The 57,671-nt window shown below is 43.5% G+C and carries 53 protein-coding genes (1 of these 53 running past the window's edge); 41 read left to right on the top strand and 12 right to left on the bottom strand.

The window, feature by feature from the left end:
* From K8O68_RS09000 to K8O68_RS08970, 7 genes are all read left to right on the top strand, one after another.
* A protein-coding gene (locus K8O68_RS09000) for a CamS family sex pheromone protein (protein WP_230896566.1) crosses the window boundary here: on the top strand, positions 1-1,121 show its 3' portion. Its footprint begins 58 nt before the window's first position; the window shows 1,121 of its 1,179 coding nt (coding positions 59-1,179); its start codon lies beyond the left edge, outside the window; it ends in the stop codon at positions 1,119-1,121.
* Positions 1,122-1,606: 485 nt separating this feature from the next.
* Positions 1,607-3,073, top strand: a complete 1,467-nt coding sequence (gene putP / locus K8O68_RS08995; protein ID WP_370640508.1) for a sodium/proline symporter PutP — start codon at positions 1,607-1,609, stop codon at positions 3,071-3,073.
* A 222-nt stretch (positions 3,074-3,295) separates the two neighbouring features.
* Positions 3,296-3,586 carry an Asp-tRNA(Asn)/Glu-tRNA(Gln) amidotransferase subunit GatC gene (gene gatC, locus K8O68_RS08990; RefSeq protein WP_230896565.1) on the top strand — a complete coding sequence of 97 codons (291 nt, stop codon included), beginning with the start codon at positions 3,296-3,298 and terminating at the stop codon, positions 3,584-3,586.
* Positions 3,587-3,601: 15 nt separating this feature from the next.
* The gene (gatA, locus tag K8O68_RS08985; RefSeq protein ID WP_230896564.1) at positions 3,602-5,062 is read left to right on the top strand and encodes an Asp-tRNA(Asn)/Glu-tRNA(Gln) amidotransferase subunit GatA; all 1,461 of its coding nucleotides are present in this window, start codon (positions 3,602-3,604) and stop codon (positions 5,060-5,062) included.
* A 15-nt stretch (positions 5,063-5,077) separates the two neighbouring features.
* Positions 5,078-6,511, top strand: coding sequence for an Asp-tRNA(Asn)/Glu-tRNA(Gln) amidotransferase subunit GatB (gene gatB, locus K8O68_RS08980; RefSeq protein WP_230896563.1), 1,434 nt, complete (start codon positions 5,078-5,080; stop codon positions 6,509-6,511).
* A gap of 301 nt (positions 6,512-6,812) precedes the next feature.
* Positions 6,813-7,376, top strand: a complete 564-nt coding sequence (locus K8O68_RS08975) for a TetR/AcrR family transcriptional regulator (RefSeq protein ID WP_230896562.1) — start codon at positions 6,813-6,815, stop codon at positions 7,374-7,376.
* Positions 7,377-7,687: 311 nt separating this feature from the next.
* Positions 7,688-8,128, top strand: coding sequence for a hypothetical protein (locus K8O68_RS08970; RefSeq protein WP_230896561.1), 441 nt, complete (start codon positions 7,688-7,690; stop codon positions 8,126-8,128).
* A 32-nt stretch (positions 8,129-8,160) separates the two neighbouring features.
* On the opposite strand, the gene K8O68_RS08965 is transcribed toward K8O68_RS08970, so the two are convergent.
* From K8O68_RS08965 to K8O68_RS08950, 4 genes are all read right to left on the bottom strand, one after another.
* On the bottom strand, positions 8,161-8,463 hold the full coding sequence (locus K8O68_RS08965) for a hypothetical protein (RefSeq protein WP_230896560.1): 303 nt from the start codon (positions 8,461-8,463) through the stop codon (positions 8,161-8,163).
* Between the two features lie 222 nt (positions 8,464-8,685).
* Positions 8,686-9,207 (bottom strand): GNAT family N-acetyltransferase, encoded by a 522-nt coding sequence (locus K8O68_RS08960; protein WP_230896559.1) that lies wholly within the window; start codon positions 9,205-9,207, stop codon positions 8,686-8,688.
* 12 nt (positions 9,208-9,219) lie between these two features.
* Positions 9,220-9,402 carry a hypothetical protein gene (locus K8O68_RS08955; protein ID WP_230896558.1) on the bottom strand — a complete coding sequence of 61 codons (183 nt, stop codon included), beginning with the start codon at positions 9,400-9,402 and terminating at the stop codon, positions 9,220-9,222.
* 966 nt (positions 9,403-10,368) lie between these two features.
* The gene (locus K8O68_RS08950) at positions 10,369-10,836 is read right to left on the bottom strand and encodes a hypothetical protein (RefSeq protein WP_230896557.1); all 468 of its coding nucleotides are present in this window, start codon (positions 10,834-10,836) and stop codon (positions 10,369-10,371) included.
* 586 nt (positions 10,837-11,422) lie between these two features.
* Between K8O68_RS08950 and K8O68_RS08945 the strand changes: the two genes are divergently transcribed.
* Positions 11,423-12,337: a diacylglycerol kinase gene (locus tag K8O68_RS08945; protein ID WP_230896556.1), complete on the top strand. Its 915-nt coding sequence runs from the start codon at positions 11,423-11,425 to the stop codon at positions 12,335-12,337.
* Between the two features lie 136 nt (positions 12,338-12,473).
* Here K8O68_RS08945 and K8O68_RS08940 read toward each other — a convergent pair whose 3' ends face one another.
* Both K8O68_RS08940 and K8O68_RS08935 read right to left on the bottom strand, forming a co-directional pair.
* On the bottom strand, positions 12,474-13,268 hold the full coding sequence (locus K8O68_RS08940; RefSeq protein ID WP_230896555.1) for an Ltp family lipoprotein: 795 nt from the start codon (positions 13,266-13,268) through the stop codon (positions 12,474-12,476).
* A gap of 343 nt (positions 13,269-13,611) precedes the next feature.
* Complete coding sequence (locus K8O68_RS08935; protein WP_230896554.1) at positions 13,612-15,168, bottom strand: ABC-F family ATP-binding cassette domain-containing protein; 1,557 nt, start codon at positions 15,166-15,168, stop codon at positions 13,612-13,614.
* Between the two features lie 115 nt (positions 15,169-15,283).
* Here K8O68_RS08935 and K8O68_RS08930 point away from each other — a divergent pair, with 115 nt between their 5' ends.
* Positions 15,284-16,411 (top strand): DEAD/DEAH box helicase, encoded by a 1,128-nt coding sequence (locus K8O68_RS08930; RefSeq protein WP_230896553.1) that lies wholly within the window; start codon positions 15,284-15,286, stop codon positions 16,409-16,411.
* Positions 16,412-16,622: 211 nt separating this feature from the next.
* On the opposite strand, the gene K8O68_RS08925 is transcribed toward K8O68_RS08930, so the two are convergent.
* Positions 16,623-17,555 carry a hypothetical protein gene (locus K8O68_RS08925; protein WP_230896552.1) on the bottom strand — a complete coding sequence of 311 codons (933 nt, stop codon included), beginning with the start codon at positions 17,553-17,555 and terminating at the stop codon, positions 16,623-16,625.
* A gap of 214 nt (positions 17,556-17,769) precedes the next feature.
* On the opposite strand from K8O68_RS08925, the gene K8O68_RS08920 reads away from it, so the two are divergent.
* The 3 genes from K8O68_RS08920 to K8O68_RS08910 all read left to right on the top strand — a co-directional run bounded on the left by K8O68_RS08920 (position 17,770) and on the right by K8O68_RS08910 (position 21,055).
* On the top strand, positions 17,770-18,726 hold the full coding sequence (locus K8O68_RS08920; RefSeq protein ID WP_230896551.1) for an ABC transporter ATP-binding protein: 957 nt from the start codon (positions 17,770-17,772) through the stop codon (positions 18,724-18,726).
* Positions 18,727-19,683 carry an ABC transporter permease gene (locus K8O68_RS08915; protein WP_230896550.1) on the top strand — a complete coding sequence of 319 codons (957 nt, stop codon included), beginning with the start codon at positions 18,727-18,729 and terminating at the stop codon, positions 19,681-19,683. It abuts the gene before it with no gap.
* Between the two features lie 610 nt (positions 19,684-20,293).
* The gene (locus K8O68_RS08910; protein ID WP_230896549.1) at positions 20,294-21,055 is read left to right on the top strand and encodes a CsxC family protein; all 762 of its coding nucleotides are present in this window, start codon (positions 20,294-20,296) and stop codon (positions 21,053-21,055) included.
* A 137-nt stretch (positions 21,056-21,192) separates the two neighbouring features.
* Here K8O68_RS08910 and K8O68_RS08905 read toward each other — a convergent pair whose 3' ends face one another.
* Both K8O68_RS08905 and K8O68_RS08900 read right to left on the bottom strand, forming a co-directional pair.
* Complete coding sequence (locus K8O68_RS08905; protein WP_230896548.1) at positions 21,193-21,621, bottom strand: DUF948 domain-containing protein; 429 nt, start codon at positions 21,619-21,621, stop codon at positions 21,193-21,195.
* A 52-nt stretch (positions 21,622-21,673) separates the two neighbouring features.
* Positions 21,674-22,018 (bottom strand): DUF5665 domain-containing protein, encoded by a 345-nt coding sequence (locus K8O68_RS08900; protein WP_230896547.1) that lies wholly within the window; start codon positions 22,016-22,018, stop codon positions 21,674-21,676.
* 347 nt (positions 22,019-22,365) lie between these two features.
* On the opposite strand from K8O68_RS08900, the gene K8O68_RS08895 reads away from it, so the two are divergent.
* The 9 genes from K8O68_RS08895 (at position 22,366) to K8O68_RS08855 (ending at position 34,192) form a co-directional block, all read left to right on the top strand.
* Entirely contained in the window at positions 22,366-23,313 is a 948-nt protein-coding gene (locus K8O68_RS08895) for a DNA-binding transcriptional repressor DeoR (protein WP_230896546.1), read from the top strand.
* Between the two features lie 168 nt (positions 23,314-23,481).
* The gene (locus K8O68_RS08890) at positions 23,482-24,753 is read left to right on the top strand and encodes a NupC/NupG family nucleoside CNT transporter (RefSeq protein ID WP_230896545.1); all 1,272 of its coding nucleotides are present in this window, start codon (positions 23,482-23,484) and stop codon (positions 24,751-24,753) included.
* A gap of 389 nt (positions 24,754-25,142) precedes the next feature.
* Positions 25,143-25,814 carry a deoxyribose-phosphate aldolase gene (gene deoC / locus K8O68_RS08885; RefSeq protein ID WP_230896544.1) on the top strand — a complete coding sequence of 224 codons (672 nt, stop codon included), beginning with the start codon at positions 25,143-25,145 and terminating at the stop codon, positions 25,812-25,814.
* A gap of 274 nt (positions 25,815-26,088) precedes the next feature.
* Positions 26,089-27,939, top strand: coding sequence for a sigma-54-dependent Fis family transcriptional regulator (locus tag K8O68_RS08880; protein ID WP_230896543.1), 1,851 nt, complete (start codon positions 26,089-26,091; stop codon positions 27,937-27,939).
* 230 nt (positions 27,940-28,169) lie between these two features.
* Entirely contained in the window at positions 28,170-29,186 is a 1,017-nt protein-coding gene (locus K8O68_RS08875) for a thiamine pyrophosphate-dependent dehydrogenase E1 component subunit alpha (protein ID WP_230896542.1), read from the top strand.
* Positions 29,186-30,220, top strand: a complete 1,035-nt coding sequence (locus K8O68_RS08870) for an alpha-ketoacid dehydrogenase subunit beta (protein WP_230896541.1) — start codon at positions 29,186-29,188, stop codon at positions 30,218-30,220. The genes K8O68_RS08875 and K8O68_RS08870 overlap by 1 nt, the downstream gene beginning before the upstream one ends.
* A 189-nt stretch (positions 30,221-30,409) precedes the next feature.
* Positions 30,410-31,684: a dihydrolipoamide acetyltransferase family protein gene (locus tag K8O68_RS08865; RefSeq protein ID WP_230896540.1), complete on the top strand. Its 1,275-nt coding sequence runs from the start codon at positions 30,410-30,412 to the stop codon at positions 31,682-31,684.
* A gap of 29 nt (positions 31,685-31,713) precedes the next feature.
* Positions 31,714-33,111, top strand: coding sequence for a dihydrolipoyl dehydrogenase (gene lpdA / locus K8O68_RS08860; RefSeq protein ID WP_230896539.1), 1,398 nt, complete (start codon positions 31,714-31,716; stop codon positions 33,109-33,111).
* 31 nt (positions 33,112-33,142) lie between these two features.
* Positions 33,143-34,192, top strand: a complete 1,050-nt coding sequence (locus K8O68_RS08855; protein ID WP_230896538.1) for a 2,3-butanediol dehydrogenase — start codon at positions 33,143-33,145, stop codon at positions 34,190-34,192.
* Between the two features lie 44 nt (positions 34,193-34,236).
* On the opposite strand, the gene K8O68_RS08850 is transcribed toward K8O68_RS08855, so the two are convergent.
* The 3 genes from K8O68_RS08850 to K8O68_RS08840 form a co-directional block, all read right to left on the bottom strand.
* Positions 34,237-34,461 (bottom strand): hypothetical protein, encoded by a 225-nt coding sequence (locus K8O68_RS08850; protein WP_230896537.1) that lies wholly within the window; start codon positions 34,459-34,461, stop codon positions 34,237-34,239.
* Positions 34,462-34,878: 417 nt separating this feature from the next.
* Positions 34,879-35,535, bottom strand: coding sequence for a lysoplasmalogenase (locus K8O68_RS08845; protein ID WP_230896536.1), 657 nt, complete (start codon positions 35,533-35,535; stop codon positions 34,879-34,881).
* Between the two features lie 218 nt (positions 35,536-35,753).
* Positions 35,754-36,779 carry an SEC-C domain-containing protein gene (locus K8O68_RS08840; RefSeq protein WP_230896535.1) on the bottom strand — a complete coding sequence of 342 codons (1,026 nt, stop codon included), beginning with the start codon at positions 36,777-36,779 and terminating at the stop codon, positions 35,754-35,756.
* Between the two features lie 472 nt (positions 36,780-37,251).
* Here K8O68_RS08840 and K8O68_RS08835 point away from each other — a divergent pair, with 472 nt between their 5' ends.
* The 20 genes from K8O68_RS08835 to K8O68_RS08740 all read left to right on the top strand — a co-directional run.
* Positions 37,252-37,953: a YveK family protein gene (locus tag K8O68_RS08835; protein ID WP_230896534.1), complete on the top strand. Its 702-nt coding sequence runs from the start codon at positions 37,252-37,254 to the stop codon at positions 37,951-37,953.
* Positions 37,946-38,620, top strand: coding sequence for a CpsD/CapB family tyrosine-protein kinase (locus K8O68_RS08830; RefSeq protein ID WP_230896533.1), 675 nt, complete (start codon positions 37,946-37,948; stop codon positions 38,618-38,620). The genes K8O68_RS08835 and K8O68_RS08830 overlap by 8 nt, the downstream gene beginning before the upstream one ends.
* Positions 38,621-38,901: 281 nt before the next feature.
* Positions 38,902-40,731, top strand: a complete 1,830-nt coding sequence (locus K8O68_RS08825) for a polysaccharide biosynthesis protein (RefSeq protein WP_230896532.1) — start codon at positions 38,902-38,904, stop codon at positions 40,729-40,731.
* A 21-nt stretch (positions 40,732-40,752) separates the two neighbouring features.
* A complete protein-coding gene (gene galU, locus K8O68_RS08820) occupies positions 40,753-41,628 on the top strand; it encodes a UTP--glucose-1-phosphate uridylyltransferase GalU (RefSeq protein ID WP_230896531.1) in 876 nt (291 codons plus the stop codon).
* Positions 41,629-41,646: 18 nt separating this feature from the next.
* A complete protein-coding gene (locus K8O68_RS08815; protein WP_230896530.1) occupies positions 41,647-42,801 on the top strand; it encodes a glycosyltransferase family 4 protein in 1,155 nt (384 codons plus the stop codon).
* Positions 42,786-43,886, top strand: a complete 1,101-nt coding sequence (locus tag K8O68_RS08810) for a glycosyltransferase family 1 protein (RefSeq protein ID WP_230896529.1) — start codon at positions 42,786-42,788, stop codon at positions 43,884-43,886. The genes K8O68_RS08815 and K8O68_RS08810 overlap by 16 nt, the downstream gene beginning before the upstream one ends.
* 10 nt (positions 43,887-43,896) lie before the next feature.
* Complete coding sequence (locus K8O68_RS08805) at positions 43,897-44,775, top strand: glycosyltransferase family 2 protein (protein ID WP_230896528.1); 879 nt, start codon at positions 43,897-43,899, stop codon at positions 44,773-44,775.
* A 19-nt stretch (positions 44,776-44,794) separates the two neighbouring features.
* Positions 44,795-45,949: an NAD(P)-dependent oxidoreductase gene (locus K8O68_RS08800; RefSeq protein WP_230896527.1), complete on the top strand. Its 1,155-nt coding sequence runs from the start codon at positions 44,795-44,797 to the stop codon at positions 45,947-45,949.
* Positions 45,950-45,995: 46 nt separating this feature from the next.
* A complete protein-coding gene (locus K8O68_RS08795) occupies positions 45,996-47,108 on the top strand; it encodes an EpsG family protein (RefSeq protein ID WP_230896526.1) in 1,113 nt (370 codons plus the stop codon).
* Positions 47,109-47,122: 14 nt separating this feature from the next.
* Positions 47,123-47,737: a sugar transferase gene (locus K8O68_RS08790; RefSeq protein ID WP_235788457.1), complete on the top strand. Its 615-nt coding sequence runs from the start codon at positions 47,123-47,125 to the stop codon at positions 47,735-47,737.
* Complete coding sequence (locus K8O68_RS08785) at positions 47,730-48,365, top strand: acetyltransferase (RefSeq protein ID WP_230896525.1); 636 nt, start codon at positions 47,730-47,732, stop codon at positions 48,363-48,365. Before K8O68_RS08790 ends, K8O68_RS08785 begins: the two co-directional genes overlap by 8 nt.
* A 180-nt stretch (positions 48,366-48,545) precedes the next feature.
* Positions 48,546-49,766 (top strand): glycosyltransferase family 4 protein, encoded by a 1,221-nt coding sequence (locus K8O68_RS08780; RefSeq protein WP_230896524.1) that lies wholly within the window; start codon positions 48,546-48,548, stop codon positions 49,764-49,766.
* The gene (locus tag K8O68_RS08775; protein WP_230896523.1) at positions 49,720-50,532 is read left to right on the top strand and encodes a glycosyltransferase family 2 protein; all 813 of its coding nucleotides are present in this window, start codon (positions 49,720-49,722) and stop codon (positions 50,530-50,532) included. Before K8O68_RS08780 ends, K8O68_RS08775 begins: the two co-directional genes overlap by 47 nt.
* A 46-nt stretch (positions 50,533-50,578) precedes the next feature.
* Entirely contained in the window at positions 50,579-51,733 is a 1,155-nt protein-coding gene (locus K8O68_RS08770; RefSeq protein WP_230896602.1) for a DegT/DnrJ/EryC1/StrS family aminotransferase, read from the top strand.
* A 39-nt stretch (positions 51,734-51,772) separates the two neighbouring features.
* Positions 51,773-52,888 (top strand): glycosyltransferase family 1 protein, encoded by a 1,116-nt coding sequence (locus K8O68_RS08765; RefSeq protein ID WP_230896522.1) that lies wholly within the window; start codon positions 51,773-51,775, stop codon positions 52,886-52,888.
* A 15-nt stretch (positions 52,889-52,903) separates the two neighbouring features.
* Entirely contained in the window at positions 52,904-54,082 is a 1,179-nt protein-coding gene (locus tag K8O68_RS08760; RefSeq protein ID WP_230896521.1) for a glycosyltransferase, read from the top strand.
* 12 nt (positions 54,083-54,094) lie between these two features.
* Positions 54,095-55,123, top strand: coding sequence for a glycosyltransferase family 2 protein (locus tag K8O68_RS08755; RefSeq protein WP_230896520.1), 1,029 nt, complete (start codon positions 54,095-54,097; stop codon positions 55,121-55,123).
* Between the two features lie 18 nt (positions 55,124-55,141).
* On the top strand, positions 55,142-56,320 hold the full coding sequence (locus tag K8O68_RS08750; protein WP_230896519.1) for a CDP-glycerol glycerophosphotransferase family protein: 1,179 nt from the start codon (positions 55,142-55,144) through the stop codon (positions 56,318-56,320).
* A complete protein-coding gene (locus tag K8O68_RS08745; protein ID WP_230896518.1) occupies positions 56,307-56,723 on the top strand; it encodes an FAD synthase family protein in 417 nt (138 codons plus the stop codon). The genes K8O68_RS08750 and K8O68_RS08745 overlap by 14 nt, the downstream gene beginning before the upstream one ends.
* 19 nt (positions 56,724-56,742) lie before the next feature.
* Positions 56,743-57,671: glycosyltransferase family 2 protein (locus K8O68_RS08740; protein ID WP_230896517.1), on the top strand; the 929-nt coding region annotated here is incomplete at its 3' end.

The following is a 57,671-nucleotide window of genomic DNA, read 5'->3' as shown; positions in this document are numbered from 1 at the left end:
TTCCAGGTCTGGAAAGAAGCGAAGAAGATGTGATCGTGGTGGAAGAGACTGAGGAAGAGGAAGAGATGGAATACCTCATTACCCCAACCATTGAGTCCCCCGACCATTTTTACAGGAATGTGCTCGTAGACGGGACGTACCAGCGGAGTGAATCACGGGGAAGCGTAGCTCATTCGATGAATAGCCGGGTTGATATAAATCAGTTTGAACTGGGTCTCATGGAGATTGCAAGCGGAGTGTATGACCAGGAAGAGTATTTTTTTCAGGAAGGAACTTTTCTTTCCGGAGGGCGGATAAACAGCTGGCTTCGCAGATACGACCCTGAAGAAGAACGTTATATGTACGGCTTGAATCCTCCTTTAGCAGATGAAGAATCAACTGAAGATCAGATGGGCGATAATCCGTTAGTGTTGTCTCATATTATGGAACATAATTATTACACGGGAAGTGAAGAGGATGGTGTGTCATTAGGCGGTGTTGTTATGGGCATATCATTGAATGATGTTTATTACTTCCAGACAGAAGATGAAGATGGCGGCTACCACTTTCATGAAAGAGACATAGACGATGAGGAAGCTCTCGAATACGGCCAGCGGGCTGCCCAGACGATGCTTGAGAGAATGAGGGAAATAGAAGGCCTTGAAGAAGTACCTGTGACGTTTGCCCTCTATCAGGAAGAAGGCCGCGGATCGGTGGTGCCGGGAAGGTTCGTGTCATTAAGCCAGGCTGGCAGCGGAGAGATGGAGCTCGGCAGCTGGGAAGCGATTAATGAGGATTATTTCGTTTTTCCTTCCAACAGGGCAAGAGATGTGCAGCCGAATCTATCGAGCAGTTTCTCGCAGTTCAGGGAAGATATTGAAAACTTCTTTGACCATCAGGTAGGAGTCGTTGGTAAAGGGCGTTATAAAAATGAAAATCTGGATGAATTAAAAATAGAACTGAATCTGCAGTCCCACGGAAAAGCAGAGATCATTGCATTGACTCAGTTTATCAGCGGAAGGCTGGATTCCGCCTTTTCGGTGCCGGCCCCAATTTATGTGTATATTGAGTCGGTTAACGGGCCGGAGGGACTTGTTGTTCAATATCCGGAGCAGGAACCTTATATTCATGTTTACAGATAACCGAATCTCCCCCGGACATATTTAATATGTCCGGGATTTTTTTTACTTAAATTGTAAATCTGCTATAAAAAATTATGTTAATTATGTGAAAACCTCAATTTATTTTCATTATTTTTTATGAATATATATGTTTATATAAAAATGATAACGGATTATTAGCGGCTTTTAATGTATAAAAATACATAACCGTTTGAAAATAAAAAAGTTCAGAATGTTCTTTACTCTTAATTGTGGTATAGTTCTGCTTGTGACTTTTATTTCAGGAGTTACAGTTTATTTGAAATATTTGGATAAATGTATACCGATGTATACGGAGATACTACTATTAAGCCTTTTAAGAGGCCGCTCCTGAAATGAATAACCGGAGGAGGTGACTTCATGGAGCACGCATTGACAACAGCAACTTGGTTCTGGCTTTTTGTTCCAATGCCGCTTTTAGTGATCTTATCAATAATAACGTTTTTTACTGAGAGGAGAGAGTAGATGTGGATACTTCCACGTTAATTACCTTTATTATTTATCTGGTAGGTATGCTGGCAATTGGGCTCGTAGCCTACAAAATGACCAGTAATTTATCTGACTACGTTTTAGGCGGACGCCGTCTTGGCGGGGGCGTCGCTGCATTAAGTGCCGGTGCTTCAGATATGAGCAGCTGGCTGCTGCTGGGTCTTCCAGGAGCGATGTACGCCTACGGGATGACGGAAATATGGATTGGTATCGGTCTGGCGATGGGTGCCTATCTGAATTGGCAGTTTATCGCCACACGGCTTCGAATGTATACGGAAATCGCGGGTGATTCTATCACGCTTCCTGATTTCTTTGAAAACAGATTTAATGATCAGACTAAAATCTTACGAATTGTATCAGCACTTGTTATTTTAGTATTCTTTGCGTTCTATACATCTTCCGGTCTTGTCGGCGGCGCTATTTTATTTGAAAATTCATTCGGGTTCACCTATACCCAGGCGCTATGGATCGGAGCCATTGTTATTATTTCATATACTTTTCTTGGAGGCTTCCTCGCTGTATCCTGGACAGACTTTGCTCAGGGGATCCTCATGTTTTTAGCTTTAATTATTGTGCCTATAGTGGCTATTCAAAACATGGGGGGATGGAATCAAACTGTTCAGCGGGTTGGAGAGATAGACCCTGTTTATTTAGACGTCTTTACCGGAACGACCACACTGGGTATTATTTCACTTCTGGCATGGGGACTCGGTTATTTTGGACAGCCTCATATTATCGCCCGTTTTATGGCAGTTAAATCGAAAGCAGAGATTCCGAAAGCCCGGCTTGTAGGGATGAGCTGGATGGTCTTCGCCCTGTTCGGTGCTATTTTCACCGGGTTTGTGGGAATCGCCTATTTTGCCGAATCTCCACTTGATAACCCTGAAACAGTGTTTATTGAGTTCACTCAGGTGCTCTTCCATCCATGGGTGTCCGGCTTCCTGCTTGCCGCTATTTTAGCTGCGATTATGAGTACGATTGATTCACAGCTGCTTGTATCGTCAAGTGCATTGACTGAGGACTTTTACAAAGCGCTCTTCCGTAAAAACGCTTCTCAGCGTGAACTCGTTTTAGTCGGAAGACTTGGTGTCGTGGCCATTGCCCTGTTTGCGATCTTTCTCGCCTATAATCCTGAATCTACAGTACTCGACCTTGTCGGTTACGCCTGGGCAGGATTTGGGGCAGCTTTCGGCCCGGTTGTGATTCTGGCGCTTTTCTGGAAGCGGATGACGAAATGGGGAGCACTCGCCGGAATGATCGTCGGCGGTGCGACTGTGATTATTTGGGATATTCTAACTGCTAATGGAGTTATCCCGTTTGCTCTATATGAAATTATTCCAGGTTTTATTCTGGCGTGGATTGCCGTTTATGCGGTTTCTCTCGCAACAAAAGAGCCTGAGAAAGAAGTTCTGGAACAATTCGATAAATTTAAAGCAAGCTTGTAAATGAATCTTCTGCACCGCAGGCAGCGGCACTCCGCTGGCCTGCGGTGTTTTTTGCTGTTCCAGAAACTGGGGGGTCTGTCCCCCCAGTTTCTGGAGGGACAGACCCCCCAGTTTTTCCCTGTTTCAGGCTCTGATTGCTTGTACGGTGCTTATTTGATATGATCATACTATTGTAAAGTCAGATTTTGAGCAAAGATTCAGTTATTTTGGAGGTGCGGGAAGATGGAAAGAATCACGAAGAATCAGGTGAAACACGTCGCCCACTTGGCGAGGCTTGAATTTACCGAAGAAGAAATCGAGAAATTTGCTTTTGAACTTGATGAAATTATTAATTTTGCTGAACAGTTAAATGAACTTCACACAGATAACGTAGAGCCGACATCCCACGTCCTGGATGTTCAGAATGTTCTTAGGGAAGATGAAGTAAAGCCTTCATTGCCAAGGGAAGAAACGTTGAGAAATGCACCAGACCAAAAAGACGGGCAATTTAAAGTGCCGTCAGTGCTTGAGTAGGGAGGGAAATAATTAATGGAACTGTTTGATCACACGTTAAGTGATTTACATGAATTGCTACATAAACAGGAAGTAACAGTGACTGATCTCGTTAAGGAATCATTTAAACGAATAAAAGAAGTGGACGATAAAGTAGGGGCTTTCCTTCTTTTAAACGAAGAAAGTGCCATGGCACAGGCTAAAAAGCTTGATGAACAGTTAGCTGAAGGAAAAGCAGACCCTTCAGAAATATTGTTTGGCCTGCCGGTCGGAATAAAAGATAATATGATGACCATCGGGATGAAGACGACTGCTGCCAGCCAGATCCTGGATAATTTTGAACCAGTGTACAATGCCACAGCGGTAGAGAAATTAATCGACGCTAACACGATCACTGTCGGCAAGCTTAATATGGATGAATTTGCAATGGGGTCATCTAATGAAAATTCCAGCTACAAGCTGTGCCGAAACCCATGGGATTTATCACGTGTTCCGGGAGGCTCAAGCGGGGGTTCTGCCGCTGCAGTTGCATCCGGACAAGTTCCTTTTACGCTGGGTTCAGATACGGGCGGTTCTATCCGTGAACCTGCCGCTTTTTGCGGGGTTGTCGGTTTAAAGCCTACATATGGACGTGTCTCCCGTTACGGTCTGATTGCCTTTGCGTCATCACTTGACCAGATCGGGCCAATCACCCGGACAGTGGAAGACAATGCTTATGTCATGCAGAAAATTGCCGGACATGACCACCGGGATTCCACAAGTGTGGATAAGCCTGTCCCTGACTATTTGAAAGCTTTAACAGGGGATATTAAAGGAATGAAGATCGGCGTTCCAAAAGAATTTTTAGCAGCAGGGGTAGAAGACGGGGTGAAGGCCCGCATAAAAGAGGCACTTGCCAAGCTTGAAGAGCTAGGCGCAACGTGCAAGGAAGTCTCTCTGCCTCATTCGAAATACGCCCTTCCGGCCTATTATATTCTGTCTTCTTCAGAAGCGTCAGCCAACCTGGCACGATTTGACGGAATCCGCTACGGCGTCAGAAAAGAAGAAAACGAGCTTCTTCAGACTTATAAAAAGACCCGAAGTGAAGGATTCGGCGATGAAGTAAAACGCCGGATTATGCTCGGCACCTTTGCTTTAAGTTCCGGATATTACGACGCTTATTATACGAAAGCCCAGAAAGTCAGAACGCTCGTTAAAGAAGACTTCGAAGATTTATTCCTTCAATACGATGTGTTAATCGGCCCAACCACGCCTACTGTGCCGTTTGGAATCGGAGAAAATGTTGAAGATCCGTTAACGATGTATGTGAATGATATTTTAACGAACTTGATGAACCTCGCAGGAGTGCCTGCTATAAGCGTTCCATGCGGGCTGTCTGATGGACTGCCTGTCGGTCTGCAAATTATCGGGAAACACTTCGATGAAGAAACAGTATATAAAGTGGCCCATGCCTTTGAACAGGCCACCGACCATCATAAATTAAAGCCGGAACTGTAAGGAGGGAGACTGAGAATGAGTTTTGAAACTGTCATTGGATTAGAAGTGCACGTTGAACTAAAAACGAACTCAAAGATTTTCTGCGGCTGCTCTACCGAATTCGGAGCGCCGCCTAATACCCATACATGTCCTGTCTGTTTAGGCCATCCCGGGGTTCTGCCTGTGTTAAATAAACAGGCCGTTGACTTCGCTATGAAAGCATCTATGGCTTTAAACTGCGACATTAACCGCCTCACTAAATTTGACCGGAAAAATTATTTTTACCCGGATAACCCTAAGGCGTACCAGATTTCCCAATTCGATAAGCCGGTCGGTGAGAATGGCTGGATCGAAATTGAAGTGAACGGCGAGAAAAAGAAGATCGGTATTACCCGTCTTCACCTTGAAGAAGATGCAGGGAAACTGACACACGCAGAAGGGGAAGGCTACAGCCTCGTTGATTATAACCGTGTAGGAACCCCGCTTGTTGAGATCGTATCTGAGCCGGATATAAGAAGCCCTGAAGAAGCCTACGCTTATCTGGAAAAACTGAAGGCGATTATGCAGTACACAGAAGTTTCCGACTGTAAGATGGAGGAAGGCTCGCTGCGTTGTGATGCTAACGTGTCACTGCGCCCTAAAGGCCAGAAAGAGTTTGGAACAAAAACTGAACTTAAAAACCTGAACTCCTTTACCCACGTGCAAAAAGGGCTGGAGTATGAAGAAAAGCGCCAGGAGAAAGACCTGTTAAACGGGGTTAAAATACTTCAGGAGACGCGCCGTTGGGATGACGCCGGAAAGAAAACCATTCTGATGAGAGTAAAAGAAGGCTCTGATGATTACAGGTACTTCCCTGAACCGGATCTCGAAAACTTGTATATTAATGATGAATGGATTGAACGGGTGCGCGAAAGCATTCCGGAATTGCCCGACGCCAGACAAAAGCGCTATATAAAAAAATTAGGTCTGCCGGAATACGATGCGAAGGTGCTTACCCAGCAAAAAGCAATGAGCGACTTTTTTGAAGAAGGACTGGAATTTGACGGTCCTCCAAAGCAGCTGTCTAACTGGCTCATGGGGGAAGTAAGCGCCTATTTAAACCAGAATGGTAAAGAAATTACCGATGTGCCGTTAACGCCCGACGCTCTTGTTAAAATGATTCAGTTAATAGAAAAAGGCACGATTTCTTCAAAAATTGCGAAGAAGGTGTTTAAAGAACTGATTGAAAAAGGCGGGGATCCTGAAAAGATCGTTAAAGACAAGGGCCTCGTTCAAATCAGCGACGAAGGTGAAATCCGGGAAATGGTCGTGAAGACACTGGATGAGAACCCTCAGTCAGTGGACGATTATAAAAACGGGAAAGATAAAGCAATCGGCTTCCTCGTCGGCCAGATTATGAAAGCATCTAAAGGAAAAGCCAACCCGCAGGTGGTCAATAAATTGCTCGTTGAAGAGATTAAACAAAGATAAACGTAAGGAACTCATCTTGCCCTGAGGGGCCAGGTGAGTTTTTTTATCATCAGCTTGTTTTTCCTGAGGATTAACAACTAAGACAAAAGAAAAAGATTTCTCCATAAATTAACTTATAGATAGTCATTAATTTATAATATAGGATTATTATGGTAACCATCGGGCAGGTTTGATATTATGGTGATGCTTATTGATATAGCAGCTTAACAGCAACTAATAATTACCTATCCGAATTTTAGCCGGATTGCAATTAATAGCCTCACAATTGTAATCTGGCTGAAAGGGTAAAGAGGAGTATTATATGAGAGATAAAACAGAGCAGATTAAAAACGCTGCAATTAAAGTGTTTATTAATAAAGGCTTCCAGGCTACCACCCAGGAATTAGCTAATGAAGCGGAAGTTGCTGAAATGACGTTGTTCCGCAAGTTTGGAACAAAGGAACGATTGTTTACGGCTGCGGTAAAATCAGTAGTGGAAGCACAAGATTTTTTAAAGTGGAAGGAAGAAGCGGAAATAAAAGATACGGAAGAGTTTTTACGTGTGTTAATTGATAACCGGCTTAACCTCATTTCACAAAACCGCAGTCTTGTGAGAATGCTATTAGCCGAACGTCTAATGGACAGCCTTCCTGAAGAAATTGACTTGCCTGAAATGATATTCTGTTCGCTTGAGAAGGCCGTGAAGGACCATGCCGAACTGAACAACCTTCATATTGATACGGCCAATTGGGAACGCCAATTAAGCGGTATATTCCTCAGTTACTTGTGCCTGCCCTCTGATAAGGACTATTATGCACAGTCAGAAGAAGAGAAGCAGCATCTGCTTTCTGATTATGTGGCCAGCTTTAAATTAAAAAGGGAATAACTGGGGGGTCTGTCCCCCCAGTTATTCCCTTTTTATTTGTGGAACGCCACTCACCATGTTTAAGAGGAGCGGAGAACCTGTGATAATTATCTGATCCTGCCCCGATTTAGAAGCAAATTGAACTTAAACAGAGATATTATTCTGTCAGTAATAATAATCGCCTGGACAGGCATATTATTAAGGTAAGAGAAGAGGTGTGCTGCTTTACATAGTTATCTGTTGTGTTATAATCACAAACATGTGTGTTAAGGATCTTTGTATATACAGGATTATGATGGAATATTTGGAAAAGAAAGGTTTGTCTTTATAATATGAAAGATTTACTGAAGTTAGCAGTCAGTTTAATAAGTATTATTGGTTTCTTTATTGTAGGGATTGCCGGTATGGTGCTCATCACTTCGGCTGTCATGGGGACTGAAATTATTATAGAATCCTGGACGGCATTATTCTGGTTTGCGGCGGGGACTTTTTTATGGATTATCCCGCTTCAGGTGATAGACTGGATGAAACTTATCCCTGTGCAAAGAAGAATGAGAAGGATCTTGTATCCCTACTTCGTCACGTTCCTTCAAGTTGTCTTTTTTGCCGTTTATATGATTGGGCTGAATTCCACTATAAGCCACGTCGTATTCTCAAATATGGGGCTGGTGACTTTTACATTTGTCCTCATCTTATCAGCACGGCTGATATACACCTGGTTTGTTCGGTACATTAGAAAATATAAAAAACCGCGAGTGGGAGTGTCGGCATAAGGCCGGCAGTACGTCCGTCGCGGTTTAAAGGTTTATATAACATGAACGGCCAATAAGTAAGCATAGACAGCAATTGAGCTTAAACTGAGAACGCCTGTCGTAACAGCCATAGTGACATGTGTGGGGGAAAATCTGGTGTTCCGCTGCAGCCAGACGAAGAGACACAGGAACAAGGCTAAAAGTGAAACAGCTAAAGACAGTTCCTGATTGGCACCAGAAACAGTAAGTAATGAAATAAGAAAGTAGACCTGATAACCGATCAGGAAGATGAAAATATAATCAAACGCATGCTTCACTGCCTTCCGCTCCTTTCGTTGGATAACTTCTGCCATCATCTCAAAACTCAGCTCATCTCTCAATATGTCTTTTGCTTATTTTTTGACGAATATGTAAACTGGATAGGTATATAACCGCTGATCTGTCAGACAGTTCAGTTTTTTATTTGCCGGTTTATTATTTTGACCTGAAGCCAGGCAAAAAAATAAGTTATTTTTTTGTCATCAGCATCATAGATTAGTAAGTTAAGCTGATATTCAGGAAGAACCTGTAACCTGGAATTAAATCTTAGAGGCAGGCCTGACCATAGAAATAAAAGGAATGTCGGCAGCTCCAACACGTGTATAAAAAAGGTCGTGTCTGACAAATCCTGCTTTCTTATATAAGCGTATCGCCCTTTCGTTAAAAGCAGCTACCACAAGCCGCACATCGGATACCTCTCTGTTTGACCGTATCCATTGAAGGATGCTGGCCATAAAGGCGGGCCCGTATCCTTTACCCGTCCATTCCGGGTGGATCCCCAGCCCGAGATCGATGACGTGAGTCTCATTAGGAAGATATATGCCTGCCTCGTATCCGCCCGGCACCCTTGCTTCTTCACCAAGGCAGAAATATCCAAAATACGGTACCTCCGTGAACGTCACCAGGTAATAGCCCTCTTTTAACAGAGCAGAAATAATTTCCTCTGATCCATCCATGCTGTAAAGTTCGTAAGGATACTCATAGGTCCAGTTAGAGATAGACTCTGCAGCTTCCCGAGTCATCTCGTTTATTGAAAACAAAGGCTTGTCATATGTATTCATCTTTTCTTCTCCTTATGGGCGTGTGCATGTAAATGACCAGTTAATTGGAAGGAAGTCTCTGTCAACTCCCGGTAAACCCCCAACTTCCCTGCACAGTTCTGTTGCCTGGTGAATACTGTATTCGTTCAAAAATACAAGTGTGACTATAAGGGTAACCAGGGTTAAAGTAATAATGGTAAACCATTTTCGGTTCATTCAATCACCCCCGCCCCTTAATCTTACAGAAATGATCGAAGCTTGTCATTTTCGTTGAGAAAAAAATAAAATAATCAGTTATTAAAAGAAATCTTACGATATATTTAGGAAAGTGCCTATAATGAGCCCAAAACGTAAGATTCTGAATATTTACAATTAATAATTAATTGATTAAGATATGAAGTAAGTAATCCGGAGGGGTTGCTAATATGAAGCGAAAGGGGTTTTCAATCGAAAAACTATTGATGATCCTTTAAGGTCTTCTGCCGGTAAACTTGCAAAGGAGTGTGAAACTGCCAGTAAGTGAACGGTGTGTGCCAAATTTATCGATGGTATGCAACGGACCGGAAAAAAATTATTAGTAACATAAGTTGCAGGAAGAAGGTTATGTCTAAGATGTATGTAGAAAGTGTAACGTAAAACGGCCCCGTGATGCACGACGGACAGGGCCGTTTTTTTAATGTGCTTTTTTACAGGAGGCTGGGACAAAAAGAAAAGTAACTATAAAGAGAACCGGAAAAACCTTTCGATATTTTAGCTTTTTCACTTAAAGAAGATGACTTCTTACATAGAATAAAGGCAGTGATTTCAGTCCGGGTGCTGTTCAATAAGTTAAAATTAAATTTAATAAGTGAGACAGCGCCTCTATCAGCGAAAAATAGTTTCTATCAGCGAAAAATAGAATCAATCGGCGAATTTCCCTCTTCAATCAGTAGTTTTGAATAATTATTGTTTGACTCTTCTATCAAAAAGTTCCCCACATTTTTATAAAAATTCATCTGCCGATTTATTACAATTACCTAATTAGTTTATCCGTTATTTCCAAGTCGGCGCTTGCCCTAATAAGCGGCAGGGAAGGTGAATTTTTAAAATCTGCAGTCAAGCAGCTTAGGGAATAGTTATAATGTTCAGCTTATCTCTAAAAAGCGCTCAAAAAAGCAGCCGTATTGGCTGCTTCTCATCGATTTAATACTCCTGTGCCTGCTGTTCTTCACGTTGCTTTTGCTTTAATTTTTCCCAGTTAATATGAAGAAGCAGCTGGATATGGTAGTACACCGCTGCAGCGGCTATTCCGATCATAATACTTGAGACGGATTCACTTAATGTAAAATAAAACTGGCCGGTTGCCATAGAGGTTAACGCAAAATAAATCATAGCGACAACTATTCCCGCTGCCCCGTACATACCGAATGAACGCAAATAAGCATGGATAGTTGTAATAGCCTCTTTTTTAAGTAAGTAATCAATCAGGTAAGTTGCCGGCACACCTCCGAGGATAAATACCGGAGCAGTATAAAAAGAGTAAATACCCATTAATAACGCGTAGTTCAGCTCCTGTCCGTGGACAAAATAATATTGGTACCCTGCCAGAAGTGAACTGAATAAAACAACCGACAACACACTTATGAACAACCTGTGAAAGAATTTTGACATTTCTGTGAACCTCCTTTAATAATATACTAAAACAAAACAGGAACTTCAGCTATGATTTTGCTCACACCTGAAGATTTTTTTAAACTCACGTATAAACAGCTTTCAGAGCTGGCGCTTTAAGATATGAATTTTTCCGTTTAACTCTTAATAATACTTTTAAGAATTTGTACTTGTAACTTACCCGAAAAGATTGAAGAAATAAATGAGTTGAAAAAGTATAGAAAAAGGTCTTAAGTATTAATAGGACTTTTACAAAAAAAAGTTGTTATATGTACTGCAGGTTCCTGCTGGCTTGTTAAAAAAGCTTTTAAGAACACTAACATAAAAGACGCTTCCCATAAACGCAACAAGAAGATTCAGAGAGGAATATACAGGAAAGGATTCACAGTTTATTTCAAACTCTCTTCTTCTTAAATGAATTAATTCTAAATAACTGTTATAAATGATATACTGAGGGTATGAATAGTAAGGACGACTCAAATTTATAAAAGTTTATTGAATCGGCGGTTTATGAACCGGAGAACGGAGAAACGCCAGGTGGCATGTTTGCCGCTTTTTATTTTTCCAGAAGTGCGGAGGATAGATTATGAAAAAGGCCAGGTTAATATATAACCCTTCATCTGGAAGGGAACAGGTAAAAAAGCATCTCCCTTACATTTTAGAGAAACTGGAAACAGCGGGGTATGAGGCATCTGCTCATGCCACCACCGGTAAAGACTGCGCAAAACAAGCAGCCGCGCTTGCTTGTGAGAGAGAGTTCGATCTTATTGTAGCAGCAGGCGGTGACGGGACCATCCATGAAGTCATAAATGGTATGGCAGAGCAGAAAAACCGTCCGTCTCTCGGTATCCTTCCGGGAGGAACAACAAACGATTTCGCACGTGCTTTGCATATCCCGAAAAATATTGAATCAGCCTGTGATGTTCTTTTGGAAGGCAAGCTCCAATCAGTGGATGTTGGCAAGGTTGAAAATAAATACTTTATAAATATTGCCGGTGCAGGAACCTTGACGGAACTGACTTACGAAGTGCCTAGCCGGTTGAAAACGATGATGGGCCAGGTGGCTTATTATGTAAAAGGGTTTGAAAAACTCCCGCGCATCAAGCCGTCCCATGTCACCATAGAGTATGACGGCCGGTGGTTTGAGGGAGAAATTATGCTGTTTCTCGTCTGTAACACTAACTCCGTTGGCGGTTTTGAGAAACTGGCCCCGGATGCTTACTTAAATGACGGCCTGTTCGATATGATTATTCTTAAGAAAACAAACCTGGCAGATGTCGTACGCCTCACCGGTGCAGCCATGCGCGGGGAGCATCTCAACGATGAGAGAATTATGTACGTTCAGGCAAACCGAATTAAAATTCATGCCCAAAATGAACTGCAGCTGAACCTTGACGGCGAGTTCGGAGGCTCACTTCCTGGTGAGTTTGTCTGCCTCCACAATCATGTCCAAATGATTGTACCTGACAAAGATTTGGGCTGCTTTCAGGAATTGTACTAAAAAATAAGAGTAGAACCCGGTTGGGGCGGCAGAATGGAATCAGGCTGCTGCACAACCAGGTTTTTCTATAATATAAAAAGGAGCCACGTACATAAGTACGAAGCTCCCTGGGAAGATAATGATTACTCTTACTGTTTTACAATCCAACTTCGTCAACGGCATAAGTGGCATCTTCAGTGCTAAATCCTTCAAATTCCAATTGCTCAATCAATCCACTTCTTGAAAACGCTGAATAGTCAAGATATTGTTCAGCCATTAAGACTGCTTGTTCTCTCCAGTCCACTTCAATGTTTTCAACAGCAAACGTGGCATCTTCCTTATTAAACCCTTCAAATTCTAACTGATCAACCAATCCACTTTTTGAAAACGCTGAATAATCAAGATATTGTTTGGCCGATAAGACTGCTTGCTCTCTCCAATCCACTTCAATATTTTCAACAGCAAACGAGGCATCTTCAGTATCGAACCCTTCAAATTCTAATTGATCAATTAAGCCTGACTTTGAGAAGGCAGTATAATTAAGATAATCCTGAGCTTTACGAATGGCATTTTCCTGTGAGACAGAGAAACTATCTTCTGCAGCTTCTTCTTCAGTTTCTTCAACAACTTCTGTGTTGTTTTCTTCGCTATTGTTATTTTCTGCTTCTGGAGCTTCTTCTTCGTTGTTATTGTTTTCATTATTAGCGAGCTCTTCTTCTTCGTTTTCTTCATTGTTGTTAGCATTGTTTTCGTTGTTCTCATTGTTTTCTTCAACGTCATTGTTCTCAGTGTTCTCATTGTTTTCATCATTCTCATTGTTCTCATTCATTTCACTCACGTTAGATTCATTGTTTAGTGAGTTTGTGTTTTCGTTTGTTGACGTTGCCACATCATCATCTGAGCAAGCACTCAATAGTAAAGCAAATACGCTAATTCCAATTAATTTTTTCATAAGTAAAAACTCCTTTTAATTTTTTAAATTAAATATAATTCATCCATTTAGGCTCCGGGGGGGATCAAAGGAGCAAAGATGACTAGCGCGAACCAGGCTTTTTAAAAAAACCTCATATTAGTTTTCATCCACAGTAGTGTCCATTAGTGAAATTTGACTCATGCTAATTGTAACAGTATTTTTCTAAAAATCTACTAACAATAGTTAAAATTACTATAATATTCATATTTTTAGTGAGTTAGAGAGGTGAAGGTTTTACGGTGGTCAGTAACAGTCGATAGTTATTTCAACCCGCCCCGCCTCCATAAAAAAATAACTGACGCTCTTCGCGCCAGTTACTTCCTTAATACACTTTAGTTGTCCAATCTTCACCATTCCAGACATCGGTGGCTACATCCTCGTAAAATTCAGGTTCGTGGCTGATTAGAAGAATGCTGCCCTTGTATTCCTGAAGGGCGCGCTTTAATTCAGCCTTAGCGTCCACATCCAGGTGATTGGTCGGCTCGTCAAGGACAAGCACATTCGTCTCATTGTTAATAAGTTTGCACAGGCGAACTTTTGATTTTTCACCCCCGCTTAAGACGGCTACTTTACTCTCAATATGCTTTGTCATGAGCCCGCACTTGGCAAGTGCCGAGCGGACTTCATACTGGGAAAAATGGGGAAACTCTTCCCACACATCTTCAATACAGGAAAGATTGTGCTGTGATTTTAATTCCTGCTCGAAATAACCGAGGTGGAGGTTGTCGCCACGCTCAACTGATCCTCTTAATGGAGGAATTTCTCCCAACAAGCTTCTCAGGAGCGTCGTTTTTCCGATCCCGTTCGCCCCTGTCAAGGCAACTTTCTGGCCCCGTTCCATACGGAGGTTTAAAGGCTCGGACAGCGGCTCGTCATAGCCGATCACCAGATCATTTGCTTCGAAGATCAGCTTGCCTGGTGTCCGTGCGGTTTTAAAATGAAACTCCGGCTTTGGTTTTTCCTGAGTCAGTTCAATTTTCTCCATCTTATCCAGCTTTTTCTGACGGGACATCGCCATGTTCCGGGTAGCCACACGTGCTTTGTTACGCGCGACGAAATCCTTAAGGTTGGCAATTTCCTTCTGCTGTTTTTTGTAAGCTGCTTCTACCTGCTGTTTTTTTACTTCATACACATGCAAAAAGTGGTCGTAATCGCCGGCATACCGGTTAAGCTCCTGGTTTTCCATGTGGTAAACGAGGTTAATGACTGAATTTAAGAAAGGTATATCATGGGAAATGAGAATAAACGCATTCTCGTATTCCTGCAAGTACCGTTTCAGCCACTCGATATGCTGTTCATCAAGGTAGTTTGTCGGCTCATCGAGAAGGAGGATGTCCGGCTTTTCCAGGAGAAGCTTTGCAAGAAGCACTTTAGTCCGCTGACCGCCGCTCAAATCATTGACGTCCTGCTCAAGGCCGATTTCGTCAAGACCGAGGCCGCGGGCAATTTCTTCTACCTTTGCATCAATGGTATAAAAATCATTGTTTGTGAGCATATCCTGGATCACGCCCACCTCTTCTAGAAGGGTTTCCATCTCCTCAGGGTCTGCCTCGCCCATTTTCTCATACATGCTGTTCATATCAGCTTCCATATCGTACAAATACTGAAACGCGCTCTTCAGAACGTCACGCATCGTTAAGCCCTTTTCAAGAACAGTGTGCTGATCAAGAAAGCCGACACGGACATTTTTTGCCCATTCAACTTTTCCTTCATCAGGATCCAGCTGGCGGGTAATAATATTCATAAATGTCGATTTTCCTTCGCCATTAGCACCAACAAGGCCGATATGCTCACCTTTCAAAAGCCGGAAAGACACATCATGAAAGATTTCCCTGTCGCCGAATCCGTGGCTTAAATTTTTGACCGTTAAAATACTCATGCGGTTCCACACCTTTATATAAAAAATTTGGTTTATTCGTCTAAGATAAGTTAAAATCGGATTATATTAAAAAATACAGACTGTTTGAGTTTACACCTCAAAAAAGGAGAAATCAATGAGCAATCCATCATCTATCATAGCTGCCTTGCCACCGTTTATTCAAGGGGCATGGGAAAAATCAGGCTTTAAAGAATTAACACCTATTCAGAAAGAAATGATTCCGGAAGCAGCAGCGGGAAAGAATATTATCGCCGAAGCGCCGACAGGTTCGGGAAAAACGCTGGCGTATCTTTTGCCATCCCTTCAAAAAATCAACCCTGACATAAAACAGGCCCAGCTTATTATCACGGCGTCATCGAGAGAACTGGTGATGCAAATTCTGGATAATGTAAACATTTGGGCAAAAGACAGCGGAATTAAAGCAGCAGCATTAATCGGCGGCGCTAACTTGAAACGCCAGCAGGAGAAGCTGAAAAAGAAACCTCATGTCATAGTGGGGACACCCGGCCGCCTGACAGAATTGGCCAAATCGAAGAAGCTAAAACTACATGAAGTGACAACCGTGGTCCTTGACGAAGCAGACCAGCTTTTTGCCAAAGAGCATATAGGCGAAGTGGACCATTTAATGAAAGCTGTCATGAAAGACTGCCAGCGCATTATATGCTCCGCTACTATTCCTCCTCGTGTGGAAAAACAGGCGAAAGAACGAATCGAGGCGCCCGAAGTTATCAGGATCGAAATGGATCAGGATCATTTAGAGAGAGTCGATCATGTGTATTTAGTCGCCGAACGTCGCGAAAAAGCAAAGCTGTTCAGAAAATTGGTCAATATGGAAGGGATGTACGGACTCGCTTTCTCAAATGACATTCATGAACTTGAAACATTCGCTGAACGTTTGGAGTACAGAGGGAAAAACGTAGGTGTTCTCCATGGGACAACTTCCAAGCAGGAGAGGGAAAAAGCCATTAAATCATTCCGAAGCGGAGAGGTACCGGTGCTGATGGCCACCGATGTGGCTTCACGGGGACTTGACATTGAAGAGGTCAGCCATGTGATCCAGCTCGATCTCGCTAACGATATTCAGCAGTATGTCCACCGTTCCGGCCGCACAGGACGGGCCGGCAAGTCAGGCACGGTCGTATCCATTGTCACTGAAGGAGAGAAAGAACGGCTCTTGCAAATCGGTGACAAACTGGGGCTCCAAATAGATGAAAAAACGTTCTCACACGGGAAATTAGTTTAATGATTTTTTAGCTGATGCGAAGAGGGGCACTTTACTGAGTGCTCTTTTTCGTGTTTGGACTCAAAGAGAAAGCGCCGTTGACCAAAAAGATCTGAGTAGTAAAAACGGGGGTGCTGTACACTGAAATAAAAAACCTTCCCTTATGTCCTGGAGGACGTGTTTAAGGGAAGGAACCTCATGTTCACAATGTCTCTTAGTTCTTCGGGTTGGCCTAAGACCTCTTTTCTACAGTCACTTTTTCATCAATTCGTCCAAATGAATGGAGGGCCAGCAACGTTTTTACAGTGAGCCAGCCTTGCCATTCCTTTTTAGCTTCGTTTTCCCATACTTCCCTGAATTGGCCCCATTCCCAAAATGGGTGCCATGAGCCGTCTGCTGCCTGATTATCAATTTCGTAATCCAGATTAAGCTCCACGTTGTTTTTAAGGACAGAATAGAGCGGCGAAGCAGGGGAAGGCGCGAGCCACAAAGGTTTGGCGCAGTAGCCGTCCCATTCTTCAGGATTAGTCGTAACAACATTTGGCGCTATTTTTCTCAGTTGATCCGTCAGCATACTTTTACCTGGTTCAGGCATGACTTCTGCCAGTCTTAAATAGGAAAGGACCTCATGAAATTCCATCACGCCTTCTGTGTTTTCAATATACTGGAACACATGGTCATGGAGGGTGCCCAGCAGGCCGTCACGAAGGATCTGGGGATAAGCATGATAATACCCTGTGATTTCCGCTCCGGGGTTGGTTTCGAATCCTTCATCAGTTTGTCCTGTATAGTGCCACCAGTCTGCGTGCGGCTCATTATTCATTTCAGGGAGGACTAACGGCCACTTTCCATTCTCCTCAAATACGCTGGTAAAATACTGCATCGCCCGTTTAATAAAAGGATGCTGGAGAGGAGTTTTAACCATGCAGGCATACTGCATAGCGACAGACGTGCTGACAGGGCTGGAAACGGCCATTCGTATATCAGGCTCAATTCCGTGGCCGCAGCCGCCGTCTGTGTTTTGATACCGGGACAGTTCGTTCATAACGGCGAGACTTGAACCGTTCCAGAAAAAGTATTCAAAAAGCTTTTTATCCAAAGGGCGGGCATTAGTCATAATAAAATCAACCGCTTTAAAAAACTGATCCTGAGTAAGTCTTTTCATTTAATAAACCTCTCTTTTATTATGATGACCATCATTAGAAGCAGTAAACTATGCTATGCTTTAATAAGTAAAAAACTTCCTTAGGGAACGAAACGTTTGTCAAATATCTCCGTATATATAATTAACTATGTTTCCTATATCCTACCATATTTTCTCCTGGATTAAGCACAAAAGTCATAGTTTCATAATTTAGTAAAAAAATAGGAGGAAGACGATGAGTCAAACGGTACTCGAGATTAATGAGCTGACAAAGCAGCTGAATAGAAAAAACATTGTACATAATGCGTCTTTCCAGATGAAGAAGGGTGAAATTCTCGGTTTGCTGGGGCCGAACGGGGCAGGAAAGACTACGACAATACGCATGATTGTCGGCCTCATAAAAAAGACGTCAGGGAAAGTGTATATAAACGGGCGGGATTTAGACGAGGAAGGCCGGGCATGCAAATCTGAAATAGGTGCTATCGTCGAAAATCCGGCATTCTATGACCATATGAGCGGTTATAAGAACCTGGAGCAGTACGCCCGGATGGCGAAAAACACCATCAGCAAGAAACGCGTGAATGAAGTCGTTGAACTAGTGAAGCTGACCGGCGCCATTCATGATAAAGTTAAGAAATACAGTTTAGGGATGAAGCAGCGGCTTGGGGTAGCCCAGGCTATTTTACATGAGCCGGCTCTGCTCATTTTAGATGAACCGACAAATGGACTCGACCCAAAAGGCATCCGGGATTTGAGAGACTATTTAAGGCAGTTGGCAGACAACGGCATTTCAACTCTTGTCTCTTCGCACTTACTGTCTGAAATGCAGCTGATGTGTGACAGAGTCGTGATCATGGAAAAAGGAAAAATCATTAATATATCAAATATACATGAGGAAGAAGAGACAGAGAGCGTTGCCGGACAGCTCGTCGCATTGCGTGTGGCAGACAACCATATTGGCCTGGCGCAAGAGGTGATTGCCGGTGTGAAAGAGGTGACCCTCTCCCAGCGAGAGAACGGCTCGGTGCTCCTATTGAAAATGCCCTATGACTTTTTGCCGGAATTAAACCGCCGTCTTGTCCAGGGCGGGGTAGACGTATTCGGGCTCGAATCCAGGCGCTCCACTCTTGAGGATAAGTTCCTGGCATTAACTTCAGAGAAATCTGACGAACTGCAAAAGGAGGCGACCTAAATGCTTCCATTACTTAAAAATGAATGGATTAAACTGTGGAACAAAAAACAAACATGGATTTTTGCCGCGGCAATTGTCGTCATAATGTTCGCCATCACAGCTATTTACTATTCGTTTATAGAAGAAACGACCGTACCTCAGGGGCAGAATTGGGAGATCGCCCTGGAAACGGAGATTGCTGAACAGGAAGAAATCCTTGCCAATGAGAACGAAGAATGGGTACTGGAAAGTGCGGAACAGAAGATTGAAGAAAATGAGGCACTGCTTGCTGCGGGGGTGGACCCGAACATTACTAATAATATGACGTTTATGAATGAGACTCTTTTAGTAGCTGCCTCCTTTATTACGTTATTTTCCGTGATCGCTGCCAGTTCGATTGTTTCCTCTGAAATTGACAACGGGACGATGAAACATCTGCTCATCCGTCCGTTTGAGCGCTGGCAGTTTTTACTGGCTAAGTTCCTGACTGTGGTCGGGTTCTCTGCTGCTCTTTTTGTTTTATTAGTCCTTGTTAATCTCATTCTGGGCACGCTGTTTTTTGGGGCAGGCAGCCCCTCAACACCTGTGATGGAGATGAACTTTGATGGAAATAACCTTTACACAACGGTCGATAAAGTTCTGCCGCAAAAATCCGGCCTGTACTTTTTGAATTTGCTGATGTTTATCATTATCTCATTTTCAATCTCCATATTATTTAAAAGTCAGACCCTCGCTGTAGGCATCGGGATTTTCATTCTTTTTGCGACAAGCATCTCACAGGCATTTACGGCACTTCTGGGAGAAACGGCCTGGTATAAGTATGTGTTTCTTCCGCATATGGACCTTCCGGCTTACGTCGTAAGAGACGAACTCCTCCCTGGAGTGGGACTCGGTTTTTCCGTTGGGGTCCTTGCCGTTTACGCTCTTGTCTTTATAGGCGCCAGTACGGTTTATTTTCAAAAACGCGATTTAGCTTAATAAAACTAAGGCAGCCGGCATGTACCAGTAGACATGCCGGTTTTTTATCGTGGTGAGCTTTCGGGAGCCAGTGGGGATCCAGGCAGGGCTGGGGTCCTTTTAGCAGGGTTCAGCCGCATAGCGGGACCGTGTTGCCGCCTATTTGTGGACTTTTAGCCGCGTAGGGGAGGATACTGCCTGTTCGGCTGCAGGATCCGGGGAGATCAGGGGAGTATTCTGGCTTATAATCGGGTGACTCTACCGTATAGAGCGTCGACTCTACCGTATAGCCGGGTGACTCTACCGTATAGATATGGAACTCTACCGTATAGCCGGACGACTCTACCGTATAGGCGGATAACTCTACCGTATAACAAATTTCGACACAATTTGCGTAGCGCCCCCGTCACCACCACCGCCCCATCACGTCCCGACGCAGTCCCCCCATAAAGATTCAATTCTGCTCCCGAGCAGGCGCACGTCCCGGCAGCAGCAGTCAAATAGTTGAGAGCCTTAATAGACAAACTAAGTCAAAAAATCAGCGGAACAAGCAGTATATTCGTACAAGCGGTCATGTCTCTTTTACATAACGTATTAGTGTACCACCAAAAAAATAAGGAAGGAGAGAAACATGATGTCAAAGCGAGCTAAGCCATCCCAGCCTTATTATCCGGGCCAGAAAAACACCATTTTACCTCGGTCAAACAATAAGAAAGTTCAGCCGGAAGCGGTCAGGGAGGCGTTTGTTAAAGTCCCGGTGGTTCTTGGAGAGCAGACTGTCCAGCTTGATTTAACTGCCAGAATTGATTTTCCTGAGCCGGTACTTGAAATTAAAGATGTTAAGAAAAATATCAAAATCACTCAATGCCGTTTATTATTGCCTACTAACAAACTATTCTTAAAAGGTTTTGTAAGGAAGAATATTCAGTATGCAACACCGGTGCGGTCGGATTATAAGAGAGTAGTGTCTGACCTCCGTTCTATGACTTTGGATGTACCATTTGAAACAGTCACTGACATTGATTTTATTAACCCGCCTCAGTTCGAAACAAATCCAGGCAGAAGAGAGTTCACCTATTTCTCTGAAAGTAAATTGCCTGAAGGGTTTGCTCAGAAAGATAAGTTATTATCTGCCGAGTTCTCTGAATTTGACCAGATAAGCGGAGAGCACTTTAATGAGCTGCCATACTGTGAACTGATTTCCAGCCAGTTTGTTGAGTATGATGAAGCATTAAACCGCCAGATGGGTAAAGTCAGGGACGGACGCGGGCAATCTATGAATGCGCCATTCGAAGAAGGCACATTCACTGAAATGCAGGAAAAAATGGTAGTGGAATTAACGTTTAAAGTCCTCCAGCTCCAGCAAGTTAAAGTGAATGATAACCATAAGTAATTAAAAAAATTCAATTGATCCCTTGCTCTAATGGTCCAGACAAAAATTTACGGGTAGACAGTACACTCCCATGCATTTAAAACCTCCTTTAAAATAAAAAGACCCCTGAAAGTTTAACTTTCAGGGGTTACGGCTGTTTACTTTTTATCGTATTCTTTTTTAAATTCTCTTAAATAATAAATAAAAGCGGCGCCGCGTAAAATACCCTCAAGGTTTTTGCGATCGACAAATTCGGCCCCGGCATGGCCGCGTTCAGCTTTACCGGCCGTGTACCGGGCAAGCGTAGAAGTCAAATGATGGGCAGACTCGCCAGTATCGTGAAGAATATCAAACAGCGGATTCAGCTTGGAAATTTTGCCGTTGACGTCCACGAGTGTTTCATTTGTATTGTACAACAGCACAGTTGCCTCACCAGTCACATCCCCAATACTTTTGTTGACAGTTTCCACTGTGGAAGCAGTGTTGTCAAGCGTTGCAGCGAGCTTTTTCATAACAGGAATTAAAATAATGACCAGTCCTGCAAAAGCAAGCGAAAGAATAAATACACCAATACCTAACCAATCCATATGTATCACCTCGTCTAAGATTTTTGATTTATTGTGAGCAGTTCATTGATGTTTATTCGCCCCGGTAGTTATCAACCGTATCCATCAGTTCAGCGATATATTCGCCGACTACCGGCAAAGAAATTGCCTGTGACAGAATGTAAAATAGCAGTGCCAGGAATATGGCAGTTCCAATGGTCATTCCGACACCACGGGCGACACCGGCCATAAGATTAACCTTAATCACTTCTTTTTTGTCCGTAAAATGATAGGCCATATCTTTTAAACGCCCATTCGTCGTCATATCTTCCAGCTTATCCAGCAGTTTTTCGAAACGTTCATTCTCCTCTTGACGCTTCTCATCACCCCTCGTTTTGGAAGGAAGTTTCCGCTTTTCCTGTTCTTTTGTCAACGGCAAAACAAGCACCTCGCTTCATTAAAATCAGTGGTAATTGTTTTCCCCGTTGTCACCTATTGTAAACCATTGACACTTTTCCTTCTATAGTTCTGCGAATAATCTCCTGAAATATTAGTGAAGAGCACAAATGATTCAGAAAAAGAGGAGAGTATAATTCCTGCATTTGAGCCGTTACTTCTCCATAACAGGCCTTTAGACCGGGGTGTCGCAAATTAACCTGAGACAATTTTGTTAACAAACTTGTGTCTTTAGACGGGTGCATTTATGATAAGATGTGAAATAGTATTCATTACTATATGAAAAAAAGTTCAAAACTATGGATTTTTTCATGAAAAGAAGGTGTTGAAATGGATAAAGAAAAAGTGAGCAAAGCAATTGAAGCAGCGAGAATGTACTATGTATACGATTACACCCAGAGTATGATCGCGGAAAAATTAGGAGTATCCCGCCCTACCGTTTCCAGGCTGCTAAATTTCGCAAAGGAAGAAGGGTTTATAGAAATTACAGTAAAAGACCCGGAACAAAATGTCACCCGGTTTGAACAGATGCTCGAGGAAGCATTTGGTTTAAAAAAAGCGATCGTTGTCCACGCGCCTGACGGTGACGATGAGCAAATTAAACGCAATCTTGGAAGCGCTACCGCGGACTATCTCGACGGAATTGTTAAAGACAGCGATATGATTGGCCTTACCTGGGGGACGACACTCTATGAGATTGCTAAAAAGCTCACACCTAAAAAGGTGTCAAATGTAAAGGTGGTTCAGTTAAAGGGAAGCGTCAGTCATTCTGAAACGAACACTTATGCAGGGGAAACACTTAATCTATTCGGGCAGGCCTTTAACACGGTTCCGCGCCATCTGCCAATCCCTGCGATTGTTGATCATGTCGTGGTTAAACAGGCAATTGAAGCGGACAGATATATTAAAAACATTTTGGATATGGGAAAAGAAGCTAATATTGCCCTTTACACGATCGGAAAAATAAAATCAGAATCGCTGTTGTTCCAGCTCGGGTATTTTTCAGAAGAAGATTTAAAATCCATTTACAGCCATGCAGCTGGAGACATCTGTTCACGGTTTTTTGATGAAAACGGAAAGATTTGCAGCGATGAATTGAATGCGAGAACTTTAGGAATTAACCTGGAAGATTTACGCACGAAAGAGTATTCCGTGCTGATTGCCGGGGGAGAGGGCAAGCTTCCGGGAATTCGTGGAGCTTTGAAAGGAAACTACGCCAATGTCCTTGTCACAGATGCCCATACAGCAAAAAAATTACTAGAAGAAGCAGAGGAGTAAGTATGGCACAGGCTGTTAAAAATAACCTGCCATGCTATATGAAAAAACATTCATGAAAAGGTTTACAAATGTTCAGAGCGTTTGTTATAGTTTAGTTAGCAACAGGTTGTTAGACGTCTAATCAATTTAGTTACAAACCACGACCAGAATAAGTTAGAGGTGTTAATTATGCATATTTTGTGGGGAATGTTAGGTATTTTAGTAGTTTTGTCGATTGCCTTTTTACTGTCAAATAATAAAAAGTCAATTAAACCGCGTACCATTCTGGGCGGACTGGCCATTCAGGTAACCTTTGCATTTATCGTACTTTACTGGGAAACAGGACGAGCTGCACTGCAGCAATTCACAGGGATTGTAAATAATGTCATTGGATACACTGATGAAGGGATCGATTTCCTTTTCGGCGGAATATTTGAAGCTGAGGGGGTCGGAATGATATTTGCCTTCCAGGTACTGACGGTGGTTATTTTCTTCTCATCTTTAATTTCCGTCCTTTACTATTTAGGAATTATGCAATATATCATTAAAGTTATCGGGGGCGCCCTCGCTAAATTTCTCGGGACAAGTAAGCCGGAATCCCTGTCCGCCGCAGCAAACATCTTTGTCGGGCAGACGGAAGCGCCGCTTGTTGTTAAGCCCTTCCTGAACAAAATGACTCAGTCCGAACTGTTTGCTGTTATGACAGGAGGACTCGCATCGGTAGCTGGATCCGTTCTGATCGGATATTCACTTCTTGGTGTGCCATTGGAATATCTGCTTGCAGCAAGTTTCATGGCTGCACCTTCAGGTCTTGTTATGGCAAAAATCATGCTCCCGGAAACCGATCCGGAAGCCACTTCCGACGAGCGGAACATCGAAATGGGTGACGATAAAGAATCTTATAACGTTATAGACGCAGCAGCACGCGGTGCAAGCACAGGTTTACAGCTAGCTTTGAACATCGGTGCGATGCTTCTTGCATTTATTGCATTAATCGCCCTCGCTAACGGTATACTTGGCGGCGCGGAAAACATTATAAACAATACAGTTAACTTTTTCCTTGGGTTAGTGGGATCTGACGCCCAGATTAACCTTCAGGGAATTACTCTGGAAAATATTTTCGGTATTCTCTTTTCACCACTGGCTTTTGCGATCGGTGTGCCATGGGCTGAAGCATTCCAGGCCGGGTCTTATATTGGTCAAAAACTTATTTTGAACGAGTTTGTGGCCTACGCCGCCTTTGGACCGGAAATTGAAAACTTACATCCTAAAACAGTTCTAGTAGTAAGTTTCGCACTATGCGGGTTCGCGAACGTTTCTTCTCTAGGGATTCTTCTCGGAGGACTTGGACGCCTGGCGCCTAACCGCCGTGGAGATATCGCAAGGCTCGGTGTGAAAGCCGTTATGGCTGGTATGCTTGCCTCACTTCTAAACGCATCTATTGCAGGGATGTTTTTCTAAAAGAGATTTGAAGTTTTTGAGACGGCGTACGAAATGAGAGTTTTATTTTAATAATTTGAAGTTACGAGACCAAAGTTGCTTAATTTTGGCGCTGGAATAGCAGTTTTTTCAGAAAAACTTTTAGGGAAGCGCCTGAAAAAGGTATTCAATCTTCGGAAATTGAGGGTCGATCAGCTAAAGAGAGTTGTCAATCAGCGAAAATTGAGTTCTATCAGCGAAATAGAGTGTGCAATCAGCGAAAATCCAATTCTATCGGCGAAAACAGCTATTCAATCAGCGAAAAGGGAGAGTCTATCGGCGGATGTCTGTGAGACCTCCCCGCCCTATATTGAAAAATATGAGATAATAAAACCGGATGAAAAAACCTATTACCGAAAGGATGAATGTTAATGAGTCAGTCACTTGCTTCACTTATTGATCACACATTGCTAAAACCGGAAACGAAAGAAGAACAAATACACAAGCTCTGCCAGGAAGCGAAAGATTATCAGTTTGCTTCAGTCTGTGTGAACCCGACCTGGGTCAAAAAATCGGCGGAGCTTTTAAAGGGAACTGGCGTGGATGTATGTACCGTAATCGGTTTTCCATTAGGCGCCAATACACCTGAGACGAAAGCGTTCGAAACGAAAAATGCCATTGAAAACGGAGCGACAGAAGTAGATATGGTGCTGAACATCGGGGCTTTGAAAGATAAAAACGACGCCCTCGTAGAAGAGGATATGAAAGCTGTAGCAGAAGCCGCTAAAGGAAAAGCTCTTACAAAAGTCATTCTTGAAACATGTTTACTGACAGACGACGAAAAAGTCCGGGCGTGTGAAATTGCCCTTAAAGCAGGAATTGATTTTGTTAAAACATCAACCGGCTTCTCAACTGGTAACGCCACTGTGGAAGACGTTAAACTGATGAGAAAAACAGTCGGCGACAAAGCCGGTGTGAAAGCTTCCGGCGGTGTACGCAGCCTGGAGGACGCCCAAGCGATGACAGACGCAGGCGCCACCCGTATTGGAGCGAGCGCAGGCGTGAAGATTGTAGAAGGTGAAAAAGCAGACAGCGATTATTAAAATACTTGTTAATTTTAAACGAGCCCGGCAGAAGAAGAGCATGCCGCAGGCTCGTTTTTTTCATTTAAATAGGAAAGAGATGTCACAATCACCCGGTATTTTCCTTCTTAATATGTTCGTAATTTTTTCTGAATTTTCACAAAAACAATCTCTGATAATTGTATAATAGAGGATAGAAGTTTTTTGCCGGAAGATCCCTTAAGTCCAATCTTAATTTACAAGAAACCCGTTGTGCCGCATTTGATTATACTTTTTCAAAATGGGGTGGCTGAGAATGGAAGAGCAGCTGAAGAAACAGGTTTGGACGCGCTTTGTTAAAGAGGGGGCGCTTGATTCTGACCGCATGAACAAGCGGATTATGGAGTCGTGGTATTTCTGTAGAGAGTCCGGTGTTAACCCATATGACGGAAAGGGAATTCAGCTTTTAAGTCTCGGCGATTTAAAAGAAAGGCAGCGTCAAAATGCCCGGCTGATTGAAGCGGCGTCGCCATTTCTGAACAACCTGCACAGCTTATTTAAACATACAAAATCTATTTTGCTTTTAATTGATCCCGAAGGTTATGTCCTGAAAGTAGTCGGGGAAAAGGATGCGATCAATTCAGCCCGTGAGATTAATTTTGTAGAGGGCGTAAAGTGGACAGAGGAAGAGGTGGGCACTAACGCGATCGGTACAGCGCTCAGAAACCAGGAGCCGATTACAGTCATTGGGGCTGAGCACTATTCGGTGGCGTCACAAAACTGGGTATGCTCAGCAGCGCCAATTAAAGATGAAGATGGCAACCTGTTAGGTGTTCTGGACGTATCGACGAGAGTAGGAGCCTGTGAGCATGACCATACGCTTGGCGCAGTGGTTGCTTCCGCCTATGCGATTGAACACGAGTGGCACAAGCAAATGAAAGAGGATGAGCTTGAGCTTATGGGCCGGGCCCTCCAATTTCGCGACTCTTCTCCTTACCTGTTATGTAACCGGATGAATAAGATTATTCATGTCCCCCACAGTCTTAACAGTTTATCTGATTTGCGCCATAAACCACTGACCGATGAAGCCATTAAAACAGCAGGGTGGGATGTAAAGATGAAAACGCCAGTTTATTCTGAGAGAACCGATCGGGTCATTGGCTATCAAGTGTTTGTCTCTGAATCAGAACGAGCTGTTCAGGCACCTTCTGTTATCCCTGAAAAAAAGCCGTTTCAGTTTCCAGGGGTTAAGGGCGTCAGTTCGGCATTCCAGAAGACACTCGAACAGGCGGAACAGGCAGCGGCCTTTGACATACCTGTCCATTTAACAGGTGAAACCGGTACAGGAAAAGGACTGCTGGCGAGGGCAATCCATGACCATAGTCCGCGCCATCAAGGCCCCTTTGTGGAAATGAACTGCGGAGCCGTGCCTTCGACTCTTATCGAAAGCGAGTTATTCGGCTATGCACCGGGGGCGTTTACAGGAGCTAAAAAGTCAGGTTACAAAGGCAGACTTCTCCAGGCAGACGGGGGGACATTGTTTCTCGATGAAATTGGAGAAATTCCTCTTGCTATGCAGGTAGCTTTGTTAAAAGTACTCGATCACCAGCAAGTGACAGCCATAGGCAGCCACCGGGCAGAACAGCTGAATTTCCGGCTTATTACAGCTACGAACAGGGATTTAATGAGTATGGTAAAAGAGGGAACGATGAGAGAAGATTTCTTCTACAGACTGTATGTTTATCCTGTCCATTTGCCGTCACTCGAGGAGAGAAATGAAGATATTGTCAATTTGATAAGCTGGTACTGTGACAAACATAACTGGAGTATCCACTGGCCGGATGAAGCTGAGCAAATTTTCAGAAGCATGTCCTGGCCGGGGAATATCCGTCAGCTGATTAACTGCCTGGACAGACTAAGAGTGACATTTCCTGTTCAACTCCCGGCTGACCTTGAAAAAATAAAAGAGGTTATGGACGGGCTTTATATCCAAAAACTGACAGACGCTGAAGCGCCGTCTCATAACATGACCTATCGTGAAGAGATTGAAAAAAAGGAGATAAAAAAAGCAATTGAAGCAGCAGGCGGGAGGGCCTCAGCTGCGATCAGGCTATTGGATATGCCAAGGAGTACCTTTTACCGGAAAGTTAAAAAGTATCAGCTTTAGAATCGTTCAGACTGCTGGCGGAACATAATGAGACAAAACGGGACAAAGTGAGACAATTCTCATTTTGTCCCGTTTTTTAATGGGGAAGGACTGCTCAACCCTTATATTGTAAGCGTTTTCAATATGGCATGGAACTTGCATTATAGTTTTATAGACAACCTGAGGAGGTGAAGATGACGTCTGCAGGGGTGAACGTGTGTTGATAAACCATTAAAGGGAGGAATGTGAAGATGAAAGTCTCTGAAGAAACAGTACAAGGGATAACTGCTGAGAAAGCCAGCTGGATGTATCAGAAGATGTGCGAAATCCGGAAGTTTGAGGACAGGGTTCATGAATTGTTTGGGCAAGGGGTCCTGCCTGGGTTTGTTCATTTATATGCAGGTGAAGAAGCAGTGGCTGTGGGGGTCTGTGCTCACCTCGATGATAATGACAGCATTACGAGCACACACAGAGGCCACGGACACTGTATAGCCAAAGGGTGCGAACTTGACGGGATGATGGCGGAGCTCTTCGGAAAAGCAACCGGGCTGTGCAACGGAAAAGGCGGGTCTATGCATATTGCAGACGTTGAGAAAGGAATGCTTGGAGCAAATGGTATTGTAGGCGGCGGATTTCCGCTGGCAGCCGGAGCCGCTCTCACATCCAAGCTGAAGAAAACAGGGGCAGTCGCAGTCTGCTTCTTTGGTGATGGAGCGGGGAACCACGGGACATTCCATGAAGGAATTAACCTTGCGGCTATCTGGAACCTGCCTGTTGTCTTTGTAGCTGAAAACAATGGATATGCTGAAGCCACCCCATTTGAATACGCATCAAGCTGTACAAATATAGCAGACAGGGCAAAAGGCTATAACATTCCCGGGGATATTGTCGACGGGAAAGATGCAACGGCTGTTTATGCGGCAGCCCAGAAAGCTGTAGAACGGGCCAGAAACGGGGAAGGTCCAAGCCTGATCGAATGTAAAACTTACCGTAATTACGGACACTTTGAAGGAGATGCTCAGAAATATAAACCGGACGTTGAAAAGAAAAGCCATCTGGAGGAGCTGGATGCGCTGCGAAAGTTCCGTGAGTATATTGCGAGTGAAGGGCTGTTAACGGACGCAGAACTTGATGATATTGAGGAACGTGTGGACCATGCGGTTGAGGTTGCAGTTAAATTCGCTGAAGAAAGCCCAATGCCGGCTGAAGAGGATTTAACGAAAGACGTGTATGTGTCTTATGAAACTCATGACAGGGGGGACGTATAATGGCACGAATTATAACTTTTTCAGAAGCGATTAAAGAAGCGATGCAGCTGGCAATGCGTAAAGATGAAAATGTCATACTGATGGGTGAAGATGTGGCCGGCGGTGCTGAAGTGGACCACCTGCAGGATGATGAAGCATGGGGCGGTGTTATGGGTGTTACCGGAGGCCTTGTTCAGGAGTTTGGCCGTGACCGTGTTCTTGATACGCCGATTGCCGAGGCCGGTTACATCGGGGCGGCAGTAACGAATGCGGCGACAGGAATGAGGCCGGTAGCGGAACTTATGTTTAATGATTTTATTGGAAGCTGTCTTGATGAAGTGATGAACCAGGGTGCCAAGCTCCGTTACATGTTCGGAGGTAAAGCGAAAGTGCCGTTAACCATCCGAACGATGCACGGTGCCGGCTTCAGAGCAGCAGCCCAGCACTCCCAAAGTCTCTATGGCATGTTTACGGCCATACCGGGGATTAAAGTGGTCGTGCCTTCCACGCCTTACGATGCTAAAGGATTGTTGCTTGCGGCTATTGAAGATGATGATCCGGTGGTCTTTTTTGAAGATAAAACCCTCTATAACGTAAATGGTGAAGTGCCTGAAGGCTATTATACGGTTCCGCTGGGGCAGGGAGAAATTAAGCGGCCGGGGAATGAGTTGACAATCGTCGGAATCGGCAAGCAGGTACAGACAGCTTTAGAGGCGGCAGAACAGCTCACAGCTAAAGGTATTGACGCAGAAGTGGTCGATCCCAGGAGCTTATCGCCTCTCGATGAGTCGATTATATTAGACTCAGTTATGAAAACAGGGCGTCTGGTTATTGTGGATGAGGCAAACCCGAGATGTAACGTGGCAACTGATATTGCAGCTCTAGTTGCTGATAAAGGATTCGATTACCTTGACGCACCGATTAAGCGGGTCACAGCGCCACACTGTCCGGTTCCTTTCTCGCCTGCTTTAGAGGACATCTATTTGCCGTCGGCTGAGAAAATTTTGAAAGTTGTATCAGAGATGATTGAAGATGATACGACCGTCACGATGTAAGGTCGGTAACTAAGGTTTACGGGCAAAAGAAAATCATCCTTAATGAAGGCTGTATTCATGGCAACTCACATACACATCTTCTTAGCCTGTTAATGTTTTGATAGTCGTGAAACATCCCGGCAGGGGTGGACTCACTAGGTCTCACCTGCCTTTTCATAAGGCCTGACAGACAGAATGGAGGGAGACGTCATGGCAGTAGAAATTATTATGCCGAAATTAGGTATGAGCATGAAAGAAGGCACGATTGTAGAATGGCACAAAGCGAAAGGCGAATCAGTTAAAAAAGGTGAACCCGTCGTGTCGATCAGTTCTGAAAAGATAGAAAACGAAGTGGAAGCCCCTGCAGACGGGGAACTGATCGGGGTTAGTGCGGAAGTAGACGAGGTGGTAGCTGTAGGAAAACCAATCGGGTTTATCGGCGAGCCTGGAGAACAAATCCCCGAACCTGGCAGCGGGGATGCGGCTGGGGAAACGCAACCGGAAAAAGAAACAGCTCCTGAACAGATCCGGCAAGCTCCCAAGCCGGAAAGCCCGCCGCCGGCTGCCGGAAAGAAACGGGCCTCCCCTGCGGCGAAAAAACTGGCAAGACAGAAGGGTATTGATATCGAAACGGTTGTTGGGACAGGCCCGGGAGGAAGAGTAACTAAAGAGGATGTGCTTCAGGCTGCTGAAAAAGATACCGGGACAGAATTAAGCCCGCAAACCGTATCTGCCCCTCCCCAAATTGAAACAAGTCAGGCAGCCGGTAGCACTTCCAGCCAGGAGCCGGTTAAAAAAGAACTGAAAGGCATCAGGAAAGTGATTGCCGACCGGATGCATGACAGCATCCGCAACACGGCCCAGCTAACAATCATGAAACATGCTGATGTCACAAAGCTCATGGCTTTCAGAAAAGAGTTAAATGCTGATCTTGCTACTGATGAAGAGTCTGTAAAAGTGTCAGTTACAGACTTACTGGCAAGAGCAGTAACTAAAGCTTTGCTTGAGCATCCCAACATGAACAGTGCTTTAAAAGAGAGAGAGGGAACCATCTATGAATATGGCCACGTCCATTTAGGGATTGCAGCGGCTAACGATAAAGGACTGGTGGTCCCTGTTCTCTTCAATGTCCAGGACCAGTCACTCAAGGACATTTCTGCAGCCATTCGCTCTCTCGGTGAAAAAGCGCGGGACGGAAGTTTGTCGTCTGAAGAAATGGCCGGTTCCACGTTTACGGTTACAAATTTGGGCGCCTCTGGTATTTCGTTCTTTACGCCTGTGTTAAACCCGCCGGAAACCGGTATCTTAGGGGTGGGAGCCACTGAAGAAACGCTGGCTTTTTCAGAAAAAGGAGATGTCGTGGCCAGAAAGAAACTTCCTCTCAGCCTCACCTTTGATCATCGTGTAGTCGATGGCGAGCCTGCAAGCCGGTTTTTAAATACAGTTATTGCCTATCTGGAACATCCGTACCGTCTGCTGATCTAAGGCCGGGCAACTATAGGAGTTGATCATAAATGGGAGAAAAGCGGGAAGTTGTAGTAATTGGGTCAGGTCCAGGAGGCTATGTGGCCGCTATAAAAGCAGCCCAGTCAGGAAAACAGGTCACAGTTATTGAAAAGAAATCCGCTGGAGGGACATGTCTCAATGTCGGCTGTATTCCGTCTAAGGCATTAATTACTGCAAGCCACCATTTTCAACACATGCTTAACGGGGGACAGATGGGCCTTCAAGCCGGAGAACCGTATGTAAATATGGCCCAATTTCAGCAGTGGAAAAATGGAATTGTGTCGAGGCTCACCGGCGGTGTCAGGCAGCTGCTGAAAGGAAACAAGATAGAGTTTATCGAAGGACGGGCTGAATTCACCGGTAAACACACGATTCAAGTTGCAAGCCAGGAAGGTCAGACGCGGACTCTCCAGTTCAAACATGCGATTATCGCGACAGGCTCCGCGCCTGTGGAACTGCCGGGTCTCTCTTGGAACGACAGAGTTCTCTCCTCAACCGGGGCCCTGGCTTTAGATCATATCCCGGAAAAAATAATTGTCGTCGGCGGCGGATATATTGGGATGGAGCTGGGTACGGCATATGCCAATCTCGGAAGCCGCGTGACATTTCTTGAGGGGGCCAGTCAGCTTCTGCCAGGATTCAGCCAGGAACTGGTGGCCATTGCAGAAAAGAAACTGCAACAATCGGGCAATGTGGATATCGTTAAAAATGCCATGGTTGAAAAAGCCGAAAAACATGGTGATGGAAGGGTTACAGTACAGTATTCAGTGGATGATGAGCTTAAAACGGCCGAAGGCAATTATGTGTTTGTGACAGTGGGCCGTAAACCGAATACAAAAAAATTAGGGTTGGAAAATTGCGGCGTGCAACTGGATGAGCGTGGGTTTATAACGATTAATGACCGATGTGCAACAAGTCAGCCTCATATTTTTGCTGCAGGGGATGTCACGAACGGGCCCGCGCTGGCTCACCGGGCATCCTTCCAGGGAAAAGTCGCAGCAGATAACATTGCCGGGGAAGATTCAGTGGATGAACAGGTCATACCGGCGGTTGTCTTTTCAGATCCGGAACTGGCTTCTGTCGGATTAAGTGTTGAAGAAGCCAAAAAAGCTGGTTACGACGCTGTCAGAAAGTCCTTCCCATTCGCGGCAAACGGACGGGCATTAACAATGGAGAGCAGCAGCGGTTATGTTGAATTAATTCTCAATGAAGAAGACGGGCTGCTGTTAGGGGCCCGCGTAGCAGGTCCGCTCGCTTCGGAATTAATTAATGAATTGACCGTGGCGATCCAGTCCCAGTTAACGGCAGAGGACCTGTCTCTCGCCGTCCATTTCCACCCGTCACTGGGAGAAACCATTATGGAAGCAGCTGAATTTGCGATGGGACATCCTATTCATAAGCTTTAGGCGAATAAAAACTTTAAAGGAGGCTTGGCTAATGAAAGCAGCTGTATGGTATAAGGCTAAAGATTTAAGGGTGGAAGAAGTAACAGAACCGGCTGTTTCTGAACATGATGTGAAAGTGAAAGTGAAATGGTGCGGAATTTGCGGAAGCGACTTGCACGAATATTTAGCCGGGCCGATCTTTATTCCAGTAGACAGTCCGCACCCTATCAGCAAAGAAAAAGCGCCGATTATCATGGGGCATGAATTTGCGGGTGAAGTAGTTGAAACCGGCAGCAAGGTGACCAAACTTCACGTTGGCGACAGAGTGGCGATTGAACCAATTCTGGCTCCGAATGAGAACGGCGAATACAAAGATGAGAAATATAATTTAACAGACTTATTAGGGTTTCACGGGTTGTCGGGAGGCGGCGGCGGATTTTCCCAATATACGGTTGTCGGTGAACATATGGCACATAAACTGCCGGACGAATTGTCTTATGAACAAGGTGCCTTAGTGGAACCGGCTGCTGTAGCGTTGCACGCTATCCGGCAAAGCTCGCTGAAGGCAGGTGATACGGCCGCCGTTTTTGGAGCCGGCCCGATTGGTCTGCTCGTCATTGATGCCTTAAAAGCTGCCGGAGCATCGCAAATATATGCTGTTGAAGTCTCAGAATCCAGAAAAAAGCTAGCTGAACAATTAGGTGCTGTCGTGATCGATCCAAAAGAAGCAGATGCGGTGGAAGAAATACGTAAACTGACTGGAAGCGGCGTGGACGTCTCTTTTGAAGTGACAGGTATTCCTGAGGTGCTGAATCAGTCGATTCACAGTACTCATACCGGAGGCGAAACAGTTATAGTCAGTATCTGGGAATCTGAAGCAGCAATTCAGCCGAATGATATTGTTATAAAAGAAAGAACAGTAAAAGGAATCATTGCCTACCGGCATATTTACCCTGCGGTAATGGAGTTAATGAAACAAGGGTATTTCCAGGGAGAGACAATGATTACGAAGAAAATAGGATTGGACGACGTGGTGAATGAAGGGTTTGAACAGCTAGTAAAAGACAAAAGCCAAATAAAAATCTTAGTCAGCCCTGAATAAGGGATGGTGGTTATGCTTTTCGGGGGTGGGATATTAGGAGTTGTTTAGGTTGGTGCAACGTTGGTAGCACCAACCTTTTTTTGTTTCTTTAAGCTGCCGAATGCGCAGCAATTCTCTGGTTTTCTTCGTGATACGTGGGTTGGTGCTCCTGCGCCGCCTTGGGCTTGCTCGTCGCAGATAAAGACTGCAAGAGCGGTAGCACCAACCTGAATAGTCTCTTTTAAAGCTGCCGAATGCGCAGGTATCCTCTGGTTTTCTTCGTGATACATGTGTTGGTGCTACACCTGTAGCACCAACCTGAATAGTTTCTTTTAAAGCTGCCGGATGCGCAGGTATTCTCGGTTTTTCTTCGTGATACATGTGTAGGTGCAACATCGGTAGCACCAACCTGATTAGTCTCTTTTAAAGCTGCCGAATGCGCAGGTATCCTCTGGTTTTCTTCGTGATACATGTGTTGGTGCTACACCTGTAGCACCAACCTGAATAGTTTCTTTTTAAACTACCAAATGCGCAGGTATTCTCAGTTTTTCGTCGTGATACATGTGTAGGTGCAACATCGGTAGCACCAACCTGAATAGTCTCTTTTAAAGCTGCCGTATGCGCAGGTATTCTCAGTTTTTCGTCCTGATACATGTGTAGGTGCAACGCCGGTAGCACCAACCTAATTAGTTACTATTTAAAGCTCCTCATTTTTCCGCCAGGGGCCTGATGCTGTGTGCAATCAGGAACTGGGCACTGTAATAGGTAATCATGATTAAGACTCCTGAATGGGTGACTTCTGAGATGAACATGTTCCAGGCCAGAATAGAGTCTGAGATAACAAACAGGAGACTTCCAGAGACAGCCCATATGTTTCCAGTCAAAACAGCAGAGAAAAGCATTACAGAGATGACTGCAATATAAAGAATGACGGGGATAATAAGGGGTTCCTCGCCTCCAGTTTTCAGCGCGTCTGTCAATTCTCTTCCTATTATAAAAGAATAAAGAATAATAGGAATAAGAGAAGCCAGTTTTACACGTGTCACTGTCATTTTTGTAAAAAAGCCTGCCAGGTAAAAAAGGTGACCAATTAGAAAAGCCGCCAGACCCGCTATAAATGCGCCTTCAATAAACGCGTCCCCAAGCATACAGAAAAAAAGCCCGGCAAGCATTAGTGTGCTGAAGCGGGAGAACCTGTTTCTATCATGAAGTCTCCGGATAGCATACGCAATAATAAGCCACACAGGAATTAACTTAAATAGGATAATAACAACCAATGATTCGCCAGGTACGTAAAAAATATAGAAAAGACCAGTTACTAAAATTAAAAAAGGCAGTACGTATGCTGATTTGAATTGCTCCATTTCACCCTTCCTCCCACTTAATGATCTTACTCCCGCCTTAATCGACAAGTCTGTAAAACTTCAAATATATGATTTCTATGCAATTACTTCTTTGATAATACCATATAATGTAAAGAGAAAACGAGCAAGGCAGAATACTAAGAAATTCCATTAACTGGGGGGACAGACCCCCCAGTTAATGGAAAACAGCTGCTATTCAAACAATAGCAGCTGTTTCTTTAAACTTGTGTTAATTCTTTGTATTTACTTGAGACGGTGCTCGGCGATACACCGTATTTTTCAGCGGCAGCTTTTTGGGAAATGGCTGCCGTTCCGTCCGTTACGTGTTTATCTGTCCAGTACTCCAGAGCCGCTGCAAAGGTTTCCGGTTTTTGAATGCGCGGTTCTTTAGCTCTTACAAAGCGGATCCAGTGTATTTTTGCTTTTAAATAGCCGGTATATGGTACACGCGTCCAGTCGAGCTCTGAATGGAATAAGGCAAGGACCTTTTTACCGCTTTCTTTAAGCTCGTCTTCCTGATTAAGAACTCCTTGAGCACTGACGAGAAGACTAAGGACTTCAAGGACATCTGGGAAAGTACGTGTAAACAGTTCCTGGTCTGTCTCCCCATCTAAAGAGGCATGCTTCTTTATCCCGTCCCAGGCTTCACAGAAACTCTCAGCTATGCGATTCGGAATGGCTAATGCATCATTTCCTAATGCTTTTCCGTCCGGTGTCGGGTATAAATAGCCAATCACAGAATCGTTTTCCTTCAGATAGGCAGAAGCAGGCGTCTTTTCCAATGTATGAGCCTCTCCGCTAAACATATTTTCAAGAGCCATGTTTTTTTCATCGGCGTAAGTCACACGGAAAAACTCAGGCTGCATGGCCTCCCACTCCTGAAGGAACTCCTGGAACTTTTCCGAGTAGCCTTTCCTGTAATTTTCTGTATAGTCCGAGAGGATGGTTTCGCCCCCGGAAGCGATCGGCTTGTTGAACAGAATCCAGTGAAAGATCAGCTGGGAGAAAGCTTCGCCGTCGCGCTTCTGCATACCTTCAAACTGTTCAGTAAGTTTTGCATAAATCGGTTCAATCTCATCATCGAACCGTTTGCTGTGGTCAAAAATGCGGGGAAGAAGCTCATTAAACGCACGCTGGTCCGGCTCGTCAAACCGCGGTTTCGCCTCCACCTTATGTAAACAGCATTTTTTATATTTCTTCCCGCTTCCGCATAAACACGGGTCGTTCCGTCTTAATGTTGCCATTTCTTTCACCTCGATCTAAAATTCACCCTATCTATAGTTGCAAAAATCCTGCCTTTTGTAAAGCAGTAAGCGGCATGACTCTTAAGTAAAGTCCCGTTCGTAATATTGAATGGAGACTTTTTACTCATATAAAAGGGGTACAATTACACTCTTGTGTAAGGTGAAGGGCTTGGGACTTTGACAGAAAAAGCACTGGTGTACTTACAATTTTTCTAAGCCTGCGCCCTCTGCCTCCGCGTAATTCAGTATTAATAAGAAGGTGGCTGTATTTGTTATTTATTGTTGAAAATCTAGTGATATACAATCAGAAATTGAATGTAAAATTCTAAAAACTCGTTGACATGTTCTTTATTACGAACTAAAATGAGTATTATACAAATTGAAAACGGGATTTTCATTAAACAAATAAGATATTTGTTCTCCATGGGGAACAAACGGTAGTGCAAACTAACTAACCTAAGGGGTGGGAACAGTGGGTGAAAAAGATATCGAAATAAAAAAGATCGTGGCAGCACTGAAAACACGGTTCTGGATCATTCTTTTAATCACCGCGGTCGCAGGAAGCGCAGGCTATGTTTATTCTGAACATACTAAACCGGCACCGCTTTATGATGCTTCTTCCACAGTCATTATTCAGGAAGAACGGTTTAACATGGATACTCTGAAAGTGCTGGTGACAGAACCGGTTGTCCTCGATAAAGTTATTTCCGAATTAAAACTCGAGCAGACACCTCAATCGTTAATTCACCATTTTGTTGCTGAGGATGTCAACTCTTCACAGGTTTTAAGATTCACGGCAACTGATACCACTCCTGAAAACGCCGTAGTTCTTGCTAATACTATTGCCAGCGTCTTTCCGGAAGCTGTTAACGAGACGCTGGGGTATGAGAATGTGGAAGTTCTTTCAGAAGCAAACCTCAGTGAAGCTAAACATCCCATCAACACGCCTTCAGACCGCTTATTTCACGGAAGTATACTCATCGGGCTGATATCTGGAATAGGAATGGCGTTTTTACTGGATAGTCTGGATAACAGGCTGAAAACAGAACGTCAGGTGGAAGCGTTGCTGGAGATACAGGTGCTGGGCACTGTGCCAAAAGCTGCCCCGAGACTGCTTACTTATAAGAAAGAAAAAAGGACAAGCCATTTAAAAAGAGGTGAAACCATTGGGTAATAGATCTTTAAGAAAAAAAGTCGCTTACTTTTGCCAAAACCCTGATTCGGTGATGTCCAGTAACTTTAAAAGAATAAAACTGAATGTGGAATTTGCCTCTCAGGAGAATAACTGTAAAACACTGGTAGTCACTTCTCCCGGAAAAGGAGAAGGAAAGTCCATGGTTGTCTCCAAATTGGCTGTGTCGTTTGCGAGAGAAGGAAAAAAAGTGCTTTTAATAGATTCCGCCGTAAATGCGCCAGTGATCCACCACATTTTTAAGATGAAAAACGGAAAAGGATTAACAAATGTGTTAGCCGGACAAGTGAAATTGCGGGAAGTCATTAATCAGTCGTCCGTAGACGGGCTGAAAATTGTAACGAGCGGTGAAGTCACGTATAACGCCGAAAAGCTTTATCAGTCAAAAGTGATGAACAAGCTGCTGGCGGAAGCAGCCAATGAGTTTGACTATGTGCTGCTGGATTCCCCGGGTGTTCACGAAGGAACTATCACAAAAATTCTTGCCGGTAAATGTGACGGGAGCATTCTCGTCGTTCGAAGTAATAAAACAGAGGATCATGCCGCACTGGATGCTAAAAAAGCTTTGGAAATTGCCAAAGGAAATGTGATTGGTGTCATTATGAATGCGAAACCGAACTCATTTTCCCAGCTGATCAAAAACACCTAAATTTTTTTACTCTTTTTGTTCGTTATTAAGAAGGAATTCAGTTCTATATAAGGAATGAAACGTTTTTCAGGTTATGTCTCCCAGCCTTTATCAATGGAGGCACTCGGCCATACTGTGGGTGGAAACCTTAGATGCGAGTCATCGAAGGTGTGGCGTGAGGAGGGGTTGAATGCCCTTATTCTTTGATTTTTTACCGACTTGAGTTACAGGCTCAAGTGGGTAAAAAAGTTAAAGCCAGCGAATCCGGATGGTACAAACTTTTAAGGAAGGGGGGCAAACAAGTGTCTTATAAAAAAAGAGTTCGACTGCTGTTTTTAATAGACTCTGGTTTAGTCGTTTTAGCTTTTTTACTTAGCTACTATCTGCTTGAATTACACATCATTCCTGAATTTAAATTTATAGCAGCCTTATTGTCGCTGCTGATCAGTTATCATATTGTTTCCTTTTATTATAAATTTTATAAAAAAGCGTGGGAATATGCGAGTATCGGCGAGTTGAAAATTATATTAAAAACTCTCTCATTCTCGATTACTTTTGCACTGCTGGCACACCTTTTAATTTATCAATACACCCCAGCCCGTTTAATGCTCCTGACTGGAACCTTTCAGCTGCTGTTTATTGGAGGAGCCAGGCTGACTTGGAGAATGATGAGGGACAAAATCATCAATAATCAAAACGAGAAAAGAAACACCCTGATCGTAGGGGCGGGGGCGGCAGGAACGATGACGGCCAGACAGCTCCAAAATAATATGGAATCAGAATTAAACCCTGTGGCCTTTATTGACGACGACGTCACTAAACAGAAACTTGATATTTATAACATACCTGTCGTCGGAGGGGTTAAGGCAATCGAATCGGCAGTCAGGAAATATGATATTGAACATATTGTTATCGCCATTCCTTCCTTAAGCAAAAAAGAACTGAACAAGATTTACACCGAATGTGCAAAAACACGGGTGAAGACGCAAATCATGCCAATGATAGAAGATTTGATGACAGGAAAGGTTTCAGTTCATCAATTCAGGGATGTAAAAGTGGAAGACTTGCTTGGCCGAGAGCCAGTGGAACTGGAAGTTGATACGATATCGGAAAATATAACAGGAAAAACAGTGATTGTGACAGGGGCAGGCGGATCCATCGGGTCTGAAATATGCAGGCAAATCTCGGAGTTTCAGCCTGAAACATTAGTGTTACTGGGACACGGCGAGAACAGTATTTACAGTATTGAAATGGAACTTCTGGAAACACATAAGAATTCTCCAATGACCTTCGTTACAGAAATAGCAGATATACAGGACGCTAAAAAAATGACGGCTGTGTTTAATCATTACCAGCCAGATGTGGTCTATCATGCTGCTGCTCATAAACACGTTCCCCTCATGGAACGGAATCCGGAAGAAGCACTTAAAAATAATGTCATTGGCACGATGAACGTGGCAAAAGCGGCTGATCAAAGCGGAGCGCGGACGTTCGTCATGGTATCCTCTGACAAAGCAGTTAACCCGACGAGTGTTATGGGAGCGACAAAGAGACTCGCAGAAATGGTCGTTCAGTCAATGAATAGAGAAAGCACCACCAATTTTACCGTCGTCCGTTTTGGAAACGTGTTAGGAAGCCGCGGAAGCGTCATCCCGCTGTTTACAAAGCAGATCCAAAAAGGGGGGCCGGTAACCATCACCCATCCTGACATGGTGAGATATTTCATGACCATTCCTGAAGCTTCCCGGCTGGTCATTCAGGCGGGCTGTTTAGCCCGGGGCGGTGAAACATTCGTCTTAGATATGGGAGAGCCGGTTAAAATTATGGATTTAGCCACAAACCTGATTAAACTGTCAGGCCATTCAGTAGACGATATCGGGATTGAATTCACCGGGATCCGTTCCGGAGAGAAACTGTATGAAGAATTGTTAAATGATAATGAGGTCCATGACCATCAAATCTATCCAAAAATCTATTTAGGAAAAAGCTCCAATATTTTTATAGAGGAAATCAGGGAAATTATTGTCTCTTACGCCTTGTTTAATAAGGAGGCTTTAAGAGAGAAGCTGATCAGTCTCGCGAATAAGCAAATGAAAGAACAAGAAAAAGCAGAAGCTCTGTCTGCTCATTAGGTACCAGGGGGGATTAGACTTATGAAGGTAAGAAAAGCTATTATTCCGGCAGCCGGACTGGGGACACGTTTTTTGCCAGCCACGAAAGCCATGCCTAAAGAAATGCTTCCCATTGTCGACAAACCGACAATTCAATACATTGTAGAAGAAGCGGTCGCTTCAGGAATTGAAGATATTATTATTGTCACCGGCAAAGGCAAACGGGCAATAGAGGATCATTTCGATAACTCGTTTGAACTGGAGCAGAACTTATTAAATAAAGGGAAGATGAGTTTACTGGATGAGGTTCAGAAATCGTCAAAAGTAGATATTCATTATATCCGCCAAAAGGAACCGAAAGGGCTTGGCCATGCTGTATGGTGTGCGAGGAAGTTTATAGGCGACGAACCTTTCGCCGTCCTATTAGGTGATGACATTGTCCGTTCCGATAAACCGTGCTTAAAGCAATTGATGGAGTGCTATGACAGGTATAAAGCTTCGATTCTGGGAGTACAGACGGTAAAGGATGATGAAGTGTCGCGTTATGGCATTGTGGGAGGAAAGGAAATAGGCGAAAGAATTTATACGGTCAGAGAATTGGTTGAAAAGCCTGCTGCTGAATCGGCCCCATCTAATCTCGCCATCTTAGGACGCTATATTTTGAGCCCGCAAATATTCTCTGTATTAGAGAATCAGGAACCCGGTTCAGGCGGCGAAATCCAGTTAACGGATGCCATTGCCAGGCTCAACCAAAAAGAAGCCGTGTATGCTTATGACTTTGAAGGTGTGCGGTATGATGTCGGTGAAAAATTCGGTTTTATCCAGACGTCCATCGAATTTGCCCTTCAAAGAGAAGATTTAAAATTTCAGCTGTTAACGTACCTTTCTTCCATACTTGATAAAGAAACGATCAAATAATCATAAGCAGGTGATCGTATGCCAAAAAAAATACTTCTGTGTGCAACCGTGGATTACCATTTTAAAGCCTTCCATCTCCCAACAATGAAATGGTTTAAAGAGCAAGGGTGGGAGGTTCATGTCGCGGCTTCAGGCAGGATGGCGCTGCCTTATACAGATAAGAAGTTTACTATACCGATTCAGCGGTCGCCATTCAGTCTGGCAAATGTCAACGGGTATAAATCACTCAGAAAGGTTATAGAAAATAACGATTACGCCATGATTCATTGTCACACTCCTTTGGGCGGCGTACTGGCAAGGCTGGCGGCTAGAACAGCAAGGAAAATGAAAGGGACAAAAGTCATTTATACAGCTCATGGTTTTCATTTCTGTAAAGGAGCCCCTTACGTGAATTGGATTATTTACTATCCGATTGAGAAATACCTGGCATCCTTAACAGACAGTCTGATAACGATCAATCATGAGGATCACAGGCTCGCCCTCAATCATAAATTTAAAAGCACGAGCATTGAACACGTGCACGGTGTAGGGGTGGATACCACACGCTTTCAACCTGTTGGAAAAACTGAAAAGGCAGAAAGGAAGAAATCATTTGGTTATCAATCAAATGATTTTTTAATGTGTTATACAGCTGAATTTAACAAAAATAAAAATCAGAAGCTGCTCATAAAAGCACTGGCTGCTGTAAAAGATCAAATGTCGAATGCACGGCTGCTGCTGGCCGGTGAAGGCAAATTATTAGAAGAGTGCAGGCAGATTGCCGCTGACTCAGGGGTTAGTGATCAGGTTGACTTCCTCGGTTTCAGAAACGACATCGATCAGTTTTTGCCAATATGCGATCTGGCCTTGTCCTCCAGTTACAGAGAAGGGCTGCCGGTAAATATTATGGAAGCGCAGGCCTGTGGACTGCCGGCCATTGTATTGAAGAACAGAGGGCATTCGGAATTAGTAGTAAACGGCGTGAACGGCTATGTCATAGAGAAAGATGATACCCTCGCTTTTGCTGAAAAAATGCTGGAATTATATCAGCAGGAAGAACTGCGCAACAAATTCAGTGAAAAGACAGTCTCTCACGTTGCCAAATACTCTCTTCCAAAAGTCACGAACGAGCTGGAGATTATTTATAACAGGTACATGAACGAAGTGGAGGGATATGAGTGGGCGATCCAATAAGGGTGCTGCATGCTGTAGTTAATATGAACCGCGGCGGAGCTGAAACTCTTCTCATGAACTTATATAGAAATATCGACCGCGAGAAGGTCCAATTTGATTTTCTGACCTGCAAAGAAGGCGATTTTGACAGGGAAATTACAGAGATGGGCGGCATCATTCACCGAATCCCTTATGTAACAGAGAAAGGGCATTTCGGGTACGTAAAGGCGTTAAATCACTTTTTTTCTACGCATAAAGAGTATGTGATTGTCCATTCCCATATGGATAAAATGAGCGGGATCGTCCTGAGAGAGGCACAAAAAAATAACGTTCCAATAAGAATTGCCCACAGCCATAATACGAGCAGTGAAGGGGGAACGGCAGCCAGGCTGTATAAGTGGTACGCCGGAAGAACCGTTCTCTCCAGCGCCACTCATTTGCTGGCCTGCTCACAGGCAGCTGCAAACTGGCTGTTTAAAGGCAAGGTAGGTCAGGCTGTCATATTGAAAAACGGAATCGAAGTAGATAAATACAGGTTCTGTTCCGAGACAAGACAGCGCATCAGAAAAGAATTAGGTCTCACAGACCAAAAGATTATAGGGCATGTAGGAAGGTTCAACCATCAAAAGAACCACACATTTCTTATTGGTATTTTTTTAAAACTTCATCAATCCATGCCGGAGACAAGGCTCGTACTGGCAGGGGATGGCCCCTTAAAACCGAAGATCGAGCAGAAAGTAAAAAATTTAAATCTTGAGAAGAAAGTCATCTTTACCGGCGTAAGAAGCGATATCCATCATCTGCTTCAAGCCTTTGATTTATTTTTATTTCCGTCGCTGCATGAGGGGTTGCCCGTGACTTTAATTGAAGCTCAAGGTGCAGGGCTCCCTTGCGTAATTTCTAATGAAATTACTAAGGAAGCAGATATGGGAATGGGTTTGATGAGTTATGTTCCCCTTGGCAGCACAGAGAGGTGGATAGAGGAAATTAAGAAAGCTCTTAACCTGCCGAAGGAGCGGGAGGAAGCTAACCGTTTTTTAACTGAGAAAGGGTATGATATCAAAACGAGTGCAGCCTGGACACAAGGTTTTTACTCAGCAATCTGAGGTGACTAAAGTGAAAAAATTAACTGTTTTCACTCCTTCGTTTAATAGAGCGTATTGTTTGCACCAGTGTTATAACAGCCTGAAAGAGCAAATATGCAAAGACTTCATCTGGTTAATTATTGACGATGGTTCGACTGACGGCACGAAAGAACTGGTGATGGACTGGGTAGCAGAAAACGAACTGGACATCCAGTATGTCCGGCAGGAAAACCAGGGGATGCACGGGGCGCATAACACAGCTTATGACAGGATAGAGACAGAATTAAATGTCTGTATTGATTCTGACGATTCCATGCCTCCTGACGCTGTAGAAGAAATTCTCACTTTCTGGGAAGCTAACAGGAGTGAGGATGTCAGCGGGATCATCGGCCTTGATGTCCGCACGGACGGCAATATAATAGGCACAAAACTCCCGGACCACATAGAGAAGTCCACCTTATTTGATCTTCATTATAAACACGGGGTCACAGGGGATAAAAAGCTCGTGTACCGGACAGCACTCTCAAAAAAGTACCCTTATCCGCTTTTTAAAGGTGAAAAATACGTGGGATTAGCCTACAAGTACTACAAGTTAGATGAAGACTATCCTATGCTTCTGTTAAATAAACCGCTTTGTATCGTTGAATACCTCCCTGACGGCTCATCTAATAACATGTTCAGGCAATACCGGAAAAACCCGAAAGGCTTTGCTTTCTACAGGAAAGAGCTGATGAAACTGCCGTTTGCGAAAAAAACATTTAAATTCCGCCAGGCCATTCATTATGTCTCAAGCAGCTTAATGATAAAAAACAGACAGTTCATAGAAGAAACGCCAAATAAACTGTTAACTGTTTTCGCCATTCCATTAGGCATCGTTTTGTATGTGTATGTGTTAGCGAAACAGAATTAACAGTCAAGAGGGGGCAGTTATGGAACGGACCGTAAATATAGGTGTGGCAGGCACAGGCTTTATTGCAAGAGGATTAGTGTATGCCTTGGAAAGTCAGGATGATTTAACCGTTGCCAGCGTATTAACCCGCCGGCAGATGGAGGAGATCAAAAATTTTCCGGATAAGAGTGTGCTGACCAACAATGTAGAACAGTTTATTGAAAGCTCCGATTTAATTGTTGAATGCAGCGGCGATGTCATTCACGGGACGGCAGTCATTGACAAAGCAATCAGTGCTTCACTTCCGGTAATTACAATGAACTCGGAGTTACAAATCACTACAGGATCATATTTTGCCCGCAGGGGTTTTATTACAGAAGCGGAAGGGGACCAGCCCGGCTCTCTGGCGGCTTTGAAGGAAAATGTGGAGCAAATGGGGTTTAAACCTTTAGTTTATGGCAATATAAAAGGATTTCTAAATACGAACCCGTCCAGAGAAGATATGCTTTACTGGGCTGAACGAAACGGCATCAGTTTACAAATGGTCACTTCTTTTACTGACGGTACGAAAGTGCAAATCGAGCAGGCGTTAGCAGCTAACGGTCTTCAGGCAGATATTGCTGCTCCTGGGCTGCTTGGGTTTAAAGCGGCTGATATCAATCAAGGTGGAACGAGGCTTGCCAATGAAGCTGCCAGGTTAAATCGTCCAATCAGTGATTACCTTCTCTGCCCGAAAGGTCCTGCAGGAGTGTTTATTACCGCAACGCATGACGATATACAGCAGCAGCCTCTCAGTTATTTAAAAATGGGAGAAGGCCCTTACTATACTCTGGTTCAAACCTTTCATCTCTGTCATTTGGAAATAATGAAAACAATCCGGCGAGTGTTAAATGGAGAAGGGGTTCTCCTCAATAATACGGCTTCCCCTTCAATCAGCGTAGCTGCTATCGCAAAACGTAAGCTTTTCCCCGGCGATAAAATAATTAAAGGGATCGGCAGCTTTGAAGTAAGAGGAGAAGCAGTAAAAATGAAGGCTGAACCAGAGCATATTCCAATCGGTTTAATTGCGGATGCCACAGTGACAAGGGTGGTGGAGGAGGGCCAAATTTTAACTTTTTCAGATGCAGAGCTGCCGGAGTCATTGGCCTTAAAAGCCTGGCGTGAGGTTGCCGGAAATGCATTAATCATGGAGTAGGGGACTTTCTGAATCTATTACGGCCTCTGGATTGGAAGGGACAATTATGACAATTCTTTATATGAATTTAGCACTTGTGTTCAGTTTTTCATTAGGAGCGAGGCACCTCAGGGATTCTGCATTATCTGTCACTAGTGAGGCCCCTTACATGAAACCGGGCTATTTTTTTATGTTCGTCTCCTTAGCTTCATTGGTGGTTGTGTCGGGGATGCGGAATAACATTGGCGATACGTATGTCTACAGAAATATATTTGAGTCAAATGAGTTCACGTGGGAGTATGTTCAAAGTCAGAAAGATATGGGCTTTGGCGTGCTGCAGATGATTTTAAAAATGTTTACGGATAACGCCCAGGTGTTAATATTTACTGCCGCATTAATTACGAACGTACTAATCGTCCTTGTATTATACAAATACACAAAGTTATTCGAGCTAAGCTTATTTGTCTTTATTGCTTCAGGCATGTACCTCGTCTCTATGAACGGCATCAGGCAGTATTTAGCAGCAGCCATTATATTTGCTTCCACTAAATTTATTCTGGAAGGCAGTTTTGTAAAATATGCTCTTGTTGTTTTACTGGCTTCCACCTTTCATCAAAGTGCGCTCGTTCTTCTTCCCATCTATTTTATTGTCAGAAGGGAGGCGTGGACAAAAACAACATTTCTGATTTTGTTTTCAGCTATTTTAATTGTGCTTGGTTACAATCAGTTTTCAGAGCTCCTCTTCTCGACACTTGGAGAAGACGGTTACGGAGGATACAGTGACTTTGATGAGGGCGGCGCCAATATTATCAGAGTGGCAGTTGGGTCGGCCCCGCTTATTCTTGCCTTTCTCGGAAGGGATAAATTCAGGGAACTGTTTCCTAAGTGCGATTACATTGTTAATTTAGCACTATTGGGAGTTATCTTTATGATCGTAGCCACCCAGAACTGGCTTTTTGCAAGGCTGTCTATTTATTTTGATTTGTATAATTTAATACTGATTTCCTGGGTAGTGCATTTATTTGCGGTAAAAGACAGGAAACTCATCTATTATGCGATCGTCGTCTGTTATTTTTTCTTTTTTATTTATGAATATGTGATTACATTAAACATTGAATACAGAAGTGACTTTCTGGAATTCCTGGATCCGGATAAGGGACCGCTCTTCTTACAGAGCTGATAGGAGGGAGCAGATTGAAAAGGGGTTTCGATTTCTTAGTATCACTGTCATTAATTATCGTTTTGCTGCCATTAATAGTAATGATCGCATGTCTCGTCAGAATGAAACTGGGGTCTCCCGTCTTATTCAAACAGAAGCGTCCCGGTTTAAATAATAAGCCCTTTACTTTTTATAAATTCCGAAGCATGACTGATGAAAAAGATAATGATGGCATCCTGCTTGCCGATGATAAGCGGCTTACCCCATTTGGACTGTTTTTAAGAAAGTTTAGCCTTGATGAACTTCCGCAGCTGTTAAACGTGTTAAAAGGGGAACTGAGCCTGGTGGGTCCGAGACCGTTGTTAATGGAATATTTACCGTTGTATACCGAAAAGCATCTGCAGCGGCATCGTGTGAGGCCTGGAATTACGGGGTGGGCGCAGATTAACGGGCGCAATAACTTGTCGTGGGAGGAAAAATTTGATTTGGATGTCTGGTATGTCAATAATCGGTCGTTCTGGCTGGACATCAAAATCCTGCTCTTAACGGGATATAAAGTCTTTAAATCAGAAGGAATAAACCAGCCGGGAACTGCCACAGCAGAGAAATTCAGAGGATTAAACTCGAAAGTGAGTGGCGGCCATGAGTAGAAAAGTGATGATCATAGGTCATGGAGGACACAGTAAAGTTATTACAGATGTAATTAAAACGAATCCTCATTTGGAACTGGCAGGGTATTTGGATGATAAATACGATCAGATCACCTATAGGAACGGGTTATATTATGGCCCGGTCCTTCTGGCAAGCCAGTTTATTAAAAGGCTGAGCGTCAGATTAATTATTGGGATTGGCAATAACGAGGTGAGGCAAAAGGTCGCACAGAAACTGAATATTCCTCCTGAATTTTATATGACATTAGCCCACCGTTCAGCCGTTATTAGTTCAAGTGCGTCAATAGGCTCAGGGACAGTAGTGATGGCAAACGCGGTCATTAATGCAGACAGTCAGGTAGGCAGCCACTGTATTATTAACACCGGTGCTGTCGTGGAACACGATAATGTACTTGGAGATTTTGTTCATATTTCTCCAAACGCTACATTAGCCGGTGCCGTTAAGATTAATGAAGGCGCACACGTAGGAGCAGGTGTGACAGTCATACCGGGAAAGAAAGTGGGAGAATGGTCAGTCATAGGAGCGGGCGCCACCGTTATTACAAATATCCCTTCCCATTGCACGGCTGTAGGGGTTCCTGCAAAGATGAAAGTAAAAGAGTTGTGAGAAATGTCAAAGACAGTCACTGGACAAAAACAGTCAAACAATCATCCTTTTTATAAGTGATTAATATTCAAACGAGCTGTGTTTCCAAAACAGGTCGTTTTTTTTATGTTCTTTAAAGTTTCATAAGTTACCAGTCGAGAGGAAGATGAAAATGATATTAACAGGGACTGCAGTGACAGAATGACCAGGAAGAAAATATGTTTTATAACGACGACGTCTATTACAATAAAAAGCTTTCTAACAGGGCAAATGGCCTTTTTGAAAGAGCATGGCTACGACATCACTGCTGTTTGCGCCAAGGATGACAGCCTCATTAATGATCTGCCGCCCACTGTAACTTATATGCCGCTCAAAATGAAACGGGGAATCGACGGCCCGGGTGCAGTCTTAAGTATATTTTTTCTGTACCGCTTCCTGAAAAAAGAAAAGTTTGACATTGTACAATATTCCACCCCGAATGCGTCCATATACGCTGCCATAGCTTCCCGGCTCGCAAAAGTCCCTGTCCGATTATATTGCCAGTGGGGCATCCGTTATACGGGCTTTAATGGCTGGAAGCGAAAGCTGTTTAAAGCGATTGAAAAGGTCACTTGTTCCCTTTCAACATGTATTGAACCGGACAGTTACGGAAATCTAAAATTTAGTCATCAGGAAGGGTTATACACACCTTCCAAAAGCAGAGTCATATGGAATGGCAGTGCAAACGGTGTAGATTTATCTAAGTTTGATATTTCAAAAAAAGAAGCCTGGCGGCAGGAAATCCGTATGAAGAATAACATCAGTGACAATGATTTTGTGCTTGGCTTCATCGGCAGGTTAGATAAGGATAAAGGGATTAATGAACTTTTTGCAGCTTATAAATCTATTTCGGCAAGATATCCAGGTACGAAGCTGCTTCTGGTCGGTCCTAAGGATAATTCTGGAGGGCTTCATGCACGTTTACTTGAGCGGTCGGGAAAGAACGAGTCGGTCATTTACAGCGGTTTTACCACACAAGTAGAAAAATATGCGGCGGCAATGGACGTCTTTATTTTACCAAGTTACCGTGAAGGATTCGGTTCAGTGGTGATTGAAGCTGAAGCAATGGGGGTCCCTGTCATAGTGACAGATATTCCGGGACCGACGGATGCGATCCAGGAAAATGATACCGGGCTCCTGATCCAAAAAGGCTGTTCACGCTCTTTAGTGAACGCCATTGAGACGTTGATCATGAACCCTGATTTGTGCGCAAAGATGAGTAAAAATGCCAATAGGTTTGTACGCGAGCATTTCGAACAGAAAAAACTGTGGAAGTATATTTTAGAAGATCGCGAAATGCTTTATAAAGAGAATAGTTCTTCTAAGGAGGACAGCAATGGACACACACAATCCCAAAGTGTCGATCATTATGGGGGCTTATAATTGCGCTCCTACACTAACGGAATGTATAGAGTCTTTGCTGAACCAGACCTATACAAACTGGGAACTGATTCTATGTGATGATGGATCAACGGACCAAACTTACGATATAGCTGAAAAGTACGCAGATGCATACAAGCAAATTATTCTAATACAAAATAAAAAAAATGAAGGCCTCGCTTATACGCTTAACCGTTGTCTGAAGTACGCAAAAGGGGATTACATTGCCAGGCAGGACGGCGATGACAGATCCAGACCTGAGCGGCTGGAAAAAGAAACTGCTGTCCTAAAAAACCACCCTGAATTTGACATAGTCAGTACAGGGATGGCTTTTTTTGATGAACGCGGGTACTGGGGAGAGATGACATCGGCGGAAAGGCCTCAGCCTGGTGATTTTATTACCCAGTCCCCGTTCTGTCATGCCCCTTGTATGATCCGCCGGCAAGCATTGCTGGATGTGAAGGGGTACAGCACCGACCGGAAAACATACCGGGCAGAAGATTATGACCTCTGGTTCAGGATGTACGCGAATGGATCCCGCGGATATAATATTCCGGAACCTCTTTATGATGTAAGAGATGACAGGGGAGCTATTGCCAGAAGAAAGTATATTTACAGATTAAACGAAGCTTATGTGCGTTTTACCGGTTATAAACGGCTTAAGTTGCCATTCAAATCATATCCCTATGTTCTCAGGACCCTGATTATTGGCATACTTCCCGGCTGGGCGTACAGGAAGCTGCGAAGAAAAAGGTATAGATTTTCATGAAAAACAGCCCGTAAATCTTTAGGGAGGTGTGTATCCAGTGGGAAAAATGTCTTCTAAAAAAATATATCTTTCACCGCCTCATCTTAGCGGTTATGAACTGAATTTTATAACCGATGCGTTGAAATCGAACTGGGTTGCTCCGTTAGGGCCGAATGTGGACGGTTTCGAAAAAGAACTGGCGGATTATTTAGGAGTCCGGAATGCTGCAGCCTTAAGTTCAGGGACGGCGGCGATTCACCTGGCTCTTATTTTGTCTGGAGTAAAAGAAGGGGACACGGTCTTTTGTTCCACGCTCACATTCGTAGCCAGCGCCAATCCGATTCTTTATGAGAAAGCCCGGCCGGTCTTTATTGATTCCGATCGGGAATCATGGAACATGTGTCCGCAAGCCTTGGAGAGAGCATTGACAGAAGCTTATCATATAGGGCGGCTTCCTAAAGCGGTCATTGTGGTTAACCTTTATGGACAAATGGCGAAGATGGAAGAGATCACTTATCTATGCCATAAATTCAGAGTCCCGCTCATTGAAGATGCGGCCGAGTCACTTGGCTCCACTTATAACATGAGGCCTGGCGGTACATTTGGGAGCTTTGGCGTATTTTCATTTAACGGAAATAAAATTATCACCACGTCAGGAGGCGGAATGTTAACGTCAAACAGCACAAGTGCGATAAATAAAGCACGGTTCTTAGCCACTCAGTCAAAAGACCAGGCGCTGCATTACCAGCACAGTGAGGTCGGTTTTAACTACCGGATGAGTAATTTATCAGCTGGAGTAGGAAGAGCGCAATTGCTTGTTTTAAATGACAGAGTAAAAGCGAAAAGAGCGGTATTCAATAAGTATTACAACGAACTTGCCGGGGTGCCTGGAATTGAGTTTATGCCGGAATTAGCCGGGACTATGTCCAACAGGTGGCTGACAGCATTAACAGTTAATGAAAAGCAGGCAGGTTTTTCAAATTTAACATTGTTAAAATCTCTGGCTAAAGAAAACATCGAGGCACGCCCGGTGTGGAAACCGCTGCATCTGCAGCCGCTTTTTGAAGGGGCAGAATATTACCCGCATTCAAAAGAATTAAGTGTCTCAGAAGAGCTGTTTAACTCGGGGATCTGTCTTCCCTCGGGAACGAATATGAGTGATGAAGACCAGCAGCGGGTGATTGACTGTATAAAGAGCCATGTACAAGTAAAGGCAGTGTGACTAAAGGCTGTCATAACCTGATAGATGGAGCGAAAACATATGAAACAAGTCAAACGTATAAAAGTGCTGCATGTTGTCGGAGCGATGAACCGTGCAGGAACAGAAACAATGTTAATGACTATTTTCAGAAGTATAGACAGGGAAAAAATTCAATTTGATTTTATTTCATACAGTGAGGAAGAGGCCCATTACGATAAGGAAATCAGACAGCTGGGAGGCAGAGTGATCAGGCTCTCGAGGACGAATTCAGTCAGACAGCATATAGACGTTATAAAGAAGTACGGCCCATATGACGCTGTTCATTCCCATACTCTGTTCCATTGCGGCATCGCTAATCTGGCGGCGCGGCTATCCGGGGTGAAGATCAGAATCGCCCATGCCCACACGACTTTGGACAAAAGCGACCGGCTATTACGGAAACTGTATATTCATTCCATGCGGCTGGTCATTAATACGTTTTCTACCCACCGGTTGTCCTGCAGTAAAGAAGCAGGGCGTTATTTATTTGGAGAAAAATTAGAGAATAGGCGTCATTATATGTATTTTCCTAACCTTATCGACTGCTCACCGTTTTTGGAAGACCAGGAAGACGGTGTTAAGGCATTTAAAGAAGAAAAACAGTTGGAAAACAATCTGGTGATCGGGCATATCGGAAGATTTATGGATGCTAAAAACCACCATTTTTTACTGGAGGTTCTGCAGAGTCTGCTTAAGAAGGATGCCCCAGTTAAACTGCTGCTGGTGGGTGATGGCGAATTAAGAGAAGAAATAGAAAAAGAGGCCGAAAAGAAAAAGTTAACCAGCCATATATGTTTTGCCGGAATTAGAGAGGATATCCCGGCCATGCTGCAGAGCATGGACATCTTTGTTTTCCCTTCAATTTATGAAGGATTAGGGCTGGTCCTTCTGGAGGCCCAGGCAACGGGATTGCCTTGTGTCGTATCCGAAGCTATACAGCCTGAAGCAGATTTGGATATAGGCCTGGTTACACAGATACCACTGGCAAACGGATCTGACGCGTGGGCGGAACGAATATTAAAGGTGGCCGCTCAAAAAGAAACAGATAAAGAAAAGATCATGACTGCCTTTAAGGAAAAAGAGTACGCATTAAATACAGGCCTTTCAAAGCTTGAGAAGATTTATAACCTGTCATGAAGTCAGGAGGGGCATATGAAGAGAGTATTAGTGTCTTCATTCGATATGGAAGTTGGCGGAGTGGAACGAAGCCTGGTCAGCATGCTGAACAATTTTGATTATGACAAGCATCAGGTGGACCTTATGCTCTACAGCCATTCAGGTGAATTTATGACTCTGCTGAATAATCGGGCTCGTCTTTTGGATGAGGTAAGAGCGTATAAAACATTCAGGCTATCGATCGGGGACACGATTAAAAGAGGAGAAGTCCTGCTGGCTGCAATCCGTCTGCTAGCCAAATCTAAAGCAGCCTGGAACAAGTCGCCTGAAACCGGTTATAAACAGATGCAGTACATGTGGAAATATTCATTACCTTTTTTACCGAAAGCAGATAAAGAGTATGACATCGCGATCAGTTATTTATGGCCCCATTACTTTATCGCTTATAAAGTAAAGGCGAAACAGAAAATCGCCTGGATTCATACAGATTTTTCCACAGTTGATACGGATGTGGAGATGGATCTTGCTATGTGGGATCAGTTCGATCATATTGTGGCTGTGTCTGATGGCTGCAGGGCTTCCTTTATTACGAAGTACCCTTCGCTAGCGAAAAAGGTTCTGGTAATAGAAAATATTACGTCACCGGAACTCGTCACAAACCTGGCAGCTGAGAATGAAGAGAACCTGATGAAAAGGGATCACAGATTTAAAATCATTACGGTAGCCAGATTTTCATATGCAAAAGGAATCGATCAGGCAATTAATGCCTTGAAGTTACTGAAAGACAAAGGGGTGCGCGACATTGCGTGGTATGTGGTCGGTTATGGAGGAGACCAGGCTGAACTGGAAAAGCTTGTGGCTTCCCACGAGCTTCACGACAGTTTTATTTTTCTGGGGAAGAAGACAAATCCCTATCCTTATATGAAAGAAGCGGACTTGTATGTCCAGCCCTCCCGTTATGAAGGGAAAGCAGTAACGGTGGGAGAAGCGCAAATACTTGGTAAGCCTGTCATGATTACAAATTACCCGACGGCCGTAAGTCAGGTGACCCATGGGGTGAATGGGTATATTTGTGAGTTATCCGTTCAGGGAATTGCTGACGGGATCTACGAGTTATATATGAATGAACTTATGAGACGCTCAATCGGCAATCGCTGTAAAAACACGGATTACAGAAACACTGGGGAATTAGAAAAACTATACACAATCATGTAAGGAGGAACAATAATGGAACACTTAGTGAGCATCATTGTTCCTGTATATAAAGTAGAAAAATATATTGACCGATGTATTCAGAGCCTTATTAACCAGACTTATAAACAATTGGAAATTATTCTTGTGGATGACGGATCCCCTGATAACTGCGGAAAAATTGCCGATAACTATGCTGCAAAAGACAGCAGAATCAAAGCCTTTCATAAAAAAAACGGTGGCTTATCTGATGCCCGGAATTATGGGGCACAGTACGTAACCGGGAAATTTACTCTCTTTGTAGACAGTGACGACTGGCTGGAAGACAACATGGTGGAAAAGCTGGTGGCCTATAGTTTGAAGTATGAAGCTGATGTGGTGCAATCAGCTTTTTATTATGCCCACGACGATTATCTGCTTTATGACAACCGTTATTACGAAAAAGATGAGCCGCCGGTTATTTTGAATAACTATGAGCTTATGACTGAACTGGTCATTAATGAACGGGTGAAGAATTTTGCCTGGGGGAAGCTTTATAAAACGAGTCTGATAGAAGATATTCCTTTCGAAAAAGGGGTGCTGTTTGAAGATGTGTTTTGGGCGCATAAGGTGATGGAGAGAGCCGAGAGATATGTGATTTTACACGAGCCGCTCTGTTATTACTACCAGCGGAATGACAGTATAGTCGCCGCCTACACTCCGAGAAATCTGGATATCATCAAAGGATTGAAAGAAAGGCACGCGTTTATCGAATCACGCTATCCTGATTTAATAGACGAATCATACCGACTGATTCTGAAAACTCATCTGGAGCATTATCTGCTTCTTTTTTTAAATAGACAGAAAGATCCTGGTGGTTTTTATCGGAAAGGCATACAGCAATACATTAATGCCAACTACCAAAATTTAAAGAAAGCTGTGGAAAATAACCATGAGCTGAACAGGCAGCTTGACTATTTTTCATGGCATCCATTTCTGTACACCGCCTTTATTGGAGCAAGAAAAGTGTTCAGGAAATTCAGGCTGGCCCCGCAGCCGGTCAAGCTAAAGCAAATTAATATTTGAAAGGAGGTGGTCTGACAGATGGGAGAGCAAATTAAGAAAGGAATGGCACTGTTAATTATTCATCTGTTTAATTGTCTTCCTATCAGAAAGAATAAACTCTTTTTTATGAGTTATTACGGCAGCCAGTATGGGTGCAACCCTAAATATATAACCGAATATATATTGAATCATTACCCGTCAGACACCTTCGATATCGTCTGGGCTTTTAACGAACCGGATCACATGGGCCGGGAAACCGGGTTCAGGAAAGTAAAAGTCATGTCACTGAGGTATTTTTACGACATGTGTACAGCCAAAGTGATTATTACAAACTTCCGGACAACCGATTTATTCGTAAAGAGGAAAAAACAGCATTATATCCAAACGTGGCACAGCTCTTTACGTCTTAAGCAAATTGAGAAAGATGCTGAAAATTTTCTTCCGGAAAATTATGTGAAGATGGCAAAAAAAGATTCCCGGAAGTGCGATGTCCTTTTGTCAGGATGCCAATTAAGTACCGACATCTTTAAGCGCTCGTTCTGGTTTGAAGGCGACATTATGGAAACAGGGACACCGAGAAATGATCTGTTTTTTCATACGGACCATCAAAAAAAGGAAGATATTTTAAAGAAATTGGGGATTAAAGCTGGCGAGAAGGTCGTTTTATATGCGCCTACATTTCGGAAAGACCAGGGCCTTGACGTCTATAAATTTGACTATAAAAAGGTGCTTGACGAGCTGGCCAGCAAGTACGGAGGAAGCTGGAAGCTGCTCATTAAGCTCCATCCCCATATGAGAAATAAGTCAAAAGACCTGATGTTTGGAAAAAGGGTGATTGATGTGACGCCATACAATGATATTCAGGAGCTCCTCTACATTTCTGATGTATTAATTTCGGATTATTCGTCTCTGATGTTTGATTTTACATTGACGAAACGGCCCTGCTTCCTGTATGTCCCTGATCTTAACGATTATTTGACACATGAACGAGGGCTTTATTTCGAAATTAAAAAACTTCCGTTTATTCACGCCGAAAGCAGTGAGGAGCTGCTTGAGAAAATCAGAAAGTTTGAAGAGGAAGAGTATCAAAATCAAATTGACCATTTTACTGCGGCCACAGGTACGTTTGAAAAAGGAAACGCCTGCCAGCAAGTGACTGAACATATAAAAGCAGTCTGTGGGACAGAAAAGGAGAGGATTCAACTTGAAGCCATATAAAATAGGGTACACAACCGGGGTGTTTGATTTGTTTCATGTAGGGCACCTCAACATACTAAAAAGGGCAAAAGAACAGTGTGACTATTTAATTGTCGGAGTCAGCACGGATGAACTGGTCAATAATTATAAAAATAAGCAGCCTGTCATTCCTTTTCATGAAAGAGTGGCAATAGTGGACGGCATTAAATATGTCGATGAGGTCGTCCCCCAAATGGATCGGGATAAATTCGGAGCATGGGAAAGATTAAAATTCAACGCCATGTTTGTAGGGGATGACTGGAGAGGCAGCCCGATCTTTATGGAACTCGAACAGAAATTTGAGCCTCATGGAGTAAAGGTCGTCTATTTCCCTTACACACGGGGTGTGTCGTCAACGATCGTTAAGCAGAAGATTAATATTTAACAGCAAGGGAGCGACGATTATGGGAGAGCCGGCAATAAGTATTATTGTTCCTGTTTATAACTCTGAACCGTATATTAGAAAATGTTTAGACAGTATCCTTTCCCAAACTTATACCAATTTCGAACTTATTATTGTTAATGACGGATCCCCAGATCAAAGTGGAATGATTATCAAAGAATATGCAAAAAAAGATGAGAGAATAAGGGTTTTGAATAAAGAAAATGGAGGAGTTTGTTCAGCAAGGAATGCAGGGATAAACATAGCTACAGGTAAATATATTGGATTTGTTGATGCAGATGATTGGATTTATGAGGATATGTTTCAAACTTTAGTTGAATTATGTGAAGACACAAAAAGTGACATTTCAGTTTGTTGCCTGTACAGGGAAGTGGATAATCATGTAATTGCTTATGAGAGAGAACCATTTATAAAGGAAATGGATAATTTAGAAGCAATGAAAGAGCTTTTTAGTGGACGACTATTTAGGTTTGCAGTGTGGGCAAAATTATATAAAAAAAGCTGCTTTAAAAATATTAAATATCCGGAAGACAGGATGCTTGATGATTTGCCAACTACCTATAAAGTTTTTGCCAACGCACACAAGGTCGTTTTTACAAGTTATACCGGATATATATATGTGAAGAGAGAAAATAGTATATTAACTTCTAAATATAATGAGAAAAAGCTGGATGTTTTCTTAGGGTGGGATGAAATAATCACCTTTATGAATGATAAATACCCTCAATTATCCGATGAATATATTTCCTGTTTTGTATACTATAGCCTGGATCATGTCTATAAAATTATAAATAGTGTGAAAGATACAAATCATAAAGATAAATACATTCTCTATATTCAACAGTTTGTTCGTAAGTACTATAAAGATATATTAAAAAACAGGCGTCTCTCGTTCAAGTATAAGTATTTAATGTCCTTATTAAATTATAA

It is taken from the genome of Salipaludibacillus sp. CUR1, assembly GCF_021028955.1.
Lineage (GTDB): Bacteria > Bacillota > Bacilli > Bacillales > Salisediminibacteriaceae > Salipaludibacillus.
The sequence above is the reverse complement of the archived record's forward strand: the minus strand, read 5'-3'. Positions and strand labels throughout refer to the sequence as shown.

Excerpts from the sequence above, each read along its gene's own strand:
- K8O68_RS08795 (WP_230896526.1), top strand. The coding sequence starts at position 45,996 with ATGACAATTCTTTATATGAATTTAGCACTTGTGTTCAGTTTTTCATTA.
- K8O68_RS08940 (WP_230896555.1), bottom strand. The coding sequence starts at position 13,268 with ATGAAAAAATTAATTGGAATTAGCGTATTTGCTTTACTATTGAGTGCT.
- K8O68_RS08760 (WP_230896521.1), top strand. The coding sequence starts at position 52,904 with ATGAAGAGAGTATTAGTGTCTTCATTCGATATGGAAGTTGGCGGAGTG.
- K8O68_RS08850 (WP_230896537.1), bottom strand. The coding sequence starts at position 34,461 with ATGTATCACGAAGAAAACCAGAGGATACCTGCGCATTCGGCAGCTTTA.
- K8O68_RS08855 (WP_230896538.1), top strand. The coding sequence starts at position 33,143 with ATGAAAGCAGCTGTATGGTATAAGGCTAAAGATTTAAGGGTGGAAGAA.
- K8O68_RS08925 (WP_230896552.1), bottom strand. The coding sequence starts at position 17,555 with ATGAAAAGACTTACTCAGGATCAGTTTTTTAAAGCGGTTGATTTTATT.
- K8O68_RS08775 (WP_230896523.1), top strand. The coding sequence starts at position 49,720 with ATGGACACACACAATCCCAAAGTGTCGATCATTATGGGGGCTTATAAT.
- K8O68_RS08815 (WP_230896530.1), top strand. The coding sequence starts at position 41,647 with ATGCCAAAAAAAATACTTCTGTGTGCAACCGTGGATTACCATTTTAAA.
- gatB (WP_230896563.1), top strand. The coding sequence starts at position 5,078 with ATGAGTTTTGAAACTGTCATTGGATTAGAAGTGCACGTTGAACTAAAA.
- K8O68_RS08920 (WP_230896551.1), top strand. The coding sequence starts at position 17,770 with ATGAGTCAAACGGTACTCGAGATTAATGAGCTGACAAAGCAGCTGAAT.
- galU (WP_230896531.1), top strand. The coding sequence starts at position 40,753 with ATGAAGGTAAGAAAAGCTATTATTCCGGCAGCCGGACTGGGGACACGT.
- K8O68_RS08870 (WP_230896541.1), top strand. The coding sequence starts at position 29,186 with ATGGCACGAATTATAACTTTTTCAGAAGCGATTAAAGAAGCGATGCAG.
- K8O68_RS08950 (WP_230896557.1), bottom strand. The coding sequence starts at position 10,836 with ATGTCAAAATTCTTTCACAGGTTGTTCATAAGTGTGTTGTCGGTTGTT.
- K8O68_RS08765 (WP_230896522.1), top strand. The coding sequence starts at position 51,773 with ATGAAACAAGTCAAACGTATAAAAGTGCTGCATGTTGTCGGAGCGATG.
- K8O68_RS08780 (WP_230896524.1), top strand. The coding sequence starts at position 48,546 with ATGACCAGGAAGAAAATATGTTTTATAACGACGACGTCTATTACAATA.
- K8O68_RS08975 (WP_230896562.1), top strand. The coding sequence starts at position 6,813 with ATGAGAGATAAAACAGAGCAGATTAAAAACGCTGCAATTAAAGTGTTT.
- K8O68_RS08875 (WP_230896542.1), top strand. The coding sequence starts at position 28,170 with ATGAAAGTCTCTGAAGAAACAGTACAAGGGATAACTGCTGAGAAAGCC.
- K8O68_RS08910 (WP_230896549.1), top strand. The coding sequence starts at position 20,294 with ATGATGTCAAAGCGAGCTAAGCCATCCCAGCCTTATTATCCGGGCCAG.
- K8O68_RS08935 (WP_230896554.1), bottom strand. The coding sequence starts at position 15,168 with ATGAGTATTTTAACGGTCAAAAATTTAAGCCACGGATTCGGCGACAGG.
- K8O68_RS08955 (WP_230896558.1), bottom strand. The coding sequence starts at position 9,402 with ATGAACCGAAAATGGTTTACCATTATTACTTTAACCCTGGTTACCCTT.
- K8O68_RS08770 (WP_230896602.1), top strand. The coding sequence starts at position 50,579 with ATGTCTTCTAAAAAAATATATCTTTCACCGCCTCATCTTAGCGGTTAT.
- K8O68_RS08890 (WP_230896545.1), top strand. The coding sequence starts at position 23,482 with ATGCATATTTTGTGGGGAATGTTAGGTATTTTAGTAGTTTTGTCGATT.
- K8O68_RS08750 (WP_230896519.1), top strand. The coding sequence starts at position 55,142 with ATGGGAGAGCAAATTAAGAAAGGAATGGCACTGTTAATTATTCATCTG.
- K8O68_RS08945 (WP_230896556.1), top strand. The coding sequence starts at position 11,423 with ATGAAAAAGGCCAGGTTAATATATAACCCTTCATCTGGAAGGGAACAG.
- K8O68_RS08895 (WP_230896546.1), top strand. The coding sequence starts at position 22,366 with ATGGATAAAGAAAAAGTGAGCAAAGCAATTGAAGCAGCGAGAATGTAC.
- K8O68_RS08865 (WP_230896540.1), top strand. The coding sequence starts at position 30,410 with ATGGCAGTAGAAATTATTATGCCGAAATTAGGTATGAGCATGAAAGAA.
- gatC (WP_230896565.1), top strand. The coding sequence starts at position 3,296 with ATGGAAAGAATCACGAAGAATCAGGTGAAACACGTCGCCCACTTGGCG.
- K8O68_RS08845 (WP_230896536.1), bottom strand. The coding sequence starts at position 35,535 with ATGGAGCAATTCAAATCAGCATACGTACTGCCTTTTTTAATTTTAGTA.
- K8O68_RS08755 (WP_230896520.1), top strand. The coding sequence starts at position 54,095 with ATGGAACACTTAGTGAGCATCATTGTTCCTGTATATAAAGTAGAAAAA.
- K8O68_RS08880 (WP_230896543.1), top strand. The coding sequence starts at position 26,089 with ATGGAAGAGCAGCTGAAGAAACAGGTTTGGACGCGCTTTGTTAAAGAG.
- deoC (WP_230896544.1), top strand. The coding sequence starts at position 25,143 with ATGAGTCAGTCACTTGCTTCACTTATTGATCACACATTGCTAAAACCG.
- K8O68_RS08965 (WP_230896560.1), bottom strand. The coding sequence starts at position 8,463 with ATGATGGCAGAAGTTATCCAACGAAAGGAGCGGAAGGCAGTGAAGCAT.
- K8O68_RS08930 (WP_230896553.1), top strand. The coding sequence starts at position 15,284 with ATGAGCAATCCATCATCTATCATAGCTGCCTTGCCACCGTTTATTCAA.
- K8O68_RS08785 (WP_230896525.1), top strand. The coding sequence starts at position 47,730 with ATGAGTAGAAAAGTGATGATCATAGGTCATGGAGGACACAGTAAAGTT.
- K8O68_RS08905 (WP_230896548.1), bottom strand. The coding sequence starts at position 21,621 with ATGGATTGGTTAGGTATTGGTGTATTTATTCTTTCGCTTGCTTTTGCA.
- K8O68_RS08800 (WP_230896527.1), top strand. The coding sequence starts at position 44,795 with ATGGAACGGACCGTAAATATAGGTGTGGCAGGCACAGGCTTTATTGCA.
- lpdA (WP_230896539.1), top strand. The coding sequence starts at position 31,714 with ATGGGAGAAAAGCGGGAAGTTGTAGTAATTGGGTCAGGTCCAGGAGGC.
- K8O68_RS08915 (WP_230896550.1), top strand. The coding sequence starts at position 18,727 with ATGCTTCCATTACTTAAAAATGAATGGATTAAACTGTGGAACAAAAAA.
- K8O68_RS08960 (WP_230896559.1), bottom strand. The coding sequence starts at position 9,207 with ATGAATACATATGACAAGCCTTTGTTTTCAATAAACGAGATGACTCGG.
- K8O68_RS08840 (WP_230896535.1), bottom strand. The coding sequence starts at position 36,779 with ATGGCAACATTAAGACGGAACGACCCGTGTTTATGCGGAAGCGGGAAG.
- gatA (WP_230896564.1), top strand. The coding sequence starts at position 3,602 with ATGGAACTGTTTGATCACACGTTAAGTGATTTACATGAATTGCTACAT.
- K8O68_RS08970 (WP_230896561.1), top strand. The coding sequence starts at position 7,688 with ATGAAAGATTTACTGAAGTTAGCAGTCAGTTTAATAAGTATTATTGGT.